Annotated in this window: 37 protein-coding genes and 5 pseudogenes (1 of these 42 running past the window's edge); 16 read left to right on the top strand and 26 right to left on the bottom strand. The window is 69.4% G+C overall.

Annotated features, from left to right (window positions below; all coding sequences use genetic code 11):
• Positions 1 to 430, top strand: the 3' portion of a protein-coding gene (locus ACFVS9_RS14425; RefSeq protein ID WP_389932140.1) for an alpha/beta fold hydrolase. It extends 413 nt beyond the left edge of the window; 430 of the gene's 843 nt are visible here — the last part of the coding sequence; the start codon falls outside the window, past its left edge; the stop codon is at positions 428 to 430.
• A gap of 1,538 nt (positions 431 to 1,968) precedes the next feature.
• On the opposite strand, the gene ACFVS9_RS14420 is transcribed toward ACFVS9_RS14425, so the two are convergent.
• Genes ACFVS9_RS14420 through ACFVS9_RS14410 form a run of 3 tightly spaced genes read right to left on the bottom strand, consistent with a single transcriptional unit; the run spans position 1,969 to position 4,501 of the window.
• The gene (locus ACFVS9_RS14420) at positions 1,969 to 2,613 is read right to left on the bottom strand and encodes a LuxR C-terminal-related transcriptional regulator (protein ID WP_383116501.1); all 645 of its coding nucleotides are present in this window, start codon (positions 2,611 to 2,613) and stop codon (positions 1,969 to 1,971) included.
• Between the two features lie 17 nt (positions 2,614 to 2,630).
• Positions 2,631 to 3,944: a sensor histidine kinase gene (locus ACFVS9_RS14415; protein ID WP_389932138.1), complete on the bottom strand. Its 1,314-nt coding sequence runs from the start codon at positions 3,942 to 3,944 to the stop codon at positions 2,631 to 2,633.
• Positions 3,857 to 4,501 (bottom strand): thioesterase II family protein, encoded by a 645-nt coding sequence (locus ACFVS9_RS14410; protein ID WP_389932136.1) that lies wholly within the window; start codon positions 4,499 to 4,501, stop codon positions 3,857 to 3,859. The genes ACFVS9_RS14415 and ACFVS9_RS14410 overlap by 88 nt, the downstream gene beginning before the upstream one ends.
• Before the next feature lie 253 nt (positions 4,502 to 4,754).
• Between ACFVS9_RS14410 and ACFVS9_RS14405 the strand changes: the two genes are divergently transcribed.
• The 4 genes and pseudogenes from ACFVS9_RS14405 to ACFVS9_RS14390 form a co-directional block, all read left to right on the top strand.
• Positions 4,755 to 5,489, top strand: coding sequence for an ABC transporter ATP-binding protein (locus tag ACFVS9_RS14405; protein WP_389932134.1), 735 nt, complete (start codon positions 4,755 to 4,757; stop codon positions 5,487 to 5,489).
• Complete coding sequence (locus tag ACFVS9_RS14400) at positions 5,483 to 7,945, top strand: FtsX-like permease family protein (RefSeq protein ID WP_389932132.1); 2,463 nt, start codon at positions 5,483 to 5,485, stop codon at positions 7,943 to 7,945. The genes ACFVS9_RS14405 and ACFVS9_RS14400 overlap by 7 nt, the downstream gene beginning before the upstream one ends.
• Positions 7,946 to 8,193: 248 nt before the next feature.
• Entirely contained in the window at positions 8,194 to 8,424 is a 231-nt protein-coding gene (locus ACFVS9_RS14395) for a hypothetical protein (RefSeq protein WP_389932130.1), read from the top strand.
• A gap of 32 nt (positions 8,425 to 8,456) precedes the next feature.
• Positions 8,457 to 8,894: pseudogene (locus tag ACFVS9_RS14390) on the top strand (transposase); the annotation flags it as partial.
• Here ACFVS9_RS14390 and ACFVS9_RS14385 read toward each other — a convergent pair.
• Positions 8,857 to 9,294: a hypothetical protein gene (locus tag ACFVS9_RS14385; protein ID WP_389932128.1), complete on the bottom strand. Its 438-nt coding sequence runs from the start codon at positions 9,292 to 9,294 to the stop codon at positions 8,857 to 8,859. The pseudogene ACFVS9_RS14390 and the gene ACFVS9_RS14385 overlap by 38 nt on opposite strands.
• A 542-nt stretch (positions 9,295 to 9,836) precedes the next feature.
• Here ACFVS9_RS14385 and ACFVS9_RS14380 point away from each other — a divergent pair.
• From ACFVS9_RS14380 to ACFVS9_RS14370, 3 genes and pseudogenes are all read left to right on the top strand, one after another.
• Entirely contained in the window at positions 9,837 to 10,199 is a 363-nt protein-coding gene (locus ACFVS9_RS14380) for an SseB family protein (RefSeq protein WP_389932126.1), read from the top strand.
• Positions 10,196 to 10,843, top strand: coding sequence for a hypothetical protein (locus ACFVS9_RS14375; RefSeq protein ID WP_389932124.1), 648 nt, complete (start codon positions 10,196 to 10,198; stop codon positions 10,841 to 10,843). The genes ACFVS9_RS14380 and ACFVS9_RS14375 overlap by 4 nt, the downstream gene beginning before the upstream one ends.
• A 118-nt stretch (positions 10,844 to 10,961) precedes the next feature.
• A pseudogene (locus ACFVS9_RS14370) lies at positions 10,962 to 11,543 on the top strand (putative T7SS-secreted protein); the annotation flags it as partial.
• A 447-nt stretch (positions 11,544 to 11,990) separates the two neighbouring features.
• Here the strand turns inward: ACFVS9_RS14370 and ACFVS9_RS14365 are convergent.
• Positions 11,991 to 12,110 (bottom strand): annotated as a pseudogene (locus ACFVS9_RS14365) (IS5/IS1182 family transposase); the annotation flags it as partial.
• Positions 12,111 to 12,172: 62 nt separating this feature from the next.
• On the opposite strand from ACFVS9_RS14365, the gene ACFVS9_RS14360 reads away from it, so the two are divergent.
• Positions 12,173 to 12,532, top strand: a complete 360-nt coding sequence (locus ACFVS9_RS14360) for a hypothetical protein (RefSeq protein ID WP_389932122.1) — start codon at positions 12,173 to 12,175, stop codon at positions 12,530 to 12,532.
• 42 nt (positions 12,533 to 12,574) lie between these two features.
• Here ACFVS9_RS14360 and ACFVS9_RS14355 read toward each other — a convergent pair whose 3' ends face one another.
• From ACFVS9_RS14355 to ACFVS9_RS14340, 4 genes are all read right to left on the bottom strand, one after another.
• Entirely contained in the window at positions 12,575 to 14,818 is a 2,244-nt protein-coding gene (locus ACFVS9_RS14355; protein WP_389932120.1) for a UvrD-helicase domain-containing protein, read from the bottom strand.
• Complete coding sequence (locus tag ACFVS9_RS14350) at positions 14,815 to 21,735, bottom strand: DEAD/DEAH box helicase (RefSeq protein WP_389932118.1); 6,921 nt, start codon at positions 21,733 to 21,735, stop codon at positions 14,815 to 14,817. The genes ACFVS9_RS14355 and ACFVS9_RS14350 overlap by 4 nt, the downstream gene beginning before the upstream one ends.
• Positions 21,736 to 21,837: 102 nt before the next feature.
• Entirely contained in the window at positions 21,838 to 22,464 is a 627-nt protein-coding gene (locus tag ACFVS9_RS14345) for a hypothetical protein (RefSeq protein ID WP_389932116.1), read from the bottom strand.
• Positions 22,461 to 23,729, bottom strand: a complete 1,269-nt coding sequence (locus ACFVS9_RS14340; RefSeq protein ID WP_389932373.1) for an AAA family ATPase — start codon at positions 23,727 to 23,729, stop codon at positions 22,461 to 22,463. The genes ACFVS9_RS14345 and ACFVS9_RS14340 overlap by 4 nt, the downstream gene beginning before the upstream one ends.
• 257 nt (positions 23,730 to 23,986) lie before the next feature.
• On the opposite strand from ACFVS9_RS14340, the gene ACFVS9_RS14335 reads away from it, so the two are divergent.
• On the top strand, positions 23,987 to 25,033 hold the full coding sequence (locus tag ACFVS9_RS14335) for a beta family protein (protein WP_389932114.1): 1,047 nt from the start codon (positions 23,987 to 23,989) through the stop codon (positions 25,031 to 25,033).
• Between the two features lie 18 nt (positions 25,034 to 25,051).
• On the opposite strand, the gene ACFVS9_RS14330 is transcribed toward ACFVS9_RS14335, so the two are convergent.
• From ACFVS9_RS14330 to ACFVS9_RS14310, 5 genes and pseudogenes are all read right to left on the bottom strand, one after another.
• Positions 25,052 to 25,576, bottom strand: coding sequence for a hypothetical protein (locus ACFVS9_RS14330; RefSeq protein WP_389932112.1), 525 nt, complete (start codon positions 25,574 to 25,576; stop codon positions 25,052 to 25,054).
• Positions 25,552 to 28,065: a DEAD/DEAH box helicase gene (locus ACFVS9_RS14325; protein ID WP_389932110.1), complete on the bottom strand. Its 2,514-nt coding sequence runs from the start codon at positions 28,063 to 28,065 to the stop codon at positions 25,552 to 25,554. Before ACFVS9_RS14325 ends, ACFVS9_RS14330 begins: the two co-directional genes overlap by 25 nt.
• A 190-nt stretch (positions 28,066 to 28,255) precedes the next feature.
• Positions 28,256 to 28,888: pseudogene (locus tag ACFVS9_RS14320) on the bottom strand (caspase domain-containing protein); the annotation flags it as partial.
• 20 nt (positions 28,889 to 28,908) lie between these two features.
• A complete protein-coding gene (locus ACFVS9_RS14315) occupies positions 28,909 to 29,328 on the bottom strand; it encodes a hypothetical protein (protein ID WP_389932108.1) in 420 nt (139 codons plus the stop codon).
• A gap of 102 nt (positions 29,329 to 29,430) precedes the next feature.
• Positions 29,431 to 29,871, bottom strand: coding sequence for an ATP-binding protein (locus ACFVS9_RS14310; protein WP_389932106.1), 441 nt, complete (start codon positions 29,869 to 29,871; stop codon positions 29,431 to 29,433).
• A gap of 149 nt (positions 29,872 to 30,020) precedes the next feature.
• Here ACFVS9_RS14310 and ACFVS9_RS14305 point away from each other — a divergent pair, with 149 nt between their 5' ends.
• Positions 30,021 to 30,884, top strand: a complete 864-nt coding sequence (locus tag ACFVS9_RS14305; RefSeq protein WP_389932371.1) for a helix-turn-helix domain-containing protein — start codon at positions 30,021 to 30,023, stop codon at positions 30,882 to 30,884.
• Complete coding sequence (locus ACFVS9_RS14300; protein WP_389932104.1) at positions 30,875 to 31,078, top strand: DUF397 domain-containing protein; 204 nt, start codon at positions 30,875 to 30,877, stop codon at positions 31,076 to 31,078. Before ACFVS9_RS14305 ends, ACFVS9_RS14300 begins: the two co-directional genes overlap by 10 nt.
• 50 nt (positions 31,079 to 31,128) lie before the next feature.
• Here the strand turns inward: ACFVS9_RS14300 and ACFVS9_RS14295 are convergent, their stop codons facing one another.
• The 4 genes from ACFVS9_RS14295 to ACFVS9_RS14280 all read right to left on the bottom strand — a co-directional run bounded on the left by ACFVS9_RS14295 (position 31,129) and on the right by ACFVS9_RS14280 (position 41,421).
• Entirely contained in the window at positions 31,129 to 36,294 is a 5,166-nt protein-coding gene (locus ACFVS9_RS14295; RefSeq protein ID WP_389932102.1) for a class I SAM-dependent DNA methyltransferase, read from the bottom strand.
• Between the two features lie 13 nt (positions 36,295 to 36,307).
• On the bottom strand, positions 36,308 to 39,262 hold the full coding sequence (locus ACFVS9_RS14290) for a helicase-related protein (RefSeq protein ID WP_389932100.1): 2,955 nt from the start codon (positions 39,260 to 39,262) through the stop codon (positions 36,308 to 36,310).
• 83 nt (positions 39,263 to 39,345) lie between these two features.
• Positions 39,346 to 40,578, bottom strand: a complete 1,233-nt coding sequence (locus ACFVS9_RS14285) for a serine/threonine-protein kinase (protein ID WP_389932098.1) — start codon at positions 40,576 to 40,578, stop codon at positions 39,346 to 39,348.
• 153 nt (positions 40,579 to 40,731) lie between these two features.
• The gene (locus tag ACFVS9_RS14280) at positions 40,732 to 41,421 is read right to left on the bottom strand and encodes a hypothetical protein (protein ID WP_389932096.1); all 690 of its coding nucleotides are present in this window, start codon (positions 41,419 to 41,421) and stop codon (positions 40,732 to 40,734) included.
• Positions 41,422 to 41,610: 189 nt separating this feature from the next.
• On the opposite strand from ACFVS9_RS14280, the gene ACFVS9_RS14275 reads away from it, so the two are divergent.
• Together ACFVS9_RS14275 and ACFVS9_RS14270 are read left to right on the top strand one after the other, a co-directional pair.
• On the top strand, positions 41,611 to 43,464 hold the full coding sequence (locus ACFVS9_RS14275) for a DUF4357 domain-containing protein (protein WP_389932094.1): 1,854 nt from the start codon (positions 41,611 to 41,613) through the stop codon (positions 43,462 to 43,464).
• Positions 43,461 to 44,705: an McrC family protein gene (locus ACFVS9_RS14270; protein ID WP_389932092.1), complete on the top strand. Its 1,245-nt coding sequence runs from the start codon at positions 43,461 to 43,463 to the stop codon at positions 44,703 to 44,705. The genes ACFVS9_RS14275 and ACFVS9_RS14270 overlap by 4 nt, the downstream gene beginning before the upstream one ends.
• Before the next feature lie 195 nt (positions 44,706 to 44,900).
• Here ACFVS9_RS14270 and ACFVS9_RS14265 read toward each other — a convergent pair whose 3' ends face one another.
• The 3 genes from ACFVS9_RS14265 to ACFVS9_RS14255 all read right to left on the bottom strand — a co-directional run bounded on the left by ACFVS9_RS14265 (position 44,901) and on the right by ACFVS9_RS14255 (position 48,100).
• A complete protein-coding gene (locus tag ACFVS9_RS14265; RefSeq protein ID WP_383117895.1) occupies positions 44,901 to 46,430 on the bottom strand; it encodes a helix-turn-helix domain-containing protein in 1,530 nt (509 codons plus the stop codon).
• A gap of 424 nt (positions 46,431 to 46,854) precedes the next feature.
• Positions 46,855 to 47,055, bottom strand: coding sequence for a DUF4236 domain-containing protein (locus ACFVS9_RS14260; RefSeq protein ID WP_389932090.1), 201 nt, complete (start codon positions 47,053 to 47,055; stop codon positions 46,855 to 46,857).
• Between the two features lie 283 nt (positions 47,056 to 47,338).
• Entirely contained in the window at positions 47,339 to 48,100 is a 762-nt protein-coding gene (locus ACFVS9_RS14255) for a GNAT family N-acetyltransferase (RefSeq protein ID WP_383117893.1), read from the bottom strand.
• Positions 48,101 to 48,499: 399 nt separating this feature from the next.
• On the opposite strand from ACFVS9_RS14255, the gene acnA reads away from it, so the two are divergent.
• Together acnA and ACFVS9_RS14245 are read left to right on the top strand one after the other, a co-directional pair.
• A complete protein-coding gene (acnA, locus tag ACFVS9_RS14250) occupies positions 48,500 to 51,214 on the top strand; it encodes an aconitate hydratase AcnA (RefSeq protein WP_383117892.1) in 2,715 nt (904 codons plus the stop codon).
• Between the two features lie 67 nt (positions 51,215 to 51,281).
• The gene (locus tag ACFVS9_RS14245; protein WP_389932087.1) at positions 51,282 to 52,511 is read left to right on the top strand and encodes an ROK family protein; all 1,230 of its coding nucleotides are present in this window, start codon (positions 51,282 to 51,284) and stop codon (positions 52,509 to 52,511) included.
• 295 nt (positions 52,512 to 52,806) lie between these two features.
• On the opposite strand, the gene ACFVS9_RS14240 is transcribed toward ACFVS9_RS14245, so the two are convergent.
• The 5 genes and pseudogenes from ACFVS9_RS14240 to ACFVS9_RS14220 form a co-directional block, all read right to left on the bottom strand.
• Positions 52,807 to 54,186, bottom strand: coding sequence for a GH1 family beta-glucosidase (locus tag ACFVS9_RS14240; protein ID WP_383117890.1), 1,380 nt, complete (start codon positions 54,184 to 54,186; stop codon positions 52,807 to 52,809).
• Positions 54,187 to 54,194: 8 nt separating this feature from the next.
• Positions 54,195 to 55,052, bottom strand: coding sequence for a carbohydrate ABC transporter permease (locus tag ACFVS9_RS14235; protein ID WP_389932085.1), 858 nt, complete (start codon positions 55,050 to 55,052; stop codon positions 54,195 to 54,197).
• Between the two features lie 5 nt (positions 55,053 to 55,057).
• Entirely contained in the window at positions 55,058 to 56,029 is a 972-nt protein-coding gene (locus tag ACFVS9_RS14230) for a carbohydrate ABC transporter permease (protein ID WP_389932083.1), read from the bottom strand.
• A gap of 11 nt (positions 56,030 to 56,040) precedes the next feature.
• The gene (locus ACFVS9_RS14225; RefSeq protein WP_383117887.1) at positions 56,041 to 57,303 is read right to left on the bottom strand and encodes an ABC transporter substrate-binding protein; all 1,263 of its coding nucleotides are present in this window, start codon (positions 57,301 to 57,303) and stop codon (positions 56,041 to 56,043) included.
• 149 nt (positions 57,304 to 57,452) lie between these two features.
• A pseudogene (locus tag ACFVS9_RS14220) lies at positions 57,453 to 57,671 on the bottom strand (xylose isomerase); the annotation flags it as partial.

Raw genomic sequence — 57,671 nt, 5'->3', positions numbered from 1 at the left:
GGAGAAGCCGGCCGGCCCGGATCAGCCGACGCGGCCACAACGCACGGGCCCCCGCCAGGAGGAGCGGCCGGAGCAGTGGGACCCGGCGGAGTACCTGCGTCTGTCCACGGAAGGACTCGGCATGCCGATGCCGGAGCCGACGCCCGCGAGGCTGCGCGCCGTCGCGACGTCGATGCGTGAGCGGCCGGTGTGGGAGGCGGACCCGCCGTTGGAGCCACTGGCCGCCGCTCCTTGGCCCAAGCTCGTCGTTTCGGGTACCTGGGAGGACGCCCCGGAGCTGTACCGCCGGTACGCCGGGGAGCCACTGATGGCCTGCGCGGAGGCGGTCGCCGACCGGATCGGCGCCCGGCGTCTACGCGTGCCGGGCTACTACCCGCACACTCAGAACCCGGCCGAGGTCAACGCGGCGCTGCGAGGGTTGTGGTCATGACGGGGACACGGGCCGCGCCCGGGACAACCGCCCCGGGGAAGCACGGCGAGGTTCTCCCGCCCGGAGAGTGCCGAACTCCTCCAAGCCGCCGCCACTCCTGCCACCCGGTGCTGCCCGCCCCGTGAACACGCGCCGTTGCTCGCCGCGCAGGTGTAGCGAGCCGGGGGAAGGTGCCTTCCGGCACGGTGCGCGCGCGGCGGCCGACGAGGGTGAGCAGCACCGGCCACAACGGGAGGAGCGGGTCCTGGTCCGGCCGGCTGGGAAGGCCCTCGCGCAGGCCTTGGTGCGGGGGACGGTGCGGTACAGGCCCATGCGCTGGCGTGGCTTGCCAGGTCGTACGAGGTCATCCCGGACCAGGCCCCGTGCAAAGGAAGCTCCGCAACTCCCTGGGCCGGGCCGTGCATTCCGCCCCTCAGCAACGGGACCAGCCGTCACCCGACTCGGCCCAAAAAGGCCCTGAGAAGTCCCACAGACGAAGCGGAATCCCCTCCTGGCTCGCATATGTGCAGGTGAGGTGGGGATTCCCTTTCCCTTACTTGGAGCTTTCAGGTGTCGTGGAAGAGGTCAGCCAGCGTGGTGACCTGCCGCGATGAGGGGTCGTTGGCCGCTGACCTGCGCGAATGGCCTTTCAGGTGTTTCGTGCTCGTGGCGGTTGATAAAGCCCGAAGTCCCAGGAAAGTCCCAGAGGACTCCCATGGCTGACGGACGCCCTTTCAGCTCTTCTCCTATGACAATGCACGTTCCGCCGGTCAGTCAGCGAGTCCAGGGCAGGTCGCCGTCGACCTCGCCGCTCAGGGGGACACTCAGGACGGTGTCGGGCACCAGGTCAACCGTACGCGTCGGCGGTGCAGTCCAAGGAAGGTCGCGCTCGCCGTACGCCTCGGCTGGTCGGTCGACCGGCGTCGGACGCCCTCGGTGACTCCTCGACCTCTCGCGTGCGGCCCTCGCACGAGCACCGGGACAGCCGTCGGCAGGTGGGTCGTCGGCAGGTGGGTACTGAACTCGGACGGCAAGCCCTGATGGACGCACAGGAAAGGCAACTGCTCCGGCGGCAGCAGAGGCTCACGCGGACGAAGCTCGGGGAGTTGAGGTCAGGACCGTTCAGCGTCTGCCGCTCCGGGTGATCATCTAGGATCGGCGCACGGCGCGCTCATGCCCATCGACCCGGCCGCACCGGACCGGGAGCCTTCCTGCTGTCCAGCCCGGGGCCGGTGGCCGCGCGGCAGTTTCTGTTCGAGCAGGTGCGGCAACGGGCAGCGTGGTTCGGCGAGGAGCGGGACGGGGACCGGGAGCGGGACGGGCGCTCGCCGGCCAGGAGCGCTCGGTGCTCGGAGTCTCGCGGCCGGCCTCACCGGCGAGGTGGTCGCCCACAGGCTTGGGGTGTCGGTGCGCACCAGCAGCCATGTGACGGCGGTGCTGATGTACCGTCTGGTGACTTTCAGTTGCTGTCAGTTGGGTGCACTGCAAGCCGAGCGGGGCCGCTCGTCGGCTGAGCTGACCCGGACGCGGAGCGCACCGTGACGCGCTGTCCCGGAAGGTCAGCCGCGCAGGTAGGCCAGAACGGCCAGTACCCGGCGGTTGGTGGCGTCGGACAGGCTCAGGTCCAGTTTGGTGAGGATGGAACCGAAGTGCTTGCTGACGGTGCCCTCGCTGACGTGCAGGGACGCGGCGACGGACGCGTTCGACTGGCCCTCGGCCATCAGCGCGAGGACCTCCTGCTCACGGGGAGTCAATTTGGCCAGTGGGTCGCGACGGTGGCGCAGGAGCTGGCGGACGACCTCGGGGTCGACGACGGTCGCGCCGGCGGCCACCCGCTGGAGGGCTTCCACGAACTCCTCGACGTTGCCGACGCGTTCCTTGAGGAGATAGCCGACGTGGGTGCCGTCGGAGGAGTCGAGCAGCTCCTCGGCGTAGGCGCGCTGGACGTACTGGCTGAGGACCAGGATGGGCAGCCGGGGGTTCTTCTCGCGCAGTCGCAGTGCTGCCCGCAGCCCCTCGTCGGAGAACCCGGGCGGCATCCGCACATCGGTGACGACGATGTCGGGATCGTGCTCCGCGACGGCTGCCGTGAGCTCGTCGGCCGTACCGACACCGGCGAGTACCTGGTGGCCGAAGCGCTCCATGAGCCCGACGAGGCCCTCCCGCAGCAGCACGCTGTCCTCGGCCAACACGATGCGCAACATCTGGTTCCTCTGTCGGGCTATCGGGCCGGCGGGGCGTCAGTTCGGCGGTCCGGAGCCTGGGCACAGGGCACGAGGAGGCGGAAGACCGTGGGCCCGCCGGACGGTGAGGACACTAGCAAACGCCCGCCGAGGACCGAGATGCGATCCGCGACCCCCTCCAGCCCTGTGCCGTTGGCCTCATCCGCGCCCCCCACGCCGTTGTCCCTCACCTGGATGACGAGTCGGCCTTGGTCGACGCGGGCCTCGACGCAGGCCCGGGTGGCTCGGCTGTGCTTGGCGACGTTCGCCAGCGCCTCGCAGACCGCGAAGTAGACGGCGGACTCGACCGCCTCGAGGAACCGGTGAGGCAGGTCGAGACCGAGTTCGACGGGGACCGGGGAGCGGTCGGCGATATCCTCGATGGCCGCGGCCAGACCCCGGTCGGTGAGGACCCGGGGGTGGATGCCCTGGATCAGCTCCCGTAGCTCGACCAGAGCGGCCTGGGCCTCACCGTGGGCCTGGGCCAGGAGCCCGGCGAGGGGCTCCTCGCGGGCGTCGAGGCGCGCCAGGCCCAGCCGCATCGACAGGGAGACCAGCCGCTGCTGGGCGCCGTCGTGCAGGTCGCGTTCGATACGGCGGCGCTCGGCCTCGAAGGCGGTCACCAGGCGCATCCGCGACCGGCTCAACTCCACGACCCGTACGTCGTCCTGATGGGATGACACATCCAGGAGGAGCCGGGTGAGCTGTGCGCGTCCCACGGCGAGCAGGCCGAGCGGGTAGGCCAGCACGGGGAGCAGGAGCAGTCCGGCCAGGGCGACGGCGAACGCCGCCGGGTAGGAGTGGACCAGCCACAGCTTGATGACACGCGCCTCCTCCCCGCCGCCGGCCGTGGCCATGACCAGGGGGGTGGAGATGAGCCCCCCGCTCACGCCGAGGACCGTGCCGATGACCGCTGCCTCCAGGGGCCACAGGAGGCAGCCGAACAGGAGGGCGTAACTCAACTCCCGCCAGGTGGAACGCTCCTGGAGGCGGGTGCGCAGCCAGGCGGCGGGCCCGGTGCGCGGCGGGTCCTGGTGGGCGTCGGCCAGTGGCACGGCCGGATCGATCAGGCGCAGCCGGCGCCGCTCCACATGCCCGACCGGCAGCCCGGCGAGGACCAGCGTCAGCAGGAGAGGCACCCCGACGAGGACCACGGTCAGCAGGCTGCCGGCCAGCGCGAGGACGAGCAGACAGGCCAGCAGAGCGGCGCCCAGCGGCACACTGGTCAGGAAGTACAGGGCGCAGCGCCACGGCCAGCCGCTCCGGAGGTACCGGCGCTGGTGCAGGGCCTGCCAGAGGCTGGGTGAGTGCATGGGGGGCACGATATGAGGCCCTTATCGCGCGGACCACCCAGCGAGCTCCACCATCGGACCGGTAGCGGGCTCCCCGTAAGGACGGCCACCAGGTGCGATGTGCGCGGAGGGTGCCGCGGGGCCGGATGGGGGCAGTGGGCAGCCGCCCGTTCCTGTACGAGGGGGAGGGGAACGGGTTGTTCCGGCAGGAGGCCATGTTCGCGGTCGTGCCCGTCTGACTGACGCTGGTGATCGTGTTCCTGCGGCCCGCGGTGGAGCCCGCGGTACCGGTGGTGGGGACGCTGTTCCCTTCGCAGTCCGGTCTCCAGCGCGTCGGCGATCGCGTCGGCCAGCTCCGTCATGGACGAGGCGCACGGCCCGCCGAACCGTTCCTGGCGGCCGGGGTACCGGGTGGCCGGCACCTCCAGGCCGTCGGGCAGCAGCCCCGCCCAGCGGTCGAACAGCGTCGCGGTGCCGCCGGCGAGCGGCAGGCGGACCAGGCGCAGCCGGGGTGGCCCGCTGCGCGCCGGGTACCTCCGGAACCACGTTCTCGCTCTTCCCCTGCTGAGGACCGTCATTCCGCGCCGCCCTCCCGCCACCCCGCGGTGGCCGTGTCCGTCCCTTCACGGTGCGGGCCGTTGCGGCGGTGACCTGACCCGACCTGACCTGACCCGCGGCGGGAGGCTGCCCACGCACGTTCCTTTCGCCTTCGGGCACTGCCCTCTCCCGCCCGGGGCGGGCACCGTGCACGCAAGGGTGGAGCTATCTCCACCCCGAAGACTCCGCCAGGCTGCGATGTGCGCCGGCTCCGGGCTCGATTGAGTGGACACCATGAATCAAGCAGCCGTCCGACTCCGTTCGGTCACTCGCTCCTACGGCAAGGGCGCGAGCGCCGTGACCGCCCTGGACAACGTCTCCCTGGACATTCCCCGCGGCACGTTCACCGCTGTCATGGGGCCCTCGGGCTCCGGCAAGTCGACCTTCCTCCAGTGCACCGCGGGTCTTGACCGGCCGACCGGCGGCCAGGTGCTACTCGGGGAGACCAACCTGAGCCGGCTGAGCGAGAAGAAGCTCACGCTGCTGCGGCGGGACCGTATCGGCTTCGTCTTCCAGGCGTTCAACCTGCTGCCCTCGCTCACCGCCGAGCAGAACGTGGCGCTGCCGCTGCGGCTCGCCGGCCGCCGCCCCAAGCGAAGCGATGTCCTGGAGGTGCTGGCGAGGGTGGGCCTGCGCGAGCGGGCCGGGCACCGGCCCAGTGAGATGTCCGGCGGTCAGCAGCAGCGGGTGGCGCTCGCCCGTGCTCTGGTCACCCGGCCGGAGGTGCTCTTCGGTGACGAGCCGACCGGCGCCCTGGACACCACCACCAGCCGTGAAGTGCTCAGGCTGCTCCGGCAGATGGTCGAGCAGGGACAGACCGTCATCATGGTGACGCACGACCCGGTGGCCGCCTCCTTCGCGGACCGGGTGCTGTTCCTCACCGACGGCCGGGTCCACGACGAGCTGTTCGCCCCAACGGCCGAGCAGGTCGCCGCGCACATGACCGGACTGGCGGCCCTCCCGTGCTGAAGCTCGCTCTGCAGGGAATGCGGGCCCGCTGGGCCACGTTCGTCGGCTCGTTCATCGCCCTCGCCCTCGGCGTCGGCCTCATCGCCACCACGGGGCTCACCCTCGCGGCGACCTTCAGCGCCCCGGAACGCGGGCCCGAGCGGCTCGTGAGGGCGCCGGTCGTCGTGAAGACCTCCGGCCTCATCCGGGCGGACACGCCCATCGGGGAACGTACGCAGACGATCACCGACCCCGCGCCGGTCCCGGCCGCCGTCACCGCGAAGCTCGCGGCGCTCGGCAGGACCGTCGAGGACCGCACCTTCCCCGTGTCGGGCCCCGGACTCGGCGAGGACACGGTCGGCCACCCCTGGTCGGTCGCCGCGCTCACCCCCTACACGCTGACCGCCGGACGCGCACCCTCGGCGCCCGGCGAGGCCGTCGCCACAGGGGACGCGCTGCGGCCCGGCACCCGGTTCCAGGCCGCCACCGCCCGCGGATCCGAACAGGTCACCGTCGTCGGGACGGTCGCGTCGGCCGGCTTCGAGAACGCGCTGTTCTTCACCGACGCCGAGGCCGCGCGGATCTCGCCCGACGTGGACGCCGTCGCCGTGCACGCCCCGGCCGACCGGGTCGAGGCGGCTGTGGGTGCCGGGTTCGACGTACTGACCGGCGACGAACGCAGGCGCGCCGACCCGGACCCCGACCGGGACGAGGAAGCCCTGGTGTCGGTGAACGCGCTCCTCGGCACGGCTGCGGGCGTCACCGGCTTCGTGTCGGTGTTCGTCGTCGCCTCGACGTTCTCCTTCGCGGTCGCCCAGCGGCGCCGGGAGTTCGGACTGCTGCGCACCGCCGGTGCCACCCCCGCCCAGGTGCGGCGGATGGTGTTCACCGAGGCGTTCGTCATCGGTGTGCTCGCCTCGGCGGCCGGCTGCTGGCTCGGCTCGGCGGGCGCGCCACGGCTCGCCGCGTGGATGGCCGACGTCGGCATCGCTCCCTTCTGGTTCCGGATCGGCGAGCAGACGTGGCCGCTGCACACCGCGTTCTGGACGGGCTTGATTGTCGCCCTGAGCGGGGTGGTCGTCTCCTCGTGGCGGGCCGGCCGGGTCGGTCCGACGGAGGCGCTGCGCGAGTCCGCGATCGACTCCCGCGCGATGCCGGTGAGCCGCTGGCTGATCGGCGGCGCGGTCCTGGCGACCGGCCTCGGGCTCCTCTCCCTGGCCCTGCTGGAGAACCCGGGCGACGTCCTGAAGCGCAAGACCTACGTCACCCAGCCGATACTGCTGATCGTCGGCTTCGCCCTGTTCGCGCCGGTCCTGGTCAAGCCGCTGACCCGGCTGCTGACCTGGCTGCCGGCCCGGCTTCCCGGCGCGACCGGCATGCTGGCCCGGGAGAACGCATCCGCCGGGGTCCGCAGGACCGCCGCGGTCGCCGCCCCGGTCATCATCACGGTGGCCCTCGCCGCCTCCCTGATGGGCACCACCGCCACGATCAGCGAGGCCAAGGCCGGCGAGGCGCGGGAGCAGATCACCGCGGACCTGGTCGCCACGGCGGGCGGGGAGGGCCGCGCGCTGCCCGACGAGTTCGTCCGGCGCGCCGGGGCCGTCCCCGGCGTGACCGTCAGCGCGACCCGGTCCACCGGGGTGACCGTCCTGGAGGATGGGGTCGCCCTCGTCAAGTCCGAGGCCAGGGCGGTCGATCCGGCGGCACATGCCGCCGTCTCCCACCTGCCGGTCGTCGCGGGCCGCCTCGCCGACCTCGACGACGACAGCATCGTCGTCAACGAGGAGTGGCTGACCACGAAGGTGGGCGGCAGCGTCTCCGTCTGGCTGGGCGACGGCCGCAAGGCCGACCTGCGCATCGCGGCGGTGCTCTCCACCGGCACAGGCAGCAACGGCGTCTACCTCACCGAGCGCAACGCCGCCGGTGCCCCCGTCGACCGGGTCGACCTCGCGTTGCCCGAGCGCGGCGCTGACACCGCGGCCGCCGCACTCGGCGCCGCCGCGAAGGCGACCGGCGTCCAGCTCCTGACGGGCGACCGGTGGGTCGAGGTTCACTACCCGCGCTCCAGCGAGGACACCCGGCTCGGCCTGTGGATGATCCTCGGCATCGCCCTGATCTACACGGGCATCGCGCTCGCCAACATCCTGATGATGGCCACCTCTGACCGGGTCCGCGACCTCGCCTCGCTGCGTCTGACGGGCGCCACGAAGGGGCAGGTGCTGTGGCTCGTCGGGGTCGAGGCCCTGGTGGTGGTCGCGGTCGGCGCGGTGCTCGGGGCGGTGATCGCCGGGGTGAACCTGCTAGGCGTGTGGAGCGCCCTCGGCCTGCTCGACGTGTGGTCCGACGTCGTGGTGCCCTGGGGCACGGTCGCCGCGGTGATCGGCGCGAGCGCCCTGCTCGCGACAGTGGCTTCCGTGCTGCCTGCGTCGTTCGCGCTGCGCGTCCGGCCGGTCGAACTGGCGGGCATGCGCGAGTGACCGCCCGGTACCGAGACGCGCCCCGCGCCCCGGCACCCCGCGCCCACTCCCTGACAACGCGGGAGGCCGGCAGGCGCTGTGACGAGCGACCGATCCACCCTGCCCCGACAGGCCCCCGCGCCGGGGCCCTGGGCCCGCGCAGGAGCGTCCGGCCCCCGCCGGATCGCCATGGACCTGACCGCGCCGGTGCCCGAGTCGGGACCGGCCGTGGTCGTGGAACCGAGTCGGGACCGGCCGTGGTCGTGGTCGTGGAACTGGACGTATACGAAGGCGAGGTGACCGCCCTGCTCCGGGAGCTGCTGGGCGGCCGGGGGCGGCACCCCGCCGTCGAGCCCGACCCGGTGCGGGCGGCCCGACTGAGCCTGCGCTTCCTGGACGTCGAGGCCGTCACCGCCGACGCCACGTCCCTCCCCGGTGTGCTCACCCGGCGGGGGGATCGCGGCGGCGGATGCAGGTCCGGCCATCGCGGTTGCCTGTGAGACCTGCAGGCGATCGCTAGCCACGCCACAAGGGGTCAGGAGACGCAGGCCGCAAACGCCACATTGGCGTCGACACCGCCGGCCTTCTACTGGCCGTACTGGTCACCGCCGCCAGCGTCTCCGACAACGTTGGTGGTATCCACCTGCTCTCGAAGATCGCCGCAGGCCACCCCAGCGTCAGGAAGGCGTGGGCCGACACCGGCTACCGCACCAGGGCCATCGACCACGGTGCCACCCTCGGCATCGACGTCGAAGTCACCCGCCGCGACCCTGCCCAGAAGGGCTTCAAGGTGATTCCGCGGCGCTGGGTCGTCGAGCGGACCTTCGGTTGGCTTATGCACCACCGTCGTCTCGCCCGCCAGTACGAGACCCACCCCCACCGCTCCGAAGTCATGATCCGCCTCGCGATGATCGACCTTATGAGCCGCGGGCTCACACGAGAGTCAACTCCGAATTGGAAGGACTCATAGCTGCCGGGCCACGCTGACACGCGCGTTCTCGCCCCTCATCGCCTGCGGCCAGCGGCCAGCGGCCATCGATGACACCCGCCACCCCGCGGTAGGTGCCACAGGCGTTCTCCCGCTCCGGCAGCCACCAGTGATCGGACGGCGACATGCCGACTTCCTGGATTCCGCACAGCGTCCTGTCGAAGATGCCGAAAGCGTGGAAGACGTCGGTGGGAAGGCCGTTTGCGACGGCCCTCTCCCGACGCATGCTCATGGGCAAGTACGGCGGCCGCGAGACCTCGAACCACTCGCCACCCACATGGGTGGCGGCGTAGCACCAGGAGCAGGACCAGTTCTCCTCTTCCCACACAGTCGGCAGCGTCGGCCATCGCCACATCGCCCGTCCACACACGTCGCACTCCACGGGCGGATCCTCACACGCCTTCGTGCGGGGCCCCAACCCGCTGACACCGCGCGACTTACCAAACACCCCCGTCGGGACAAAACGCTCTTTTAGGGGGCATATTCGGCCTTTTCCCGAAGTGGTTGCCGAAGTTTTCTCAGAACCGTTCCTGGGGCTGTCGGGGTTCTACGTGATCAGGCCATCGGGATCGGTCAGGGGGTGGAACGTGGCTGGCCTCCGGCGCGTCGCTCTGCCCGGTATCGAAGCAAAGGGGGACTGCGAGGAAGTGAAGCCTCTCTGGTGTTCGCTTGTGGGCCGTTGCTGAGTGGCTTGGAGCTGTGCCGGGGTGGCACCGTGATGGTCTGGCTGCTTTTGTTCGTTGCTCTTGGGAAGCGTGCCGTGACAGCATTCGGTAGGTGTTCGATAACGGGGATGATGTAGCGGAGCCGCCTGCCCAGCGTTCGAAGATCGCCGACTTGGTCAACTGGCCTGCTCCCGGAGCGCCACTCGCACCGTATGAGGCGCAGGTGCCGGGCCCTGCCGCGCCACCAGATCATCATCTGATGGCGGCGGCTCGACGTGAGTTCGCCGTGTTGCTGGGTGAGTTCCGGCGCACGGCGGTGTTGGTGCCGCTGGATGAGGCCGGTGATCTGTGGTCGGCGGAGCAGAACGGTGTGCGCTGGATCTGTGCGTTCTCGGATGGGGAGGCGCTGGCCCGGTTCGCGCTGGCTCGTGGGGACGCCGGGCGGGAGTGGACGTATCAGACCGTTCTGGGTGCGCGGTTGCTGGATGCGATAGTGCCGTTGCTGCCGGGTCCGGCGGGGGCGGCGCTGGACGCGGGCAGTACTGATGGCGGGATGTTGTTCCCGCCGGTGGCGGGCATCGTGCCGGACGTGGTCGCGGTGGATCTCGGGGGGACGCAGTGAGCGCGGAGAACGCAGATCTGCAGGTGCCGCCGGAGGCGTTGGCGGAGATCGCGAAGGGCATCGACCTGGCGCATGCGGAGCTGAAGGAGCTCGGGTTCATTGGCCAGGCGTCGATGGGCCGGGGCTTCTCTGATCTTGCTCTGTCGGGGCTGGAGTTGGGGCATGGCGGGCTGACGTCGGAGTTCGAGACGTTCTGCGACCGCTGGGAGTGGGGTGTGCGCACCCTGACGCAGAAGGGGAACGGCTTCGCCCTCGGCGTGGGCCTGTCGGCGGGCTCGTATGCGGAGCAGGAGCAGTACGTCAAGGACTCGATCAAGATCGGTGTGAACTCCCTGAACGGGAATCCGCATGCGTCCGAGGACGAGGTCAAGGCGATGACCTGGGACACGATCAGCACCCAGTCCGCCTACGACAACCCGGACTACAGCCGCGAGTCATGGGACGCGGCCCACGCCGAGGTGAAGCAGACCTGGAAGGACACCGCCTACGACGTGGACGACGCGTTGCTCGACTCGATGGAGCGCAACGGGCTGCTGGACCCAGAGATACGGGACGCCGCGGATGAGCGGCTGCGGGAGCAGCTGGATCCGTCGCAGGAGACGATCGATCAGGCCGAGCAGCCGCGGTGGGGGGAGAGTCGCTGATGGGGGACTGGGGGAAGTTCGTCGGTGACCTGTACGACGGTGCCGGCGATGTGGTCGACAAGGGCAAGGAGATCCTCGGTACCGGGATCGACAGGGGCACCGATGTGCTCGGTCGGGTCTGGAGAAGGTCGGTGCCGACGAGTGGGCCGACAAGGTCGAGGACTGGGGCGATGAGACCGCCTCCTCCCTGGGTGCGGAGGTCAGGGAACAGCAGCTCGATCAGACCGAGGAAGCAGATGAGCTGATCCATGGCAGGCCGGAGAAGATCAGCGCGGCGGTGAAGAACCTCCGCGACTTCCAGAAGGCGTTCGATCTCGTCGGCGGCGGAATGAAGAAGCTCGACTCCGGTCACTGGAAGGGCGAGGCTGCCGACGCCTTCCGAGCCAAATTCCAGACCCTGCCCACCGACTGGCTGCGGGCGGCGGACGCGTTCGAGGACGCGGCCAAGGCGCTGGAGACGTACGCGGGGACGGTCACCAGCGCGCAGGCCAGGGCTGGCGAGGCGATCGCCCTGTACAAGGAGGGCAAGCAGGACTACGAGACTGCGGCGGCCGCTTTCAAGGAGAAGGCGGAGGCGTACAACGCGGTCCGCAACACCGATCACCCCCTCCCGCACCCGGGAAAGTTCTCCGACCCGGGCGCGGCCAAGCGCCAGCACGCGCACGAAATCCTGCAGCGCGCCCGGCAGGCACGTAACGAAGCGGCCGAAGCCGCCAAAAGCGCGATCACGGCCGCGATGGCACAAGCTCCGAAGGAGCCCACCGGCCTGGACCGGGCCAAGCAGGAGTTGTTCGACTACGGGGTCGGCCAGGGCATGGAGCTGGCGCACTTCGGTGGCGGTGTCATCAAGGGCACCGCGGGGCTGGTGAGCTTCGTCCGCTCGGTCAACCCGCAGGACCCGTACAACCTGACGCACCCGGCCGAGTACTACAAGGGCGTCAACATGACGCTCGCAGGCCTCGCCTCCACCGCCGCCAACCCCGACCGCGCGCTCAAGAACGCCTGGGACGCCGCCAAGGGCGACCCCTCCGAATTCATCGGCCGGCTCGTCCCCGAACTCATCGGCACCAAGGGCGGCGGCCTCATCAAGGGCGGCCTACGAGCCGGAATGAAAGACCTCCTCGAACGCCCCAAGGGCAAGAACCGGCAACGCGATGCGGTCGCATGTTCGGTGCCGGCCTGCATACCGATGCCGCCGCTGTGGAGGGGGCGGAAGCAACGGAGCGATGCGCGTCCACAGGTCATCGGGCACAAGATCGCTGTTCACGCCCGGCAGCGTGGCGGAAGATCCCAGTTGAGGTGGGCCGATTGACCCGGCAAGCTCGTCTGATGAGTCAGAGCAGACAACCGGGTGCCTGGGACGGCCCCTTCTATCGAGTCCGTACAGAACATTTCGAGGCCGCGTTTGTACCCAATGCCGGTGAGGACGTGGAGTCCGTAGACAACGTCGACGTCTTCGTCGACCTCCCGGATGGCTCTCGATGGAGCGCGACCATTATCACTCTCGCCCAGGTCGAGCTTGTGATGGAGAGGTGGGCGGCAAGCGGGGAAGCCTTGGGAGGTCGCTACTTCTGGGTCTCGGACGGTCTCATCGTCCGCGATGCTGGTATCAGCAACATGACCCAAGTACTCGTCGGCCTGGTTGAGAACGAGGAGTTCGCGCAGGTCCTTCAGCGACTCGACGGCTAACTGGTTCCGGCGGTCACCAAATCCTGATTCTGAAACGGTCAGTTACTCCTTTTGTGTCAGCGCGGGGCCGAGGAACGGACTGGGGGTTCCATGCCAGAAGACATCCACGCTGTCCCGAGCTCTAGTGGCTGCGACGAACAACAGGGATCGAGCGCGCTGCATCTCATGGCGATACCGCGCCGGATCGCTTGTGCGCAACCGGCTCACCGCATCGCGCGGAACCAGCCTGTCCGCGATGCCCGCGATGATCATCCGCTGGTACTCGAGCCCCTTGAACCGGAACATCGTGCCGATATGTACCCCACCGTCTCCATGCGGACCGTCGGCTCGGATCTCTACGGGCCGGATTCCGTGTAGCCCGAGCGTGTAGCCGATCTCTGAGGCCATCTGGTTCGTCGGCACACAGATGGCGATTTGCTCGTGTGGAATGCTCAGACCAGGATCGGCGTCCCATTCCTTGATGAGGGCTGCGATGCCTTCACGCTCTGTGACCCAGTCGGGGAATGAGTGACCGGACGGCTGCCGTCCGCTGAGCACGGACCGGTAGCCGGCCAGCGTCTCCTTGCTGCCGTCGAGGTCGTCGTAGTTCGTCTCACCCAGCACGTCGAGCGCGGAGCGGAGGATCTGGCGCGTCGTGCGGTAGCTCAGGCTCAGCTTCGACGACCGGCCCCGGATGTTGATGCCCAGGCTGCCCAGCGTCACCTGATTCTTGTAGATGCGCTGATGGGTGTCGCCGACCAGGAACAGGTCGTCCGCTTCCCGAGGGACCATCGCACGCAGCATCTTCCAGTGAGCGGGGCGCAGATCCTGCGCCTCGTCCACCACGATGTGCCGGTACCGATAGCGCAGCCAGCCGCCCGAGCCGTCCTGGAGGTGGATGTTGTCGAGACCGCCGGCCTCCTCCCGTTGGCGCGCGATGGAGAGGATGCGCTGCTCGCGTCCGAGCTCCAGGCGGGCGGCGCGTTCGGCTACCTGGTCCCAGGTCTGACGTCCGAGCCGGTCCAGGCGCTGGGTGAAGCGTTCGGCGAGCTGCCAGATCTCGGCACGCTCACCGCGGGTAAGGTTGCGGCCGCGTCCGGCCCGCCGCGCACGGAAGTAGTCGGTGCGCGTGGCGACGGCCTGCCCGAGGATGACCTGTGTCCATTCGTCGTGCAGGAACTCGGGGTCCCAGCCCTCTTCCCCCAGTTCGTCCAGCAGCGCCCGCCATTCCCGTACGGCCTGGCTGTCATCCATCACCTGCTTGCCGCTGCCCGGCTCGGCCTCGCGCACGATGCGGAGGGCCAGCTGGTCGACGTGGCTGACCTCGACGCGGGACAGCAGCTCCTCGCCGCCCAGTTCAAGGAGTCGGGATCTCAGGTCCGCAGCGAGGTTCTTGTTGTAGGTGGTCAGTAGAACTGGCTTGTCGCGACCGGGCCGCAACTGCCGCACCAGATGACGCACCCGGTGCAGGGCGACAATGGTCTTGCCCGTGCCCGGGCCCCCGCCGACCCGCGCCGGTCCCGAGTAGCGTCGTTCCACAAGCTTGGCCTGCGTGGGGTGGAGGAAGACCTTCCACCGGCTGAAGTCGCCGCCTTCCAGGGCCTCTCGGAGCGCCTCGTCGGAGGTGGTGACCACGGTGGCCGGGCGCTGCGCCGCGGCCTGGAAGTCGTCGGGGTCGACCGGTTCGGCGGCGGCGACGGGCGCGGTCACCTGGTCGAGGACGTCGTCGTACGCCTTGCCGTCGAAGAGCGCGAGCAGCACCTCACCGGTGAGCTGGGGCGCATACTCGACCAGGCCGAGCAGTTGGTCTTCGGTGGTGAGTGTCCGGATAACCGGGAGCAGCGGTACGGCGACTCCGAGCTCCGACAGTTGGGTGTCGGACCAGGCCGGGAAGAGCTCCTGTGACTTGGCCGGTTCAGGCGCAGCCGTCGGGGTGACGGGTGGAGCGGGAAGGCGGCGAAGGATGCTCTCCTCCACGACCTCCAGGTCGACGTACTCGATGCCACCGGTGACCCGGTTGACCCCTGCCGACAGTCGGTCGTAGACGTCCTTGCGGTGCTTGACGGAGACGATCAGCCAGTCGTCGTCGGCCAGCCGGATCAGCAGCGCCCGGTAGTCGTCGCTGACCCGCGCCGACCACAGCCTGCTGTCTCCCTTGAGCTGCTGGAGTTTCAGACCGGTGGTATGTGGATTGGTCTTGAACTTGTGCTGGAAGTCGAAGAAGGCGCCCTTGACCGTGCGAGGGAGCTTGAGGATCTCCTTGTCGGCCTTGTCGAGCAGGCGCAGTGTCACGCCCGAGGCGGTCATCGTGTGCGCTCCCCGTCGTCGGTGCTGTCGTGGTTCGTGTCCTGGCCCCGTCCGGTCAGCCAGGCAATTAGCTCCGTGGTGTCCCAGGCAGTCGCCGTACGGATGTCCCAGCCGGCTGCCGTGAACGCCTTGTCCCTGTCAGCGGCCTCGTGATCGGGCTCAAGGCCGTCCTCACGGGCGGCGAGAACGACGCCGATGCGCGCTGCGGGCCAGGCTAGTTCAGCCTGCCACCCCCGCTCGTCCAGCTCATAGCCGTCCTCGGGCGCCGGTACCCCTGCGTCGGCCAGGGCCCTGGCCAGCTCTGCGAGGCCTGCCTCGTCGGGATCGAGGTATTCCAGCACGGGGTCCCACCCAGGGGCCCGGCCCGTTGTCGTGGACACGGCCGTCTTTGCGGCAGGGGCTGTCGGAGCGCTGTCACGGACGGCGCCGACCTCCACTGCGGACGCAGTGGTTCCGACCAATGTGGGCTCCGCCTGGGTGATCTCGGTCCGGGTGGACGGCAGCCATCCTTCGCCCCCGGTCACGGTCAGTACCTCGGTGGCGAAGCCGTCGAGCAGGCTGGTGGTGAGCTGGGCGCTGTCGCCGCCTCCGTGGTCCAGGAACTGCAGCACATTGCTCCAGTACAGCCAGGCCCGCCAGCGCCGCCGGTGGGCCCCTGCGTCGGCCATGGCCTCGGCGCTGTCGTCCAACACGGTCAGACCGGTCCACACGGGTGGGGTGCGCCTGCCGTCCGCGGCCAGGACGAGTCGGCAGCCGGAGGCGTCAGGCCCGTACATCAGTCGGATCGGTCCCGCCGCGCCCGTGGCCGTCTCACCTCGCAGCGCCGATCGAAGTGCCGACCCCAGGTCTTCGTTTCCGAGGGCGGCGCCTCGCGCGCCGGCGGCGCCGCTGAGTCCGGCGGCCGCCGCCTCGGCCCGCCGTTGCCAGCGTGAGGCGTCGGGGGACCGGAGGTACGCGAGCAGCAGTCGGGAGGGGTTGACCCAGATGGCGTCGGACAGCTCGCCGGGCAGCCCTCTGCCGATGCGGCTGTAGTAGTCGCGTGCCCGGTTCTGCGCCTCAGCCGGGTAGGGCTCCCAGACCGGGGCGACCGGACCGGCGCTCGCGTATCCGGTGTCCCGTACGCGCTCACGCCACTCCTTGACGTCGTGGTACGTCAGCTGGAACACCCGTAGTCCCTCGCTGCGCAGTCCGGTCCGCTTCGTGGCGTCGTCGGCCAGCCGGTTGTGCGAGGGGGTCGCGTGATAGGCGTAACCGTCGAGGTAGACGGCGAGACGGGGGCTCGGCGCGTCGAGGCGTTCAAGGAGTATGTCGGGCCGTGTGCCCTCCATAGCGCGCTGCTGCGAAACACGCCAACTGACGGTCGTCCCATCGTCCCCCGTCAGTCGCAGATCGAGGGCGTACGTGCCGGCCGACGTGGTGTACGCGTCGGCTGCCGCCCTGGACTCGGTCAGCCTCGCCCACTCCTGGAGCGTGTCGATGAACATGATTTCGAGGTCGCTCTCGGCCTGCCGCTCAAGCGGGATATGCCGAGTCGTCGCCACGGGTGACGTCCGCCAGCGGGAACCGTCCTCGCCGAGGAGGTCCTCCAGCATCTGCCGTACTTCATTGCGGCTGACCTTGTCGTAGTCGGCCGCAGGCACGCGGCGCAGCAGGCACTGGTGGCAGCCGTCGAGGCCCTTCTCGCGGCAGCCGCAGTTCTCGATGACGTCACGTGCCTTGAGCAGCACCTCCCGGAAGCCGTCGGCGGAGGCGAGCCGGTGCAGGTACCCGGTGCCTCCTGGCAGGCGGTCGTAGACCACGAGGAACCGCCGCGGCCAGTCGGAGCCGTCGACGCCCGAGTGATCGGGCATCGTCGCCTCGGCGATGTCGATGTGGTCGGGATCGCCGCCGTACTGTGCTGCGATGCCCGCGAACAGCGCGGCCGTGAACGATGCCAGCCGTTCCTTGGCGCGGGCCACGGAGGCGGGCAGCAGAACGCGCACCGCCTCCGTGCTCAGCTCGTGCGCCAGCAGCAGTGGTACGTCCTGGCCATTGCCCTGCCGCTCGTCCGCGGAAGCTCCATTGACTCGGCGGCGAGGACACCACAGCAGGTGGTGGGCGGCGGTCGAGGTGCTCGCCGCCCCCGACTCCGTCAGCGCGTGCTGCTGCACGTCCACGACGGGCCGGCCCTCCGCCGTAGTGCCACCACAACTGGTGCACACATAGAAGGGATTGAGCCGTACATCCTCGCCGGCAAGCGGTACCGTGCTGCTGCCCTCTTCGCGGTCCAACCCCAGGTTGAACGTGCGGATCTTCGCCTGACGCGTGAAGTCCACTCCGAACACAGCGGTTTCGTGCCGCCACGAGCCGGGGGTGATCCGCTCCGGATCGATGTCGACCGTTGTCAGCACCGCGTAGCGCCGACGGTCCCGCTCGTCACGGTCGTCCCGTACCCGGGCATCGTCCCTCTTGTCGCGCGAGACGACGCGCCTCGGCTGGAGTACCTGCTGCACGCAACCCGCGTCGGCGATCTCCCGTCCTCCACAACGGGGGCACGGACGGGTGTCGTTCCCGGCGTTGTGGTGCGTACGGGCGTAACCGCATGCGGGGCAGAGCCGCCACTCCGCCCAGGCCCGGCGGTCTGGGGTGCCGACGTCGAGCGCGCGCACCACGTGACGGTAGCCGTTGACGTAGAAGCTGTTGCCGGGAGCCAGTTCAGTCAGGGCCAGCTTGCGGGAGCGCTCGTAGTCCCTGGTCTCGCTCCGGTAGATCCGCTTGGCCGGGTCCGCGGCCGCGCCCGCCGACGGGGCGGCCTCTTCGTCGTCCGGGGTCTCCGTCCAGTACAGCGTCGCTTCCAGCTGCGTGGTGGTGTCGGTGAGGCTGTAGTTCGGCAGCAGGCCCAGTTCCACGAGGGTGCCGTGGGCACTCGACTGGCTGAGTTCCCGCAGCAGATCCCCGGTGCTGCGCCGTTCGGCGAGCAGTTCCCGGCGTTCGCGGTCCTGTACGGCGTCCGTACGGACCAGGTGCTCGGCGGCCTCGTCGATCGCCGCGATCCTGCGACGGAGCTCCTCGCGCCGCCCCGTCCAGTCCTCTTCCGCTTCCTGCAGCGCTCTGACGATGCCGCCCGTGGCGTACGCCTTCAGCTCCTCCGCCGCGTAGGCCGAGACGCCCCCGCCATCGGAGCCGTCCGCGTCGCTGCCCGCCGGAAACAGGCCGAGGAACTCGTCCACCAGCGCGGCACCGTGGGTCTGGGCTGCGTCCGCCAGGTCCTGGCACCAGCCCGTGGCGCCGAACAGGGCCGAGGACAGCCCGGGGACAGGCGCGAGCGATTCACCGTCGGAGGTCCGCAGCTCGCCGATCGCCGCGAGGTCCAGCAGCCGTGCTGTGTACTGACGGCGCAGGATCTCCACGGCCGACAGATAGCAGCCGGGAGGCAGGATCGTCCCGGCGATCATCTCGCGCGGCTCGTCCAGGTAGTATAGGTCCCGGGCCTTGCGGCCGCCGAAGGCGACCACGAGCGCATTGCCCGTACGACGGCCGGCGCGGCCTGCCCGCTGCACGTAATTGGCGGGACCGGCGGGCAGGGAGCCCAATAGGACGGCGGACAGCTCTCCGATGTCGATGCCGAGTTCGAGCGTGGGCGTACAGGACAGCACATTGGGATCGGTGTAGTGCGTACCTGCCTTGAAACTGCGTTCGACGCGCTCACGCTCCGGCCTGCTGAGCATGCCTGTGTGCTCCGCGGTGACCACGCGGAACGTCCCGCCGGTCAGATAGAGCCGACGGTAGTAGTCGCCGGTGTAATCCCGCTCGCGGGTCGCCGAGCCGAACCCCGAGGCGCTGGAGCCGGTCCGAGGCATACCTGGTTGAGGTGCGGTCAGCAATCCCTTGCACCGGTAGCGCGGGCAAGGGTGCCCGTACCAGCGGGTCCGGCGCTCGGGTGCCACCACCTGCTGCCAGCCGCAGTCCTCGCAGCTGACGAAGGCCTTGTTGACGACGGAGTCGTCGAGCAGCCGCGCCTCGATGTGTCCCGGTTGTAGGCCGTAGAGACGCGTTTGCCTGTCACGTGTGGTGCGCACGGCGAGCACTCGCTCATCGGCGAGGGCGGGCAGCAGCTTGCGCAGGTACTCCGTGGCACCGGCCGCGTCCAGTTCCAGGCAGCGGCGGGTCCAATCCTGGTACCAGCCCAGGCGTCCGGTGATCGCGTCGAACTCGGACTTGTCCTTCTGCCCGTCCAGTAGGAAGCGGGGAGGGGCGATGCCTTCGGGGAACGCGGGCATGCCCTCCGGCCTGCGACCGGAGATGAGGTACCGGTTCGTGCCGGCTTCCTTCATCCACGTGTCGAGCCAGCGGTGGTGCACCGCACCGCGCAGTCGCAGGCGCTCCAGAAGGCCGCGCACATAGGCGAGGTAGCGTTCGGGCGTGGGCAGCCCGCCCGTGACAAGGAGTTGGCCCGGCAAGGACAGATGGATGTCGCGGACGAGGGACATGACCCTGTCGGGCTCCGAGACCACAACCTCGGCAGCGGCCGTCCGCGTCAGCTCCAGGGTGCGCCCCATGCGGCTCCGCAGCCCGAACTCCATCACGGTGGCGAACGCGAGCCGCTCGCCGATCAGTTTCCACGTTCGCGCGTCGCCGGTACCGCGCCCCGAGAGCAGGCGGTCGACCCCGGGCTCGTCGTGGAGGTCGGGCGGTACCACGGCGGCCAGGGCCTCCGGGTCGTCCACGGACTCCAGCACGTGCCCGATCAGGTCGTTGAGGGCGGTCGGGGCACCCGACTCGTCCAGGTTGTGCGCGAGCAGCGAGCGCAGCGAGAACTTGTACGAGGCGTTCGCCACGTATCCGGCCCGGTGCGCCGCATCCTGGGTGGAGTCGTTGAAGAGCAGACTCTTCCGCTCTTCCGGTACGAGCGCGATGTCGCCGCCCGTGAACAGCTGGGTGACGGTCGCCGAGGCGAGGGCGGCCTGCGCGGTGCCCAGGAAGCGGATGCTGTTGTCGGTGTGGCAGGCCGGGCAACGGTCGTCCTTGGCTGCCCGGTCGGCCGACTTCTTGTCGAGCACCGCCAGCGCGAACCAGGCGTCGACCAGCTCGCCCGCGTCCGACGGCGTCGGCAGCCGGTACGTGGCCTGCCCGCCGTCGAGGACCACCACGGACAAGGGGGCGACTCCGCTGCCGTCCGACGGCCGCGCGCCGGTCAGGGCGTCCAGTGTCTGCTGCCGCTCGCTCTGTGTGGCGGCGATGAAATAGCGGATGCGCCGCTTGTCCCGGCTCACGGCGGCCCGCCAGATCCGGTCCTGTGCCATGACCAGCTGCTGGGGATCCGCCTCGGGGGACAGCGCCGCCCAGCCGGAGCGGCCGCAGTTGCGGCAGTACACCGCGGGCAAGTGCACCTCGGCGGGCCGGACTGCGGTGTCGGCACCTGGCAGCGGCCGGGCCGAGGCCGACGGCCAGCCGGCGGACGAGCCCTCGGCGTCCTCGTCGGCGACCGGAGCGGCATGGAGAGCAGCCCGGCGGGCCGCGGTGCGGTCGTCCTCGTACCAACGGAACTCCGGGGACGACCCCACGCCGCGCAGGACGCGGGTGACCGGCCGGACCCACAGATGCGCCTCGATGTGCAGCAGCGGCCGTGGCCTGCGTTCGTCGGACTCCGGGTCCCGCGCCGCCGACAGCAGTGCGACGAACCGGGACAGCGCCTGAAGGACGAGCTGCGGATTCTCCCGGGCGGTGCGCCCCCACGCGTACCCGAAGCGGGCCAGCCGGTCCCGCAGCCCCCACTCGTCCAGCGGCTCCCCGCCGAGGAGAGACAGCACGCCGTGGGTGAAGTCGTGGCGCTTCAGCAGGCGCCCGACACGGAAGGCATCGAGGCCGGCGCGGCCCAGCAGCTTCTCAGCCAGCCGGTCCAGGTCGAGCAGGTCGGGCTGCGCCTCCACACCGGGACCCCCCGAGAACTCGATGACCTCCTGCGGCGTCGGGGGCTCAGGGAGCTCGTAGTCGACGGCGCCCGTGAACTCCTCGGCCGACATCCGTTCCTCGCCGACCACGGCGTCGGTGGGGAAGGGCATTCCGAACACCCTGGAGGCGACGTCGAGGATGCCCCCGGCCTCCTTGCCCGGCGCACCCTCACCCAGGGTCGCCGACGTCGCCACCGGACAGATCGATCCGAGCGGCCTGCCCGGCCGCGACGCACCCGTCGCGGCGGCGAGCCGCCGCAGCAGCATGGCGACATCGGTGCCCTGCGCTCCGTCATAGGTGTGGAACTCGTCTAGCACGACGTACGCGAGGTCGGCGCCCTCCCACAGCGAGCGGTCCTCGCCCCGCTGGAGCAGCAGATCGAGCATCTTGTAGTTCGTGATCAGCACGTCCGGCGGCGAGATGCGCATCTCCTCGCGTCGCGTTATCACCCTGCGGAAGTCCGTGTCGGGTCGGTCGCCGATGTAGAGACCGGCCGTGACTTGCGCCAGCTCCGGTCGGGCCAGGTAGTCGCCGATGCGGCCGGCCTGATCGGTGGCGAGCGCGTTCATCGGGTACAGCAGGACGGCCTTGATGCCCCGGTGCCCTTGGGCCCGCTGCCGGCGGCAGTGGTCGAGCACCGGGATGAGGAACGACTCCGTCTTGCCGGATCCCGTCCCTGTGGTCACCAGCGTCGGCCGGGCGGGACCGTTGAGCGTGGACAGGCGGGCCCAGGCCGTGGCCTGATGCCGGTACGGGGCGAAGCCGGGGAACCTGGCCGTCCACTCCAGCTCACGTTGCCAGCCGTCGTCGGCCACGTGGAACGGGGTCCTGATCCGTAGGTACGGCCCCCGGAAGATCCCCGTTTCGGGGTGCCCCAGGAAGCGCTCCAGCGCCCGCCGGGTGTCCTCGTCGGCGAGGGCGTACGTCGTCGTGAGGTACTGCGTCAGACTGCCGCGCAACTGGGCGGCGGCCATGGTGGGCTTCACGACGGTCCCCTTTGCGTTGCCGATGCCCTGATGATCGATACCACCGTATACGCGCTGGACGTCGGCATCAGCGCCCGCGGTGCGTGAGGAGTGTGATCAGCCTTACCACGAGCGCAGCTCGTGGATGAATTCCTGATAGGACCGGTTTTGCCCGTCCGGTTCCATCAGGGTGCCGTTCTCGAATGCCTTCTCCATTACGAGGGGTGCGTGAGACTCTTCGTACGAAGGCTTCCAAGGGTGTTCTCTGAGTCTTTCCTTGGGCTTGTCGACCTTCGCGAGATCACACCCACGGTACTTGTCCTTGAGAGTCCAGCTGGCGTTGAAAATGGTGAAAGCCTTAGGGAATTGCATGAGCCATGCCTCGGTTTCGAAGGCAGCCAACGCGAGGGCGAAAGGGCAGGAGAAATTCTTTTTGAGCTCCGAGGTGAGGCGCTCCCGAACTTTCACGTATCGCGCCTCGTCCACGACGTCGAGGTCGACGTGCACGACGATTCCTGAGAGCTCAGCGCCGACGGCGGCAGCCTGCGCGAGGCGCCGGAGTTCGTCCATGCGTGGGCTCAGTTGCTTGTCGGCCTCGGTGAGGGCGAGTTTTCTCCTGATGTTCGAGATCTTCGTGCCCGGGTGCGTGGCCCGGATGAGATGCTGGAGGACCTGCCTGTCGTTGTCACCCTCGCCGGCGACCACTATGACCCGGCGCTTTCCCTTACCGGTCTTTGCCTTGGGTGTCACAGGCCGCCCCCCAGGGCGTTGGCGAACCACAGCTCACCGATGGGCATTCCTTCGGATGCTTCGATGCGCTCACGCACTTCGTCGGTCGTATAGGCCGGAATGATGGAGGATCCGTCCCGGTCACGCTCGCAGACGACGAACTCCTCCGGGGTGAGCTCATCGACGAACGCGGGGGAATGAGTGGTGACCAGGAACTGCGCCCTGCGGCTGGCCTCGCGCAGCCTTCCCGCCAGGAGTTCCAGGGCATGCGGATGGATGCCGTGGTCGATTTCTTCGATACAGGTCAGAAGAGGTGGGTTTGGGTCGTGGAAGACAGCCAGAAGGCAGAGGAGGCGCACGGTGCCGAAGGAAGCGTCCTTCAGGCGGGTCCGTCCGCGCAGGCCGGTCTCCTCCAGCTCGACCGAGATGTAGTCGGCTCTTTCCGGAACGTCCACCAAGTGGATGTCCTCGATGTTCGGGATCACCGTCCGGACATCCCTAAGCAGGTTCTCCCAGATGACTCTACGGCCGTCTTGTTCCTGATCCCGGATTTCGTAGAGAGTCTTGAGGAAGTCGGCCAGGTTGGCGGCGTTGTCGTCCAGGTGCCGCCCTTCGCCGCTGATGGGGGACGGCTGCCGGGCGGCGCGAACGTCCGGATCGAAGACCCGAATCTGCTGGAGATGCCGGGAGACCGCGGCGATGGCCTCGGCGGACGGGCTGCCGTCCGGAAGGGGCGAGGGATCCTGCAGTGCGGACACCATGCGCCCCAAGGAGGACACCGACGCCAGGGGTTCGGTGTTCCCTGCGTCCGTCACGGAGAGCTGATCGCGGGTCAGTTCGACGGACGTGGGTGCGTCGGCCGACGGATGCTGGAAGAGCCGTTCGCTCCGATACGTCGTGTATCGCTCCCGTGCCCCCTTCGGCAGCCGTGGGCGGTTGATGGTCAGCTCATATCGATCGGGGTCGCCCGGCGAGGCAAAGCCTGACCAGATCCCCGTGACGCCGATCGATATCCGCGACGCGGGTTTCGCGCCGCCGCGGAAGGCCAGTACATCGAACCCGCCCCGGGTGTCCACTGCCGGTTCGATTCCCTTACGGGCCACATCACCCAGGAACTTGAGGGCGTGCAGGACGTTCGACTTGCCCGCGGCGTTGGGACCGACCATGACCGTCAGCGGGCCCAGCGGCAGTTTCACGTCCGTCAGAGTGCGGAAGTTCCGGACCGTCAGTCCGAGAATCCGGTGGTTCAAGCGCGTGCCCAATCGTGGAGCAGCCGGGCGCAGCACGGCCGAGGTCGACAAGCGGTGCCACGGCAGACGCATGGTCATGTACGTGCAGACGTCGTGGGGTTCGGCTGCCGAGCTTCACGAACAGTACCTCGCTGGTCACAGAGCCACCAGGTTCTTGAGCGTTCCAGCCATGAAGGCTGAAAAGGCGTCATTACGTGCAGCGACGATGCAACGGATCCTGAAGCAGCGGGCAAGGAAGAACGAGGGCGAAGCGCGAGCGAAGAGGACGCGGGCCGATCCGAGGGGGAGCCGCCATGTCCAGACCGCTGTACGTTCCCGTCCTGCCGGCGAAGTCGCATGCTCGAAAGGCGTACCGGCAGCTGAGTCCGGCAGTACAGGCGGCCGTCGTGCCGTTGTGGAACCTGCCACCCCGTACAGGCCTGCACCCTGATGTACTCGCCACAGACGTACGGCAGGACATACGCGAGGTGAGCCGAGTCCAGCGTCACCATCCGGCCTGGGTCGATGCCCCGTTCGCCGATGAGGTGCAACTGTCGGTCCTGGCAGATGTATTGTCTGCGGACGCCGAAGTGAGTCCACTGCGCCCCGTGACCGGCCCCGAGCGTTCCGAGGGGCATCAAGCCGCGACGCTGGAGCACGCCCGGTCCACGGTGAGCGGGCTCGGCATACGCGTCGCGATGCCCGGCGAGTGGGACGACGCCGTCGCTCACCGGGTCCGTGATCTGGTCGCCCGAGTCGATCCGGCAGCCGAGGCAGACCTCCTGCTCGACCTGGGCGCCATGCGCGCCGACCGACCCGACGCGGCCAAGGAGTCGCTGCGCGCACTCGACACCCTGATGCCATTGATGCCATGGCGGACGGCCGCCGTCCTGGGTGGCGGCTTCCCCGACGTGACGGCCCGCCTCCTGGAACACGGAACGGCCGTGGAGCCCCGCTGGGACTGGCTCGTCTGGCGCGAGTTGACCAGCAGCACCCGCGACTTCGTCCGTCGGCTTGCGTACGGTGACTACGGAGTCGACTCCACCCGTGGCATCACTCGCGAACCATCCTCAGGCAACGGCGGCCCGCCCTGGGGCGCGCTGCGGTACACCACCGATGAGTCGTTCGTCCTCGCGAAGGTGCCGACACGAGGCCCCGACCGGGCCGCTACCATCCGGGCCGCGGCCCGGGAGATCCTCGCGCTACCGGACTTCCGTGGCGCGACGGCCGGCGCGGGCGAGACCTGGCTGCGCGACTGCGCGCGAGGCCAGGGCCCGCGAGGCACCGGAAACGCCGCGGTCTGGCTGCAGGCGGGCAACGTCCAGCACATGACGTACGTGGCCCGGAGCCTGCAGCCCTGACCAGGGCGCGGTCCGCCCTCAGGCGAAGAGCGGCTCCAGCGTCGACTCACCCGCCAGGATCCGCCATGCCGGCACCCGGACCGTCCGCGTCACCGGTCCGGACTTCGCCCCGGCCTCGCCGGACGGCAGCCCGGGCAGCAGGTCGCCGCACGCGTGCGTCAAGCGCAGATGGCGGGCCGGGTCCAGCTCGTGTTCGGGGCCGGTGTCGATGAGGACGGCGGTGTTGGCGCCGTCCACCGCGAACAGCAGGTCGACAGCGTGCCCGCCGACCACCGCGTCGCGCTCCAGATCGGTGACGCCACGGCGGCGGAGGTAGTCCTGGAGCCGGTCCGTGAGCTCCTCACGGAAGCCGCTCCGGGGCCTCGCGCCGAACGCCGTGCCAGGCCGGTCCGCTGAGGATCCCGCCCCCAGCAGTTCTGACCGCCCCGCGAGGAGTGAGGGAAGCCCCGCCTGTCCCTGCCAGAAGGCACGGCTGCCCACTGTGATCAGCTGCGACTTCGCCCGTGTGACGGCGACATTCAACAGGTTGACCTGACTCGCCACCCAGTGCGTCGTACGGGGAGGGGTGTTGCCGGGCTGAGGACCATGACGTCCCGCTGCCCGCCCTGGAAGGCGTGCACGGTACCGACCCGTACGCGGTCGTCGTCCGCCCACACTCGGGCCAGAGCCTCCTTCTGGGCACGGAACGGCGTCACCACGCCCACCGTCGCATCCTCGGGAAGCCGCGCGAGCAGTTCGTCCACCGTCTCCCGTACCCGTGCGGCCTTCGCCGGATTCCGCCAGGACCGGCCACGCGCGCCCAGAGCGGACGCGCCGTCTGGCACCTCGACCCAGCCGAGGGCGGGAGCCGGATCGCTCGACCCGACCGGATCGAGCGCCTGGACCTGCTTCCTGACATCGGTGAGGACCTGCAACTGTCCCGCGTAGCAGTAACCGTTGACGACATCGGCGATCGCGGGATGGCACCGGTAGTGCTCGTCGAGCAGCAGCGCCCCCTCGCCGTGCTGCGCCGCGGCGTGGTACAGGGAGTACACGTGGTAGGTGAGCCGGTGAGCCTCCAGCTGCGCCGCGCTCAGTCCCGCCCGCACGCGGGCCTGCCGCTCCTGTTGCGCCGTGATCCCGGGAATGTGTCCGAGTTGCATCGGGTCGCCGATGATCAGCGCCCGCTTCGCCCGGAACAGCAACGGCAGCACCGCCGGGATCGAGCACTGGCTGGCCTCGTCGATCACGACGAGGTCGAAGAGCTCCGGGGTGAGTTCGAGCCGGCGCACCGAGTGCCTGCTGATGGCCCACCCCTTCAGGTGCGCCATCAGATTGCGCTGGCTCTTCCAGAAGCCGGAGCGTCGGCGCAGGGCCTGGAGCCGCTGGGCCATCAGTGACCGCCCACGGGCCATCGCCTCGGCGGACACGGCCCGGGCCAGTTCGCCGGAGACTTCCGACAGGTCCGCGCGGCTCTCCAGACGTGCCTGCTTCAGCGCCTCCTCATCCAGGGCGAGATGTCCCGGTACGAGGCTCCTGAGTGTGCCTTCCACCGCCGCGACCTCCGCGAGGCCGAGCAGCAGCTCGGGCGGTGCGGGGCGTTCCGTGGCCCAGGTCGGCCACGAGCCCTCACCGCTCTGTCCGACCGAGGCGACGAACGCGGACAGCGCCCGCCCTCTGCGCCATCGACCGAAGGAGTACCAGCGGGCGACTGCGGTCCTCCGCGCTCGTTCCTCCCAGTCGGCGAGCGCTGCGGTACCGCTCCCGGACCACGCCAGCTCCAGCAGGTCCAGCGGCAGCTGGAGCTCGTCCGCGCGGCGCGCACGCTCCCGCAGCAGCTCCAGCAGCCGCGCCTCCTCACCGATCAGCCGCGCCGCCTCGGCCTCGTGCGCGGCGGCTCGGGCATGCCGGTTCCTGAGGTCGCCCGCCACCGTCGCCGCACCCCGCGCCGGTCCCTCGACCGGCTGGGCGAGCAGCCGCTCCAGCTTCGCGGCCTCGGCCTCCAGGACCTCGGAGTTACCCGTCCGCATCAGCAGCCCGGGGGAGATCGCGTCGCAGCGCTCGGCCACCACGTTCACGGCCTCGTTGTTCGTGGACGCGACGAGCACGGACTGTCCGGCGGCCACCGCGGTGGCCACCATCGCCGCCACCACTTCGCTCTTCCCGGTCCCCGGCGGCCCGGTGGACACCGTGAGCGGCCGGGTCATCGCCGATGTGATCACCTGCGCCTGGCTCTCGTTGCAGGGCCCGGGGGAGACCACGACCGGCGCGTTGCGCCCACCCGGTTCGCTGTCGTCACCACCGGTGAGAAGCGAGTCCAAGGCGGTGCCGGGGATCTGGGCGGCGCGCGTCGACATCTGGAGCAGATTCTCGACGAGGCCTTCGGTCGCGGTTCGCTCCAGCCCCGAGGGCGCGAGGAGGACGGCGGCGTTGTGAGCACCCGGACGCAGCGAGTCCATGACGGAACGCTCGCTGAGCGCGGACAGATCGAGCGGCTCCAGCTCCGGGAGTTCGAGCCGCGTCAGGAGTTCCCGCACCGCCTTCACCATCTGGGTGGCGTTGCCCTCCTGCCAGGTCGGCTGCCAGCGGCCGAGCAACTCGGCTGCCTCCTCGTCCTCCAGCAGTTCCGTGAGCACGCCGCTGTGCAGAGAGGGCACTCCGCTCGGTCGCAGCTGGTCCCGTCCGTTCTCGTCGGGTGCCAGCTCCATCGGCTGGATCAGCAGCGGCGCGATGCGCACCGCGGCCCGGCGACCGCCGTTCCCGCCGCGCTCGGGCAGCGTGACGGCCGGGTATCCGTACCAGTACTCCTGCAGCCCGGCCTCGTCGACCTTCGCGCCGGTGCTCTTCGCCTTGGGCAGACCACCGGGTGCGGGAAGACCGGACCCCAGTCCGGACTGGATCGTCTCCGGCCCCTGCCCCAGGAGGAAGTACGCGGAGCCCCGGTCGCTGTCCCGGTCGGGCAGCATCCCCGACTCGGCCTGCGCCCCCAGGCAGTGCACGTAGTAGCGCAGGAGGCGCTGCCAGTCGACGCCGTCCCGCGTCCTGCGCGACAAGGCTGCGGGCCTTCGACAGGGCCGACGAGGCCGGGAGACTGTTGCCGGTGTCCCGGGGCGGCTTGGAGAGGTGAACCGATCGGGCCACCGAGCGCGCGAGGGGGAGGGTGTGTGTCGCGCGGATGGTGGACTTGGTGGGCCGCTGTTCCTGGGGCACGCCCTTCCGGACCATCTGCGAGGTCAGGTACTCGAAGAGGTCGTCCGGCGTGATCCAGCCGCTGTCCTTGATCCGCCCGCTGCGCAGTCCCTCGACGATCTCACCGGTGAACCGGGAGGTACCGAGCGAGGATCCGGCCGGTGCCATGGCCGAGGCGGCCTGGAGGGCGTCCGAGGCGGTGATGAAGTACACGCCGGTCGGCCGGTGGAGAGTACTGGGCGTAGGCCGTTCGCCAGCATCGGACGCCCCCTTGGCCGTCCAGCCCTGGACGACAGAGCCGCTGGAGCAGCAGTCGAGCAGCACGACCTTCGAGGAGGCCCGGCAGGACTGGAGCATCCGCTCCAGGAACTCGGCGGGTACGGCGGTGCCCGGCAGGTCGTCCGGGTCGGCGTCCCGCGTAAGGAAGTACAGTTGCCCGTCGGCGTCGCAGAACTGCCCGTGCCCGCTGAAATAGAGCAGCGCCGTCTCGCTGGCCTGACGCTCCTCCAGGAACTCCTCGATCGCGTGCAGCATCTCGGCGCGGGTCGGCTCGGCGACCATCGCGCACTCGTTGTACATGCCGATCTCGGTGCTCTCCAGCACTGCCTGCATGTAGTGCAGGTCCGCCCGGACCGGCGGCAGATCGTGGTAGCGCTCGCTGTCGTACGTGGATACGCCGATGAGCATGGCGTACCGGTCGATGTCACTCACGCCGCGCCCGGCCCGTGCTGGTCGCCGTCGCCGTCGGCTGTGCCCGCGTTGCCGCTGAGGAACCGCTCGATCTGCGCGTCGTCCGCGCGGGCCTGCTTGCCGGTGATGGTGAGCGACGCGCCGTCGGGCCGCGTGACGACGATGGTCCGCTGCGGCACGCGGGCCAGCCAGACCTGAATCCCGGCGGCGAGGAAGGAGCCGCCGCTGAACACCAGCCCGATGAGGTCGGTGACGGGACCGCCCTTGTCGGTCTCGTCGGCGGCGGCAGGGCTGCCCGGAGTATCGAGCGCGGCCTGCGGATCGGCGTCGGCGAGGACGGCGAGCAGATCGCGCGCCTCGCGCCGGGCACGCAGCGGGTCCTCGTCGACGATGGAGATGCGGTAGCCGCCGGCCGGGTCGGTGTGGGTGGTGCTCACGTTCGCTGTCCCCCTTGGGTCCCCCGTGCGATGCGCACACGGATGGACGACGCTAGCGGCAGGCACGGACAGACCGGCGGCTGGTTTCCGAAAATCTGCTGGTCATTGGCGTGAAACGCACAGCTCCGCCCAGACGGTCTTCCCGGGAGCGCCGACGTGCGGCGCGACCGCCCATCGGCTCGCCAGCCGTGCCACGACGAACAGCCCGCGCCCCGACTCGGCATCACCGGGCGGCTCGTGGGACGAGAGCAGCGGTACGCGTTCTGTACGGGTGTCGGTGACCTCGATACGCAGGGTGTCGGCCGAGCCGGTGAGCCGGAGGTGGAAGTCCCGGCCGGATACGTGACCGTGGCGCACGGCGTTGCCCGCGAGCTCGGCGGCGATCAGCGTCAGGGTCTCGTTGGTGATGGAGGCGTAAGGGTGGCCCCAGGTGTCGAGCCGGTGGGAGGCCAGGCGACGGGCGAGGCGGGCGCCGCGCGGCGAGGACGTGAAGCGCATCGAGAACTCAAGGGCCGCTGGTGCGGGGGAAGTTTCGTTGTTCATGGGGCACAGGCTTTCGCGGGCCGCCTACGCTCAGTAACACACGGCGCGCTTACGGGCGGTAGCGGTAGGTGACGTGTCGTTGCGTGTAAGCGGCGCGGAGCGTGACCCTCGACGCGGAGCGGCGTTGGCCGGTGGAGGTGATGCCGGGCATGAACGAACCCACCCAGCGACTGGACGACGACCCGGGCGCCCCTGCGCGGGACCCTGACCCGGGCTCAGGCATGCTGCGCGTCTTCGACCGGCAGCTGAAACGGTTCCGGGTACGAGCGGGGCTGGAACGGTCGGAGTTCGGGGCGAGGCTGGGGTACTCCGTCTCGACGATCGCGGCGTACGAGCAGGGAAGGCGGGTACCGCCGCCTCGCTTCATCGACCAGGCGGACGAACTGCTGGACGCGGGCGAGGTCCTGAAGGAGATGAAGGAGGAGGTGGCGCGGGCGCAGTATCCGGCGTTCTTCCGGGACGCGGCCAAGTTGGAGGCGGAGGCGGTTGAACTCCATGCCTACGACACTCATCTGGTGAAGGGCCTGATGCAAACGGAGGACTACGCTCGCGCCGTGTTTAAGATGTGGCGGCCTCTGTTGGACGAGGAGGTCATCGAACAGCGGATCGCAGCCCGATTGGCCCGTCAGGCGATCTTTACCAGGCGCCCGCAACCCCACATGAGCTTCGTGATTGAGGAGGCTGCACTCCACAAGCGCCTTGGAGGACGGGATTTTTGGCAAGGCCAGTTCGAACAGATCCTGCTGATCAGCCAGGAGCGCAATGTCGATGTACAGGTGATGCCGCTCGATCGTGAGGAACACGCTGGACTGGCCGGTCCGTTCACCTTGATGGAGCTGAGGGATGGACGGAGGATTGCTTACACGGAGGTTCAGAGCGACAGCCGTCTGCACACCGAACGGGGTCGGGTCCGCGAGCTGGAGGCTACGTATGGCAGCCTGCGTGCTCAGGCTCTCTCGCCGCGGGAGTCGCAGGCCCTGATCGAGAAGTTGCTGGGAGATCGATGGACGTGAAGAAGCCCAGGCATGAGGACGATGCGCTTGCCTGGTTCAAGAGCAGCTACAGTGCTGGGGACGGCGGGGACTGCGTTGAGATGGCTGAATGCCCAGGCAGCATCCACGTCCGCGACTCCAAGGACACGAGCCGCCCTGGGCTCGTGGTCGACGCATCTGCCTGGACCGCCTTCGTCGGTTTCGCGAGCCGGTAGAACCGCAATGTGGCTGCCCCGGACCTCGGAGGGTCCGGGGCAGCCACGTGTCACGCCGCGTTCTCCCCAGCCGCCTTGCGCTGAGGGGGCGTCCACCGGCCGGCGGCGATCTCTGCATCCAGGCGCGTTTGGAAGTGTGCGTGCGCTGCCCGCATCTCGGCTTCACGGTCAGCCTTGTAGAAGGGCGCGGTGTAGCCAGCAGGGGGCGGCGTTACCTGTGGCTCATCCAGGTGGGCCAGCAAGTCGAGGTAGTCCTGCTTGGTCTGGCCGTAGCCGTAGGTGTTGTGGCTTCCGGCGATCTTGCGACCGTTGATGTCGAAGTAGGTGACAGCCTCGTAGTCATGGAGTACGGGGTAGCGCGAGGTGTAGATCGCAACGAGTTGATCGGCTGTGATACCAAGCCATACTGCAACGAGGGCGTCCAACTCGACCAGTGCAGCTCGGCGTTCGAACTCGGTGCGCAGCGGCGTGTCGTATGTCCAGGCTGATGTGAGGTTCTCAGCAAGGGGTTTGAGATTGGGCCAGTGCGGGTTGGCCCATTCCTCGGAATTCTCCCAGCGGCGACAAAAAAGCTCCTCCCAGAGCGGTGCGTAATGGGACGTGAGGGCGTTGAGTCGAAGGGTACGCAAGAGCAGTGCAGGGGACAGAGGGTGGCTCTCATTCGGAGCGGGAAGTTGCCTTACGCCCGACGGTGTGAGGTCTCCTCGACCTGTGATCCGGAGCAGATAATCCAACGGGAGTGCAGCCCAGAAGCCAGAGTTCAACACCGTCAGATGGTTGGTCTCAAAGGCGGCTGACTGGACGGTATGTACGTGTGCAGGGCCGGGTGGGATTAGAGCGGAGAAGAAGCTGCGCTCAGTGTTGAAGGCGATCATCCTGCGCCATGCCAGTCGAAAGTATTCTGTGTACTTGCGCCCGTTCCAAGTATCGCTGGATCCACCCTCGTCCGTTTCGGCGGATGGGATGTAGTTGGTGCGAGGTTGCGATCTTGATGGGAGGGTTACGGGGTTGGAGGGAATCCAATCGTTATTGCTCTTGCAGGGGATTTTCGGCTGCTTGCTGAATGGGTGGGCGAGTCCGATGTGGGGCCCTTGGATGATTACTTCGGAGAGTGATCTTGTTTCAGTCGTCTCCCAGTGGAACAGCCCCTTCTTCCTGTCGCGATTCTCATCGAACCCACGCGCAGTAAAAGGTGTGTACTTGGAGACCCTCTGCGTGACATTTGACAGTGTAGAAACGGCCTCCTGTTCCTGGTCTGTTACCGGGTAAAAGAGAAGAGCTTGGAGATCTGGGAGGTCGTCTGAGCCGGACACGCGGTTCCACTCGCTGAGTCGGTTCTTGTTCACGTGGATCAGGCGAGCTCGGTGGGGGCGGATGTCCCACTCTCTGTTGTGCTTGATTCCTGGAATGGGGCCAGTTCCGTCATGCGCCAGGGATTCGGTCAGCACCTCGGGCGAGAAGAGCCAGCTGATGTGCGTGAAGTCAACTCGGCCTTCTGGTCCATAAATGTGGAGTCCGAAGGCGGTAGTGTCACGGATTTCCGAAAATACGTGGAGGGCGTTCATGAAGTGTGCGTGGATCCTCAGGCGCCGATATGTGGAGCTTCGCAGGTCGCCTTCCTTGGATCCACCGAAGTGTGTATCGGGGTGAATCATGCCCGATGTTCCACGAGGGCTAGAATTGAGCCATACTTTAATCATGAAGGCTCGGTAAAGGTCCGGCTGTGTAGACGCGAGAAGGGGGTAAGTTGACGAGTTCCCTAGAAACTCGATCATGCCAATGTTCGATGAGAACTCGTCCAGGTAATATTCGCGCTGCTTGGGTGTGGTGAGTGAGTCCTCTTTTCTGGTTGCCAGTTCGGTTACTGTCGGCCTTTCCGACAGCATGAACCAAGGATCCAACTCCGCCAGAATCGAGTTCTCCCACCATCGCGGCCGAACCCACGGCGGATTCCCCACCTGCAGATCAAACCCACCCCGCCTCCCAAACACCTGGGCGAACTCCAACTCCCAGTGGAAGAACCCCTGCTGCCCCGCCATATCGCTCGCGACGCCCACCCATGGGAACCGGCTCTCCAACCAGTAGGACCGGTCCATGCCCATCCAGTCCGGCAGCTCGTCCTCGTACTGCTCCAGCGCGCCGAGCGAGTCGAAAGACGAAACCAGCGACTCCGCCGGCACGTCGTGCGTGCCGAGCAGCGCCTCGGCGAAGTCCAGCCAGTCGTCCAGCTCCGCCAGCGGGATGACCTCGCGGCGCTGGCCCGCGAAGGCCTGCTCGCCCTGCCGCTTACCCGTCCGCCGCTTGTCGATGTCGCCGCGCTTGACCTCCTTCACGGTGACGTTGCCGAGGAGGTCGACCTCCTCGTACGTGCGGATGACGTCCGACGCCGCCGCCCCCACTCCAGCCCCGTCCTGCGCGAGCGCGGCCTCCGCCCGCTCGTACCGCCCGTCCGAACCGTCCAGCAGTCCGACCTCCTGCACCGGCCAGAACCACAGCGCGCACCACGCGTCCATGAGCTTCTTCAGCCGCCAGTACGGGGTGTCCACCGCCGTCAGGTCGGCCAGCACCTTCTCCCGAGGCACTGCTTCCTTCGGAGAGCGCAGCCAACCCGCCTCCGCCTCCCACACGTCAACCCGCCGCGAGATCTCCCGCTCGGAGATCGTCAGCCGCTGCACCACCAGGTCCCACAAGTACTCGGCTCGCCGAGCAAGGCCCTGCAACCGCGCCGTCTGCTTCGCCGTCGGGGACTTGGCGACCGCCTTTCGCCACGCACCCAGCGCCTTCGCCGCCTCCGGCGCGAGCGCCTTCGCCTCCTTCTCGGAGGCGACCGCACCCCACTCCTTTGCCGGAAGGAGGAAGTGGTGCACCGCGCCCTCCGGCAGCGGCACACCCGCCTGCGCGTCCGCCAGCGGGTACCGCTCCGGCGTTGTCCCCAGCCAGCCGCCCTTCTTCAGGCGCTCGGGGCCGTACACCTCACGCCGGCCGCCGATCAGCGAGTTGCCGCGTCGTAGGTGGAGGCCGAACCAGGGGGCTTCCATGCCGGGATGCATGGTGTTGAGCCACAACGACACCTCGGCCAGCTCCACGGCCGTCTCGTTGAGGTCCACGCCGTACGAGTTGTGCAGGGCGATGTACGCCTTGACCTTCTGGAGCTCGAAGGCGTACTGCTCGGTGTCGATGGAGCGGCCGAGCTCCTTCTGGCGTCGGCGCAGGTACTCGGCGGCAACCTGGTTGATCGCCTCGTTGAGGAACGCGCCCGAGCCGAGGGCGGGCTCGCAGATCTTCCAGTCGAGGAGCTCGCGTGCCTCGGTCACCGTGTCGTCCTGGTCCAGGCGGTGCTGGAGGGCTAGCTGCACCGTGACCTTGGTCAGCGATTCGGGGGTGTAGTACGAGGCCGAGGTCTGGCGGTCGCGGCCGGAGAGCCGGTAGACGAACGAGCCGGGGGCGTACCGGACCCGCAGTTCCTCGCCCGTGTCCCGGTCCGGACGCCGGACGAAGACCGCGTCCGGGTACTCGTCGGCTTTCGACTTGGGCACGAGCCAGGAGCCGTCCTTCGGGTCGCCGCCCTTGGCGACCTCGTACAGCTCCTCGCCCGCGATGAAGCCGGAGTAGGACATCAGGCCCTCGTACACGGCGCCAAGCTGGTTGATGCCCAGCTGGGCGTACGAGATGAAGCCGCCCCGCTCGCCCTTCTTGCCCTTGGTGAGCATGAGCTTGTGCAGGACCTCGTACAGGGTGGCGTTGCGGAGCCGGGTGTCGAGGTAGCGGACCGACTCGCCCCGGGCGAGGGCCTCGTCGGCGTCGTGGCGCGGGTCGGTGACGGTGTCCGCGCCGATGAGCCGGATCGAGTCCCGCTCGAAGAGCGTGGAGTGCAGGGGCTCGAAGCGCAGCCCGAGGTCCTCGCTGGTCTTCGACCCGACGGCGTCGGCGGTCTCCGCCGGGTCGGTCGCCTCCCCGTGCGTACGTCGCGGCCGGTAGCCGTCCTGGACCTTGCGGAACAGCAGGTCCAGGGACTCGTACAGGTAGAAGCCCCGGCGGGACTTCTCGTCGACGAGGTCTCGTTCGGCCACGAGCTCACCGAGCCGCCCGAGGCCGTAGCCCAGCTGGTACTCAGGGTAGTCGGACGGCAGAATGCCGAGCTCGGGGCGGGCCTCGGCGTACAGCAGGAACAGGATGCGGTACAGGTAACGCAGCGACTCGCGCGTCAACTGGCGCCCGAGATCGGGAAGTTCGCCGATGTCCTGCGCGCTGACACCCTGTTCGCGCAGGCGCTCCAGGACCTCGTTCGCGATCAGTTCGACGCTCAGCCGCAGCCCGTCGCGCAGCTCGCCTGAGACGCCCACCGCGTGCTTGGTGGACTTGCCGACGAGTTCGGCGAGGGGGTTCTCGCCGCCCTCTTCGGGGGTGCGGAGCGAGTCGGCGCCGAACAGCGCGGCGATGGTGTCGAGTTCGCCGCCCGCCCTGGTGTCGTTGCGCTGGAGCGCAGTGTCGAGGGAGACCGCGAGGTAGCGGCCCTCACCCCAGGCCATGCGGTCGGCGAGGACGACGACGCCGCCGACGAGCAGCAGGACATAACGCGGGGCGTCGTCGCAGGCGAACAGGAAGGAGGCCAGCTTGGAGCCGGTTGACAGGCTGCTCGAACCGACGAGGGAGACGGGGCCGAGCAGACGGCCGGGGCCGTCGGGGTCCAGGGCCGCGTCCGGTTCGGCGGCCCAGCCGCAGTCGACCGCGACGAGGCCCTTCTCGGCGTGGGCGACCGTGACCTCGTAGCTCTGGCCGGCCCGCTCCACGGTGCGCGTGCCCGCCTTCGCGTCGTAGCCCAGTGCACGCAAGACGTCGGTGTTGAGAGCCTGCACCCGCTCCCGCCAGGCGGGGGCGTCGTACGTCACCGAGTCGTCCTCGGTGTCGGGCGTGGAGGGGGTGCCCTCGGCGTCCTCCGGGAGGGCGAAGAACGACCGGGCTCGGAAGTAGTCGCGGCGCAGTGCCCGAAGCCCGGCCCGCGGGGTGACGGGCAGGGCCGTATCGGCGTCCTCGTGCGTGGTGTTGTCGGTGGAGGCGGTCTCGCCCGCCTCGCCCGCACCGGCCGGCGGCCTGGCGGCCTCCTCCCGCTCCTTCCACGTCTGGAGCAGGCCCGTCTTCAGGTCCTTGTGCAGCACCTCGGCGAGGTAGTGGGCCGAGAAGTAGTCGCCGCGGTTGACCAGGGAGTCGTACGTCATGACAGGGCTCTTCTCACGGGGCGGCGGGCGCGGCGGACAGGGATGCGGACGCGGCCGGTGGTGCGTCGGGGTCGGGCAGCAGGACCGCGAGCACCCGCAGCATTGGGCTCTGCCCGGTGGTCAGCAGGTCGTCGGCGAGGTCGGTGAGCCGCTGCTTGGTGCGCTCGCCCGCGAGAGTGGGCTGCTCCCAGTCGCCGAGCCGCAGCTTGTGGCGCTCGATCGACTCGCGCAGCGGCCGGTCCCAGGCATCGCGGTGCTGCTCCATGAAGGCCTCGGCGGCCTCCAGTACGTCCGGGATGGCGTCGACCAGAGAGGCGGGGTCCCGGTAGCGGAGCTTGTTCGCCATCGTCGGGCCGACTCCGGAGCGGCGTAGCAGGGACACCATGTCGTCGTCCACGGCCCCACTCCTCGTCACGCCCATCCACTTGACGACCGTCGGCCTGCCGAGTGTGTTCGAGTACACGCCCTGGACGAGATAGGTGGGCTCCGCCACGCCCGCCGTGATCATCGGCGCCATCTGGCGCCCGAGCCGGACGAGGACCTTGTCCGTCAGCCATTCGACGACGGGGTGGAGGTCGGTCAACAGCGAGATCTCCGGCCAGCTGGAGGTGGAACCCGCCTCGCGGGCCCGCTGGAGCGAATGCTGGGCGAGCCGCCGGTTGAAGGTGACCAACAGTCGCTCGCGCAGCCGCTGCTCCCGCAGGTAGTCAACGGGAAGGGCCTTGAGGCGGTGGAGGAGATCGGCCGGCGGGCGGAAGGACAGCAGGCCCGACTGCTCGTCACGGTCGAGGTCCAGCCGGTCGCGGGCGTCCGGGTACACCTCGCGCAGTGCCTCGTCCAGGAAGTGGGCGGTCGAGTCGAAGAGGCGGGGGAGTACGGAGCCCGTACCCGTGCTCGTACGCGTGTCGCTTCCGAGCGCCTCGGGGGAGTACACCGCGGTGTCACCGGCCTCTGCCTCCGGCTCCTCGCCGACCGAGCCGAAGAAGTCAGCCAGGAAGTCGTCCATCGCAGCCGTGCCGGCCTCCTCGCCGGACCGGCGCCCGTCGAGGGACTCGTCCACGGTCCTGCCGCGCAGAAGATCCTGGATCAGGGACTTCTCCTCGGCCTCCGCGCGGTAGAGGCCTGTGACGGCCTCGGCGGTGCCGAGCGAACGGTGAGCCTGGTCCTCCCGCTCCAGGAGGCGTTCGGAGACCAAAGTGTCGTCCTTCGCGCCCTCAGTCTCGCTGGTGAGGATCAGCGCGCGGAACTGCGGCGGGTGGGCCTGCCCGTAGCGGTCGATACGGCCGTTGCGCTGCTCGATGCGGATCAGCGACCACGGCACGTCGTAATGGACCAGCTGGTGGCACTGGCGGTGCAGGTTGACGCCCTCGGATGCGACGTCGCCCGTCAGCAGGATCCGTACCGGGGCGCCAGCGAGTCCGAACTCCTCCACGACCTGCATCTGCTGTTCGTCGGAGAGACCGCCGTGCATGACACGGAGCGATTCCTTCGCCGCGCGGCCCCGGAACCCGAGGGCAGCGGGCAGGACGGTCGCGAGCCACTCCAAGGTCTGGACGCGCTCGGAAAAGACGACGACGCGGGTGTCGGAGGCCGGGCCGACCCCGATGCTCTTCAGCTGCTCCACGAGCGCGCCGAACTTGGCCGAGTCCGCCTCGGTCAGCTCCGCGGTCAGTTCCGTCAGACGGCGCAGGGCGGAGAGCTCTGCTGCCGTGCCCTGCGGGTCGTCCTTCTTCTTCAGGGTCTTCACGCGGGCGGACGCCGTGGCCTTGAGCGCCGCGTGGGAGGAGAGGAAGGACTTCAGGAGGGTGTACGGGAAGAGCGGGACCGAGCTCACGGACGGGCGGGCGTCGTGGGGCAGCCAGACGGCGGCCAGCTCCTCGAAGATCTTCTCCTCGGCGGGCGTGGCCGGGCAATGCACCGCCTCCGACGGACCGCGGTCCGCCCACTGCCCCTTCATCTGTTCGCGGACCTCAGTGCTGATCTTCGTACGACGGATGAAGAGATGCTCGATGTCCTCGGCGAGGTAGTTCTCCGGGTCGCGGATCGCCGCCGGGTCCAGCAAACCGATCAGCTCGGCGAACGACTTCGCGTCGCCGTTGTGCGGAGTGGCGGAGGCGAGAATCAGGGCGTCGGTGCGCGGTGCCAGGGTCTGGGCGAGCTGGTTGCGCAGGGAGCCGCGGTTGATCAGGTTGTGCGACTCGTCGATGACGACCGCGTCCCAGCGGATCTGCTCCAGGTGGTGGCGGTACTGGTCGGTGTTCTTGAGCGTGTCGATGGAGACGATCACGCGCTTGAAGAACGTGAACGGGTTCCGGCCCGCAGGGATCTCCCGCTGGATCCGCTCGATGCCCACGGAGTCCAGACGGACCAGCGGGATGGCGAAGCGTGTCCACAGTTCGTGCTGGAACTGCTCAAGCACGTGCTGGGGCGTGACGACGAGGATGCGCTCCCCCCGGCCGCGACGGATCAGCTCGGCGAGCGTCAGACCGATCTCCAGCGTCTTGCCCAGGCCCACCACGTCCGCGATCAACAGCCGCGGACGCAGATTGGCGCCGGAGAGAGCGAGCTCGGCGGGCCGTCGCTGATAGGGGAGCGAGTCCAGGAGGAACGAGTCCGCGAGCGCGAGCCGCCGCTCCGACTGCGGCAGGGCCGTGCGACGCAGCACAGCCTCAAGGAACAACCGGGAGCGGCGATAGTTCGGGGAGTCGTCCGGGATCAGCCGGGTGTCCCGCGGGTCGATCAGCTCGATGGTGTCGAGGCGTGTGAAGAACACGGCCTCCTGGTCCCGGACGAAGTCGGACACCCCGACCACCTCCACCCGGGCACCGTCATCCCTGGTGGGCACCGCGTTCCTGACCAGCCACACTTCGTCGCGCACGAGCACCTGCGCACCTGCCGGGAACTGCTCCTGCCCTGCCGCATCCGATGCGTCGCCGCTCTGCTCGGGGCTGGTCTGGACGGCGGTCACCCGTGGCCTCCTGTGGTGTTTCGTGACGGATGTGGCAGGCCCTTCAGTATCGCGGGTCCGTGGGCTCTGCGGGTCCGCCGGTGTCAGAAGGCCGCGTTTGCCGCGTAGACCTCGCGGAGTCGTTGTGCGGTGATCCGAGACTGGGGGGAGTGCCGACGCTGTCGGGAGCTGGCGCGGGACGGTCCGGAGGGGACAGGCAGCGAGGCTGAGGGGCCGTCCGCGGCCGTGGCCGCCCCAGGAGAAGTCGGATCGGCCGGGGTCTTCGCAATGAGGGAGCCGGAGGGCGGGGTTGGACGGTCGACGAGTGTCGGGACCGGCTCGGGGGTTGTGGAGGGAAGTACGACGGTCGTCGCCCTCCCGGGGTCCGGCAGGTCGACAAAAGCGGTGGGAGGCGGCGGGGTGACAACCGTGGGCGGAAGGCCGTCCAGCATGTGCGAGGGCGCCGCCGTGTGCGTCGTGAGCCGACGCCGCGCCTGGGCGACCTTGCAGCCCTGCGCCTCGATCACCGCGCGGCACTGCTGCACGATGTCACTCAGAGCGGGCCGGTCCTCGGCCTTGTGCGCCAGCATCGCCGTCAGCAGAGGCACCAGCTCGCCGGGCGCCCCCGACAGATCCGGAGCCGTCTCAGGATCGGTGACCTGATGGAAGAGGACGTGAATGTTGGCCGCCTGGTAAGGAAGATGGCCGGAAGCGGCGTAGAGCACCACGGCACCAAGCGCATACACGTCGACCGCGGACGTGAGCGGTCGGTCGCCCCTCGCCTGCTCCGGCGGCATGCACGACGGGGTGCCGACCACGGTGTTGGGCGCGGTCAGGGAGACGCTTGACTCGGCGAAGACCGCGAGCCCGAAGTCGATGATCTTCGGCCCGTTAGGGCCGAGGAGGACGTTGGCGGGCTTGAGGTCACGGTGCAGCAGCCCCTGCTTGTGCACGGTCGCGAGTGCCTCGGCGAGGGTCGCTCCCAGGGAGGCGGCGAGCAGTGAGGGCAGCGGGCCGTGGCGTGCCACGTGCCGGCTCAGGTCCAGACCCTCGATGTATTCCGTCGCGAGCCACGGCGGCTCGGCCTCCGCATCGGCGTCCAGGAGCGCCGCGATCCGCGCGCCCCAGATCGTCTTGAGGATCTCCACTTCCTGGGCGAAGCGCTGCCTGGTCTCGGAGTCCACGACAGCGGGTTTGATCACCTTGACGGCGGCGGGTTCTCCACCGGGCGACTCTCCCAGGTACACCTGCCCCATGCCACCGTGCCCGATACGGCCGAGCAGCTCGTAGCCGCCCAGCTGGGCGGGGTCGTGCGGGCTCAGGGGCGCGATGTGCACGAGGCGCCTTTCTACTCGGACGTGTAGGGACAGAACTGACGTGTCCGGTCGTACCGCACACCGTATCCGTGCGGGGACCGGACCCATACAGGCGGAGCAGGACGATCTGTTCCCCGAGCCGGACGTGGGTACGGCGCTGGGGGCGGCCCTCGGCTAGCCGAGCTGTCGTGTGCGCTCAGCCAGGCACCGCTGCCACAGCAGGTGGGCCTGACGTGCCTCGCGGATCGACTCGCGGGCGAAGGCCTCGTCGGCGAAGCCCGCGGCCGCGGCCTGCCGCACCACGAGGACCAGGTGGGCGGCCACCTCGTCGAGGCGCTTGGCGTGGGTCTCCTGCAGCTCCGGCGCCAGCTCGTCCTCGCGGGCGGACATGGCCACGAAGTCGTCGAACCCCTCTTCGTCCGCGTACGAGGAAGGGAGGCGGGGCAGGTCCGACTCCGCGAGATGTCGGATAGCTGGCAGAACGCCCTTGGGCGGCTCCTCCCGCCCGAGGACGCGATTGAGCAGCATGCGGGTCTGGTCCGTGCCGCGGACACGAGCGGAGACGGTGTCCAGGGCGTCCAACTCCCCGGCGACGTCCTCATCGGCCTCAGCCGCGAGCAGTGCACCCAACCGGTCCGCGATGGCGCGGCCCCCCTCCGACGCGTTGTCCATGACAGCGTCGCAGGTGTCGAGCTCCGAGAACGCGCGTCCGGCCGTGTGGATGGCGGCCGTCACCATGGCCGGTGTATCGCCTTCGAACCCGCCGACCGCCTCGGCCAGTTGCGAGGACGTCATCGAGATCGCCGCGAGCAGCTCCTCGGCGTGCCGCTGCCTGGTCGGTCCGTTGGATGTTCCGGCGCCCACCGTATCCCCCTCGCTGTGACGGTGTCCTCGTCGCAGATCATGTACGGCGTCCACAGGGTGGGGCAACGCGAGACCGGATGTCTGACGACCGACAGTCGGGGGTTGGCCGGAAACGTGCGTAGCATCGCCGAAGCGGATCACATGAGCCCCACAATGCCCCATGTCCGCCCCTTGATGCCGAGGAGACCGATGCTCGTTTCGTACCCGGAGTTCCAACTGCGTCTGCCGCACGGCGGGCCGTTCGCAAGGGGTCGGCTCCTCTCCGAGATGGGCACCAACGGCAGCCAGAAGATGGTGGTGCTCGCCGGATCCCCGGCGCGGCCGGAGGTCGTACCGTCATTCCAGCTGAGGACGCCGTCCTCGCACAGGCTGCGCGAAAAGCTCATCGCCGAGGGAGTGATTCGCGAGACGACCACCCGGCCCGGATGGCTCGAAGTTGTCGAAGACGTGGAGTGCAATTCGCCGTCCGCCGCCGGCGACATCCTTGTGGGCCGCAGTTGCAACGGGTGGCTGGAGTGGAAGACTGCCGACGGCCGACCGCTTGCCGACTTCCCCGACCAGGTCTGGTCGGGTCCAAGTCGCGCGTGGCTGGTGCGCTGGCCTCATTCTGCAGGGCCTGACCTGTTCCGGCGCGTGTGGCTGCCCGAAGGACGGGTGTCCCTCGCCGCCGCGCGACTGCGTCCGGACGTCCCCCAAGGCGTCAGTAAGGAGCAGCTTCGCACCTTCGTCGACGAGGACTACGAGTCGACCGCGTCGTACACCGAGAGAATGCAGCTCGTAGAGGAATTGCACGCCTTCTTCTCCAGAATGCGACCGGGGCACACGGTGTGCGCAGTCTCCGACGGCGGACTGTACGTCGGTGAGATCACAGGCAATGTCGAGCAGCGCACAGTCGAAGACGGAAGCCGGACCCTGTGGCGCCCCGTGGAGTGGGGCGGCGACGGCTTCGATCTGGAGGAGCTGCCCGAGGAACTCCGACAGAAGCTGTCGGTGAGCCACGACGTGGTCGACCTCACCACGGTCAAGGCCGTCGTCGATGGCCTTGGGGTCAGTGACGAGGAACTCGTGGAGGAGGCCCGGGACAGCGGGGCCGCACCCGGCGTCGAGCCTCTGGCCGTCACCGTTCGCCGTGAGGTGGAGCTGCCGGAGCCCGCCGAAGCGTTGAGGAAGAAGCTCAACGTGCACTCGCTGGAATGGTTGCAGGACGTCAGGCAACTCCTTGATGACGAGCGGCAGCTGATCTTCTATGGTCCTCCGGGGACCGGGAAGACCTTCCTCGCGCAGGAGCTGGCCGAGTTCTTCGGCGGTGGACGGGAGCAGGTCAAGCTCGTCCAGTTCCATCCTTCGTACTCCTACGAGGACTTTTTCGAAGGATTCCGTCCTCGTGAGGACCCCACGACCCGCGAGGTCGCCTTCCGGCTTACGGCCGGACCCTTGCGGGAGTTCGCCGAACTGGCTCGCCGCGAGGGCAACAGGCACATCCCCCACTTCCTGGTCATCGACGAGATCAACCGGGCCAACCTCGCCAAGGTCTTCGGAGAGCTGTACTTCCTCCTTGAATACCGGGACCGGTCGGTCCGGCTGACCTACTCGGACGAGGACTTCTCCCTTCCGCGCAACCTCTTCCTCATCGGCACCATGAACACGGCCGACCGCTCGATCGCCCTCGTAGACGCGGCGATGCGCCGGCGTTTCGCCTTCGTCGAGCTGTCGCCGCGCGTCGATCCGACCCGTGGGCTGCTGCGCAGTTGGTTGGAGGCCACGGAGCGGGATTCCGAGCCCGCGGACCTGCTGGAGGCCCTCAACGCTCGTATCGACGACAGAGACTTCCATATCGGGCCGTCGTATCTGATGAAGCCCGGCGTCTTCCACGAGGGAGGACTGGAGCGGGCATGGCGGACCAAGATTCTTCCGCTGCTGGAGGAACATCACTACGGCGATGGCGTGGACATCGAGGGCCGTTACGGCCTGCCGGTGCTGCGCAAAGCGCTGGCATCGCGGCCCCCATCCCCGGAACCGGGTGAAGGGACCAGCTCGGAGTGACGTCCGTCGTCTCGCTCGTTGAGCACGCGCCTGCACGATCGTTCCGACTGCCGGATGCCGTGGGCCGCGCACTGGCCGCCGAGAAGATTCTCGAAGAGGCCTGGCCGGACCCCTACGAATCGGGTGCCTGGCGACTGCGTGCGGGAAGCAAGGTCGGGGCGGTCGCGCTGACCGTACCGGCCGGCGAAAGTGTCACGGTGCGCATCACCCCCAAGGTTCCGGTCGCTCGTCTGCTCTTCCTGATCGGATACAGCAGCGACCCACGAGGCTGGCGGGACGGTAGCGTCGCTCTGGCTGAACACAGTGAACTGCTTCCGGCGCTTGCTCACGCCGTCGAGCGGCAGATCGACCGTGTACTGCGGCAGGGCCTGCTCCAGGGCTATCGGACCACCGAGGAGTCGTTCCATGTCGTACGTGGCCGGCTTCGTGAGGCCCAGCAGATCCGGCGCCGGTTCGGGATGTCCCTGCCGGTGGAGGTGACCTTCGACGAATTCACCACCGATATCGCCGAGAACCGCCTCCTGCGTTCGGCCGTCGATCGTCTCCTGCGTCTCCCCGGCGTCCCCGGAGCCGTACGCGCGCGCCTGATGCATCAGCGGTCCCGGCTAGCGGACATCACACCGCTCGTGCCGGGGCAGACACCTCCCGGCTGGCGGTCGACGCGGCTCAACGCCCACTATCTCCCGGCACTCCACCTCGCCGAGGCGGTTCTGCGGGGATCGTCTACGGAGCACCTGCCCGGCGGGCTGCGCATGGACGGATTCCTCTTCGACATGAACGGCGTCTACGAGGATTTCGTCTGCAAGGCACTCCGGGAGGCAATGCGCACCCACGGCGGAAGGAGTGCGCTACAGGCGCAGAACATTCACATGGACGAAAGTGATTCCATCCGTCTGCGCCCCGACTTCGTCTGGTACGGAGACTCCGGTATGCCGATGATCGTCGCCGACGCTAAGTACAAGGCTCGCAGGACCCGCGGTTTTCCGAACGAGGACTTGTACCAGATGCTGGCTTATTGCGCGGCCCTTGGATTGCCCGAGGGGCATTTGGTGTACGCGAAGGGCAACGCTCCACACACCAGCCACCGCGTGCGGCATGCCGGGACCGTCCTCCACCAGCACGCGATCGACTTGGACCAGCAGCCCACGGAGTTGCTTGCTGAGATTGGCGCGCTGGCTCGGCACATGCTTCACGGTTCAGCGATGTCGCCTCAGGGCGGGCACCCTCTGGGCGCTCCTTGAATACCTGGGGTGCATGACGTACGGCCGCGCACCCTACGTCGCTGACGGCCCGTTGAACTGGCTCTTGTCCCATTGAGTAGCTACCCGGCCCCGGCACCGAAGTCCCAGACAAGTCCCACAGGGGCCGGAGAATCCCCTCCTGGCTCGCATACATGCAGGTCAGGAGGGGAATAGTGGCGTTGTTTCTGAAGGCTGTCAGATGTCCCGGAAGATCTCGATCTGCGCCCCCACCGAGTTCAGCCGCTCCGCCAGCTCCTCGTAACCCCGGTTGATGACGTACACGTTGCGGAGCACCGACGTGCCCTCGGCCGCCATCATCGCCAGCAGTACCACCACCGCCGGCCGCAGCGCGGGCGGGCACATCATCTCGGCGGCGCGCCAGCGGGTCGGGCCCTCGACCAGGACGCGGTGGGGGTCCAGGAGCTGGAGCCTGCCGCCGAGGCGGTTGAGGTCGGTGAGGTAGATCGCGCGGTTGTCGTAGACCCAGTCGTGGATCAGGGTCTGACCGTGCGCGGAGGCGGCGATGGCCGCGAAGAACGGGACGTTGTCGATGTTCAGCCCGGGGAAGGGCATCGGGTGGATCTTGTCGATGGGGGCCTCCAGCTTGGACGGCCGGACCGTCAGGTCCACCAGCCGGGTGCGGCCGTTGTCGGCGGCGTACTCCGGCGTGCGGTCGCAGTCGACGCCCATCTCCTCCAGGACCGCCAGCTCGATCTCCAGGAACTCGATCGGCACCCGACGGATCGTCAGCTCGGACTCGGTGACCACGGCGGCGGCCAGCAGGCTCATCGCCTCGACCGGGTCCTCCGAGGGGGAGTAGTCGACGTCCATGTCGATCTCCGGCACCCCGTGCACCGTGAGCGTCGTCGTCCCGACCCCGTCCACGCGTACGCCGAGCGCCTCCAGGAAGAAGCACAGGTCCTGGACCATGTAGTTGGAGGACGCGTTGCGGATGACCGTCGTGCCGTCGTGCCGGGCGGCGGCCAGCAGGGCGTTCTCGGTCACCGTGTCGCCGCGCTCGGTCAGGACGATCGGGCGGTCCGGCCGGACCGCGTGGTCGACCTGCGCGTGGTAGAGCCCGTCGGTCGCCGCGATCTCCAGGCCGAAACGGCGCAGCGCGATCATGTGCGGCTCGATCGTGCGCGTGCCGAGGTCGCAGCCGCCCGCGTACGGCAGCGTGAAGCGGTCCGTGCGGTGCAGCAGCGGGCCGAGGAACATGATGATCGAGCGGGTGCGGCGCGCGGCGTCCGCGTCGATGGCCTCCAGCTCCAGCTGGGCGGGCGGCAGGATCTCCAGGTCCACGCCGTCGTTGATCCAGCGGGTGCGTACGCCGATGGAGTTGAGGACCTCCAGGAGCCGGAAGACCTCCTCGATGCGGGCCACCCGGCGCAGCACGGTGCGGCCCTTGTTCAGCAGGGAACCGCAGAGCAGTGCGACGCAGGCGTTCTTGCTCGTCTTCACGTCGATGGAGCCGGAGAGCCGGCGCCCGCCGACCACACGCAGATGCATGGGTCCCGCGTAGCCCAGCGACACGATCTCGCTGTCGAGGGCCTCGCCGATGCGGGCGATCATCTCAAGGCTGATGTTCTGGTTGCCGCGTTCGATGCGGTTGACGGCGCTCTGGCTCGTGGCGAGCGCCTCGGCGAGCTGACTCTGTGTCCAGCCGCGATGCTGACGGGCGTCACGGATGAGCTTGCCGATACGTGCGAGGTAGTCGTCTTCCATGCCTGCACGCTATCTCAGATATGAGATGAAGATCGCGTCGGGGTGGGGAGTTCGGGTGGCGATCGGGTGCCGGGCCGTGCGGGGGCGCCCGTATGAAGCATCAGACGCCCCCGCGCGGCCCGGCGTGCGGAGTTCGGCCGAACGGGTGAGGGCGGCCGGGGCGGGAGTACGTGTTTCCGCGCCCGCCCCAGCGCGTGAGCTCCGGTGCGCCCCGCCGACGGTGATGAGCCGTCCCGCGCCCGGCCGGACGGGCGAGGGACGACCAGGCGCGGTGGTGGTGGGCTGTCCCGCGCCTGCCCGGGCGGGTGAGGGTCGGTACGCGGCGACGGTGCCGGTCCCGCGCCTGCCCGGGCGGGTGCGCCCCGGTGTGCGCCGCCAGCGGTGGTGAGCCGCCCCCCTGCCTGCCCGGGCCGGTGAGGGCCGGTCAGGTGCGGCGGCGGCGCTTGGTCGTCCTGCGCCAGCCGAACGGGCCGGGCAGGTCCATCGACGTGGTGCGCCGGCCGGTGCTGTTGTGGGTGCGCTTCGGGCCGTGCCGTCCGCCCGTGGTGACGGACCAGGAGCGGCGGTTGATGTTCAGCCGGACGCCCGGGAGGATCTGGAAGCTCTTGCGGAAGGTGAGCGGCATCTGCGCCTCCTCTGTCAGGACTACGCGTATCCCGAAGTGGCCGTGTCATGCGCGGTGTGGAGACCGGTGGGTCCGTGCTCGCGCCTCGGGGGTCCCGCTGCCTGCGGGGCATGAGTGGCCGTGTCATGCGCGCGGTGTGGAGACCGGTGGGTCCGTGCCCGTGCCTCGGAGGTTCCGCTGCCGGCGGGGCTTCAGTGGCCGTGTCATGCGCCCGGCGTGGAAACCGGCGGGTCCGTGCCCGTGCCTCGGGGGTCCCGCTGCCGGCGGGGCTTCAGTGGCCGTGTCATGCGCGCGGTGTGGAAACCGGCGGGTCCGTGCTCGCGCCCCGGGGGTCCCGCTGCCTGCGGGGTTGGGGCACCGTGGCCGCCCTGACGGCGTGTCGGCCGGCCGGGCTCCGGTCCCGTAAGGCGTTGGCCAGGGGGGCCTTCACCTGCCACCCCGTCGCCTCGTAGAGGGCGCGGCCCTCCGCCGACGACGCCAGCAGGCCCACCTCGGCGCCCCGTTCGGCGGCCGTCGCGGTGAGGGTGCCCATGACCACGCGGCCGAGCCCGCGGCGCCGGTGCGCGGCGTGGGTCTCCACCCTGTCGACGACCGCGGTCGCGCCGTCGACCGAGATCTGGCCGCGCGCCGCGGTCGTCCCGTCGGGTGCGTGCACCCGGGCGTGGGCGACCCCGGCGCTGGTCCAGGTGCGCAGCCGGTAGTCGCGGGGGAGCGGTGGCGGCGGGCCGCCGGGGCCGGTGCCGAGCGTCGTGGACATCAGGAAACCGGGCGCGGCGGGGAGCGACCAGCCCGGCGCGATCCAGGAGGCGAGCCGGTCCGCCGGTACGAACGCCTTCAGCCAGACGCCCGGGCCGGTGGTGCGCCCGGTCAGCTCCCGGACGGTCGCCTCGTCGGCGGTCGGCAGGACATGGCTCATGACGTTCCCGGGGAGTCCGATCGTCACGGTGAAGCCCCAGGGCGTGGGCCTCGGTTCGCCGGCGCCGCGTGAGAGGGCCCAGCCGTGGGCCCACGCGCGCACGGCCTCGGAGGTGTCGGTGAACTGCACTGCGTCCTCTCCGGGCAGGGGTGGTCGGGGTGCGGCTGCCGCGCCGGGCGCCCGGGAGTGCTGCGCGCGGTGACCTCGCGTCACGCTGCGTCGCACGCGCCCCGCCGCACCGCCGTGAACAAGGCCCGCCGGATCCGGACGGGACCCGTCCGGCCCCTGCTCGTGGCCGTGTGTCATCGCGGAGTGGCGCCGGACACGGGCGCCCGGGCATGACCGCGCGGCGGCGATGTACTAGAGTTATCTCGACATCGAGATATCTGCCGAGGCGCACCGCAGCCGCCGCTCAGTAAGGGTTACCTAACTAATCCTTACCTTAGCGGATGGTGGGGGCCGCAGGCGGCGCCGGCCGCACATGAGGCGCGGCGCGGTTGAACGCGCACATTGAAGAAGGAGACTGTCGTGTCGGCGAACAGCTTCGACGCCCGCAGCACGCTGCGCGTGGGCGACGAGTCGTACGAGATCTTCAAGCTGGACAAGGTCGAGGGCTCCGCGCGCCTCCCTTACAGCCTGAAGGTGCTGCTGGAGAACCTGCTCCGCACCGAGGACGGCGCGAACATCACCGCCGACCACATCCGGGCGCTGGGCGGATGGGACTCGCAGGCCCAGCCCAGCCAGGAGATCCAGTTCACGCCGGCCCGCGTGATCATGCAGGACTTCACGGGTGTTCCGTGCGTCGTGGACCTCGCCACCATGCGTGAGGCCGTCAAGGAGCTCGGCGGCGACCCGGCGAAGATCAACCCGCTGGCCCCGGCCGAGCTGGTCATCGACCACTCCGTCATCGCCGACAAGTTCGGCACCAACGACGCGTTCGCCCAGAACGTCGAGCTGGAGTACGGCCGGAACAAGGAGCGTTACCAGTTCCTGCGCTGGGGCCAGACCGCCTTCGACGAGTTCAAGGTCGTCCCCCCGGGCACCGGCATCGTCCACCAGGTCAACATCGAGCACCTGGCCCGCACGGTCATGGTCCGGGGCGGCCAGGCCTACCCCGACACCCTCGTCGGCACCGACTCGCACACCACCATGGTCAACGGCCTGGGCGTGCTGGGCTGGGGCGTCGGCGGCATCGAGGCCGAGGCCGCGATGCTCGGCCAGCCGGTCTCCATGCTCATCCCGCGCGTCGTCGGCTTCAAGCTGACCGGCGAGCTCCCGGCCGGCACCACCGCCACCGACCTCGTGCTGACCATCACCGAGATGCTCCGCAAGCACGGCGTCGTCGGCAAGTTTGTCGAGTTCTACGGTGAGGGCGTCGCCGCCACCTCCCTCGCGAACCGCGCCACCATCGGCAACATGTCGCCCGAGTTCGGCTCCACCGCCGCGATCTTCCCGATCGACGACGAGACGCTGAACTACCTGCGCCTGACCGGCCGCGACGCGCAGCAGGTCGCGCTCGTCGAGGCGTACGCCAAGGAGCAGGGCCTCTGGCTCGACCCGGCCGCCGAGCCCGACTTCTCCGAGAAGCTCGAACTCGACCTGTCCACGGTCGTCCCCTCCATCGCCGGCCCGAAGCGCCCGCAGGACCGCATCGTCCTCGCGAACGCCAAGGCGCAGTTCGCCCAGGACGTGCGCAACTACGTCGCGGACGACGAGGAGGCGGGCAAGGAGTCCTTCCCGGCCTCCGACGCCCCCGCCGCCACCAACGGCGTCCCGTCGAACCCGACGACCGTCACGGCCCCCGACGGCACGACGTACGAGATCGACCACGGCGCCGTCACCGTCGCCGCGATCACCTCCTGCACCAACACCTCGAACCCGTACGTCATGGTCGCCGCGGCGCTCGTGGCGAAGAAGGCGGTCGAGAAGGGCCTGACCCGCAAGCCGTGGGTCAAGACCACCCTCGCCCCGGGCTCGAAGGTCGTCACCGACTACTTCGACAAGGCGGGCCTGACCCCGTACCTCGACAAGGTCGGCTTCAACCTCGTCGGCTACGGCTGCACCACCTGCATCGGCAACTCCGGCCCGCTGCCGGACGAGGTCTCCAAGGCGGTGAACGACCACGACCTGGCCGTCACCTCGGTGCTCTCCGGCAACCGCAACTTCGAGGGCCGGATCAACCCCGACGTCAAGATGAACTACCTGGCGTCCCCGCCGCTGGTCGTCGCGTACGCCCTCGCCGGCTCGATGAAGGTCGACATCACCAAGGACGCCCTCGGCGTCGACCAGGACGGCAAGCCGGTCCACCTCGAGGACATCTGGCCCACCGAGGCCGAGGTCAACGACGTCGTGGCGAACGCCATCGGCGAGGACATGTTCAACAAGTCCTACCAGGACGTCTTCGCGGGCGACGCCCAGTGGCAGGCGCTGCCGATCCCGACCGGCAACACCTTCGAGTGGGACTCCGAGTCCACCTACGTGCGCAAGCCCCCGTACTTCGAGGGCATGACGATGGAGACGACCCCGGTCGAGGACATCACCGGCGCCCGCGTGCTCGCCAAGCTGGGCGACTCGGTCACCACCGACCACATCTCCCCGGCCGGTGCGATCAAGGCCGACACCCCGGCCGGCAAGTACCTCACGGAGCACGGCATCGAGCGCCGTGACTTCAACTCCTACGGCTCGCGCCGTGGCAACCACGAGGTCATGATCCGCGGCACGTTCGCCAACATCCGCCTGCGCAACCAGATCGCGCCGGGCACCGAGGGCGGCTACACCCGCGACTTCACGCAGGCGGACGCGCCGGTGTCGTTCATCTACGACGCCTCGCAGAACTACCAGGCCGCGGGCACCCCGCTCGTCATCCTGGCGGGCAAGGAGTACGGCTCCGGCTCGTCCCGTGACTGGGCGGCCAAGGGCACCGCGCTCCTCGGCGTCAAGGCCGTCATCGCCGAGTCGTACGAGCGCATCCACCGCTCGAACCTCATCGGCATGGGCGTCCTGCCGCTCCAGTTCCCGGAGGGCCACACGGCCGAGTCCCTCGGCCTGACCGGCGAGGAGACCTTCTCCTTCACCGGCGTGACCGAGCTGAACGACGGCACCACGCCGCGCACCGTCAAGGTCACCACCGACACCGGTGTGGAGTTCGACGGCGTCGTCCGCATCGACACCCCCGGTGAGGCGGACTACTACCGCAACGGCGGCATCCTGCAGTACGTGCTCCGCAGCCTGATCCGCAAGTAAGGTTCAGGGAAGTGAACGAGGGCCGCACCCCCGGGTGCGGCCCTTCGCCGTTAGGCTCGAAGGTCTGATGAAGAACAACCTCGCCCCGCCGGCGGCCAAGGCCGGACACGAGTCCGTGCGGCGCCACAACCTGAGCCTGGTCCTGCGGACCGTACGCGACGAGGGCGAGGTCACCCGGGCCCGGGTGGCGAGCCTGGTGGGCCTCACCAGGGCCGCCGTCTCCTCACTCGTCGAGGAACTGCTCGCGCTGGGCTGCCTCAGCGAGTCCGGCAAGACCTCCAGCGGATCGGCCGGGCGCCCCGGCACCGTGCTGAAGCTCTCCAGGACCGGCCCGGCGGGCCTCGGCGTGGAGATCAACATCGATTACGTCTCCGTGTGCGCCGTGGACCTCACCGGCACCGACCGGGTCCGGGTCACCGAGCACACCGACCACCGCGACGTCCCGCCCGCCGAGGTCCTGGCCCACGCCGCCCGGCTCACCAACCGCGTCATCGCCTCCACCCGGGAGCAGGAACTGCGGGTCGTCGGCGTCGAACTGGCCCTGCCCGGCCTCGTGTCCGGGGGCGTCGTCCGCCAGGCCCCCAACCTCGGCTGGAGCAGGGTCGCGGCCGAGGGCATCTTCGGACAGGCGCTCAGCACGCTCCGCCCGGCCGGGCGGGCGCTGGCCGTCGGCTCCGGCAACGAGGCCAACCTGGCGGCCCTCGCCGAGCTGTGGTTCGGCGGCCTCGGCGGCATACGCACCTTCCTCTACCTCACGGGTGAGATCGGGGTGGGCGGCGCGCTCGTGGTGAACGGCGAGATCCTCCGGGGCGCCCACGGCTTCGCCGGCGAGATCGGCCACGTCGTCGTCGACCCGCGGGGCCCGCTCTGCCGGTGCGGCGCACGCGGCTGCCTGGAGCAGTACGCCGGCCGGGCCGCCCTGCTGCGGGCCGCCGGCATCGGCACGGAAGCGGGCGTACGCGGCATGGCGGAGCTGGAGCAGCGGGCCTCGGCCGGGGAGAAGCGGGCCGTCACCGCGCTGCGAGAGGCAGGGGACCGGCTGGGCGTGGTCCTGGCCGGGGCGGTCAACCTCTTCGACCCGGAGGCGGTCGTGCTGGGCGGCATCTACCGGAACCTGATGCCCTGGCTGGAGGAGTCCGCCGACGCCCAGCTCACCGCCCGGGTGGTGTCGGGCCGCTGGCACGAGAACGGCAGCCGGCTACGCGCCTCGTCCGTCTCCGGCGACGCGGCCCGCGGGGCGGCGGCCCGCGTGATGCACGACGTGCTGGACAACCCGGCCGCTTTCGCCCTGCGTTGACCGCCTGCCCCGGGCCGTCCGCCGGCGTACGGAACGGGCCGGTCTGCCGCCGCCGAAGGACCACGGTGAAGAGGCCACCGGTGGGCGGCCACCGATGAGCGGTGACCCGTGAGCGGTGATCGGTGGGCGGCCACCGATGAGCGGCGACCCCTGAGTGGTGATCGGTGGGAGGCGACCGGTGAGCGGCGCCCCGTGAGCGGTGAGCGGTGATCGGTGGAGCAGCACCGGTGAAACGCCGCCGGGGGCGTACGCGCCGTGGTGCACGCGTACGCCCCCGGCGGGGGAGACCGGACGGTCAGGCGCGGTGTGCCGCGATCAGCTGCTGATACCAGCGGTAGCTGTCCTTCGGGGTGCGCTCCAGGGTGTCGTAGTCGACCCGGATGATCCCGAACCGCTTGGCATAGCCCAGCGCCCACTCGAAGTTGTCCAGCAGCGACCACACGTAGTACCCGCGTACGTCCACGCCGGCGTCCATGGCGGCCCGCAGCGCCGTCAGGTGGGTGCGCAGGTACTCCACCCGGTCCGCGTCGTGGATCGAACCGTCCGCCTCGACGCTGTCGAACTCCGCCGAGCCGTTCTCCGTGATGTGCACGGGCGGCAGGGCGTCCCCGTACGTCTGCTTCAGCACGGTCAGCAGGTCGGTGAAGGACTCCGGCACGACCGGCCAGCCCATGGCCGTCCTGCGGACGTCGGGGTAGCTCCCCTCCGCGTACCGGTTGTCGGTGGCCACGCGCAGCGCCGGGTCCGCCTCGCGGTGCGGGGCCGCGGCGACCACGATCGGCCGGTAGTAGTTGATGCCCAAGAAGTCCATCGGCTGGGAGATCAGCTCCAGGTCGCCCTCACGGCGGAAGTCCTGACCGGTGATCAGCTCACCCCAGGTCTCCTCCTCGGTGGCCGGGTAGCGGCCGGCGAGGAGCGGCTCGGTCCACACCAGGTTGTGCTGGGTGTCCGCCCGGACGACCGCGGCGAGGTCGGCGTCCGACTCCGTGGCCGGGACGTTGCGGTCCAGGTTGAGGGTGATGCCCGCCTCGCGGACGCCCGCCGCGCGCAGCGCGTTCATGGCGTGCCCGTGGCCGACCAGCAGGTGGTGGGCGGCGGCCAGTGCCCCGCGGCCCTCCTGCGCGCCCGGCGCGTGCCGGCCCACGGAGTAGCCGAGGAACGCGCTGCACCACGGCTCGTTGAGGGTGATCCAGCGCGGCACCCGGTCACCCAGGTGCTCGGCCATGATCGCGGTGTACTCGCCGAAGCGCTCCGCGGTCTCCCGTACCCGCCAGCCGCCCTCGTCCTCCAGGGCCTGCGGCAGGTCCCAGTGGTAGAGGGTGGCGGCCGGCTCGATGCCCGCCTCCAGGAGCGAGTCGACGAGCCGGGAGTAGAAGTCCAGCCCCTTGGGGTTGACCGCGCCGCTGCCCGTCGCCTGGATCCGCGACCAGGCGATCGAGAAGCGGTACGACTCCACGCCCAGGTCGCGCAGGAGCGCCACGTCCTGCGGATACCGGTGGTAGTGGTCGCACGCGACGTCACCCGTGTCGCCGCCGTCCGTCCGGCCGGGCGTGTGGCTGTAGGTGTCCCAGATGGACGGGCCGCGGCCGTCTTCCTCCACGGCGCCCTCGATCTGGTACGAGGCCGTGGCCGCGCCGAAGACGAATCCGGGCGGGAAGACCGGGAAGTCACTCATGGGAACCCTTACTTGACCGAGCCACCGGTGATACCGGCGGCGATGTACTTCTGTGACAGGACGAGGAGGACCGCGGCGGGCACCGCCGACAGCACGGAGGCCGCCATGACCGAGCCCCAGTCGCCGACGTGGGCGCCGATGTACTGGTAGATCCCCAGCGTGATCGGCTTGACGTCGTCCGTGGTGTTCAGCGTGAGCGCGAACATGAAGTCGCTCCAGGCGTACAGGAACGAGAACAGCCCGGCGGTGATCAGCGAGTTCCGGCTCATCGGCAGGACGACCTGGACGAACGTGCGGACCCGGCCCGCGCCGTCCACCTCGGCGGCCTCGATGACCTCACGCGGGATCGAGACCATGAACGAACGCATCAGCACGATCGCGAAGGGGATGCCCAGCGAGGCGTCCGCCAGCATCAGGCCGAAGTAGGAGTTGACCAGGCCGAGGTCCACGTAGGCGCTGTACAGGGCGTTGGCGATGACGATGCCCGGCACCATCTGGGTGATGAGCGTGCCGAAGACGATCGTCCTGCTGCCGCGCAGCTTGAACTGCGCCAGGCCATACGCCGCCGGGGCGGAGATCGCCAGGCAGATGGCCACGGCGCCGAGCGCCACGGCCAGCGAGGTCAGCAGGTTGGTGCCCTGGTCGGTGAGCGCCGAGGTGAATCCGGAGAAGTCCACGCCCGTGGGGACCGGGCCCACGTCGACCAGGCTCGCGTCCGGCTGCAGGGCGGTGTTGATCATCCAGTACAGCGGGAACAGCATGACCGCGAGGACGGCGACGCCGAACACGGTCGCACCCCAGCGGCGCCTCGGCCGGCCGACGGTGGCGGGAGCCGGGGCGGCGGGGATCTGGGTGGTGGTCGCCATGCCGGTCACTTCCCCTCGTTGCGGTTGACCCGCAGGTAGAACACCGCGAAGACGGCGGAGATCAGGATCAGGATGTTGCCGACCACGGCACCGGCCCCGAAGTCCATCTGGACGAAGGAGTTCTGGTAGGTGAGCGTGCCGAGCGTCTGCGTGGAGTCGGCGGGTCCGCCGTCGGTGAGGGCGAGGACCAGGTCGAGGATCTTGACCGTCGACATGAAGCCGAGCACCAGTACGACGGTGATGACGGGCTTGAGCATGGGCAGGGTGACCGAGCGGAACGTACGCCAGGCTGAGGCGCCGTCCAGCGCCGCGGCCTCGCTCAGCTCCTTGGGGACCTCCTGGAGGCCGCCGTAGAGGATCACCATGTTGAACGGGATGCCGATCCAGATGTTCACCAGGATCACCGAGATCAGCGCCATGCTGGTGCTCGTCAGCCACGGCGTGTCACCGGGGAGGCCGATGGTGCCCAGGAAGCTGTTGAGGACGCCGGTGTCCTGGTCGAAGATGCGCCGCCACACGATGCCGGAGACGACCATCGGGACGAGCCACGGCAGCAGGATCAGCGAGCGCAGGATCCCGTTCAGCGGGAAGCGGCGGGTGAAGAAGACGGCGAGGGCCAGGCCGATGCAGAACTGGCCCACGAGCGACCCGACGGTGAAGAGGATCGTCTGCCACAGGGCCTTGCCGAACAGCCCGTCGTTGAAGACGGTGCTCCAGTTGTCCGTGCCGTTGAACGGCGCCTCGCCGGTGAAGAAGGTGGACGGCGAGTAGTCCTGGAAGCTCATCACGATGTTGCGGACGAGCGGGTAGCCGAAGAACAGCGCCATGAAGATCACGGCCGGGGCGATGAACCCCCACTGGGCGAGCGACTTGCGCCGCTTGGCGCTCCGCGGGTTCACGGGCCTCCTGACCGCGTCGGCCGCCCGGGCCTTCGGGTCGGCCGGCGGGGCTGCGGCCGAGGCTGTGGTGGATGACATGGTTCGTTACCTCAGTTCCCGCTCGTGACCTGCTGCTGGGCACGCTTCAGAGCGGCCTCGCTGGAAGCGCCGGTGAGCGCGGACTGGAAGGCGCTCTGGAGGGCCAGCGACACGGACGACCACTGCGCGCCGACCTTCGCGGTACGGGAGCGGGCCGTCGAGACCTGGCCGGCCAGGGCCGCCAGCTCCGGGGCCTTCGTGCGCCAGACGGCCGCGGCCTTGCTGTTCGCCGGGACCATCCAGCTGTTCAGGGCGTAGGTGATCTGCTCCTGCTCGCCCGCCATGCAGCCGATGATCTTCGCGGCCGTCTTCTCGCGCTCGGTGTCGCCGGTGTTGGGCACCGTGAGCACGCCGCCGCCCAGCGGACCGACCGAGTCGTCGCCCGCCTCGGGCACCGGGATCTCGGCGATGCCCCAGTTGAGGCCCTTCTTGGCGTTCAGGGTCTCGACCTGCCACGGGCCGTTGATCATCATGGCCGCGTTGCCGGCCATGAACTGGTCGTTCACGTCGGCCTGCGTCCAGTTGACCGTGGACTTGGAGAGCGAGCCGTCCTTCAGGAGCGCCTTCCAGTAGTCCAGGGCCTCGGCCACCTCGGGGGTGTCGAGCTTGGACTCGTCGCCGCCGTTGGACCACATGAACGGGGTGAACTGGAAGACACCGTCCTCGGCGCCGCCGGCGCTGAGGGCCAGGCCGTACCGCTTGCCCTGGGTCAGCTTCCCGGCGGTCGACCGCATCTCGGCCCAGGTGGTGGGCACCTTCAGCCCGGCCTTGTCGAGGGTGTCCTTGTTGTAGAACAGCGCGAGGGTGTTCACCGTGCGCGCGGCCCCGTAGTACTTCCCGTCGAACGAGCCGAAGTCGACGATCCCCTCGGGGATGTCCGTCGTGGTGAGCCCGAGGTCCTTCAGCGGGATGAGCCCGCCGGCCTCGGCGAAGGTCGGCATCTCGGACGCGTCGAGCTGGAGGACGTCCGGCAGCGACTTGGAGGACGCCATGCGGAGCGCCTTCGTCATCAGCTGCGAGGCCGGCACGCTCTGCTGCTCGATGGTGATCCCGAGCTGCTTGCTGCATCGCTTGAGGGTGTCACCGTCCCAGCGGTGGTACGACTCGTCGGTCGAGGAGTTCATGACGGTGTAGACGTCCTCGTCCCGCTGCTGGCCGCACCCCGACAGCACGGTGCCGGCGACGATCGCGGAGACGACGGTGAAGGGGACGACGATCCGCCTGGTGCGGCGGCTGCGGCGTCGGATCCGTCCGTCCGGGGAAGGTTCTGTCACGGTGGTGCCCTTGCGGTAAGAGGGTGGCCGGGCCCATGGGAACGCTCCCACAGGGTGGTAGTCAAGCCCCTGCGCGGATCCGGCTGTGTCACGGCAGGGCGGGGCGGGGTGCCCGGTGGTGGTGGGCCGGGCACCCGTGGGGGTGGGGGTCAGCGGACGCCGAGGAGGTGTTCCATGGCGAGCTGGTCGAGGGCTTCGAAGGCCATGGAGCGTTCGGCCGCGGTGGTGGCGTCGAAGTCCTCGTAGGCGGTGCGGTCGGCCAGGAGTGCCTTGAGGCCGTCGTCGGCGGTGGGGCGGGCGAGTTCGTGGAGGCGGGAGGCGGTCAGGGCTTCCTGGACGGCGGGGTCGGCGCGGAAGGCGGTGGCGCG

The organism is Streptomyces sp. NPDC058008 (assembly GCF_042886395.1).
Lineage (GTDB): Bacteria > Actinomycetota > Actinomycetes > Streptomycetales > Streptomycetaceae > Streptomyces.
Note: the sequence above shows the minus strand (reverse complement) of the source record. Positions and strands in the feature narration are given on the sequence as shown.

Excerpts from the sequence above, each read along its gene's own strand:
- ACFVS9_RS14420 (WP_383116501.1), bottom strand. The coding sequence starts at position 2,613 with ATGTTGCGCATCGTGTTGGCCGAGGACAGCGTGCTGCTGCGGGAGGGC.
- ACFVS9_RS14415 (WP_389932138.1), bottom strand. The coding sequence starts at position 3,944 with ATGCACTCACCCAGCCTCTGGCAGGCCCTGCACCAGCGCCGGTACCTC.
- ACFVS9_RS14410 (WP_389932136.1), bottom strand. The coding sequence starts at position 4,501 with ATGACGGTCCTCAGCAGGGGAAGAGCGAGAACGTGGTTCCGGAGGTAC.
- ACFVS9_RS14405 (WP_389932134.1), top strand. The coding sequence starts at position 4,755 with ATGAATCAAGCAGCCGTCCGACTCCGTTCGGTCACTCGCTCCTACGGC.
- ACFVS9_RS14380 (WP_389932126.1), top strand. The coding sequence starts at position 9,837 with ATGGCGGCGGCTCGACGTGAGTTCGCCGTGTTGCTGGGTGAGTTCCGG.
- ACFVS9_RS14360 (WP_389932122.1), top strand. The coding sequence starts at position 12,173 with ATGAGTCAGAGCAGACAACCGGGTGCCTGGGACGGCCCCTTCTATCGA.
- ACFVS9_RS14355 (WP_389932120.1), bottom strand. The coding sequence starts at position 14,818 with ATGACCGCCTCGGGCGTGACACTGCGCCTGCTCGACAAGGCCGACAAG.
- ACFVS9_RS14335 (WP_389932114.1), top strand. The coding sequence starts at position 23,987 with ATGTCCAGACCGCTGTACGTTCCCGTCCTGCCGGCGAAGTCGCATGCT.
- ACFVS9_RS14310 (WP_389932106.1), bottom strand. The coding sequence starts at position 29,871 with ATGAACAACGAAACTTCCCCCGCACCAGCGGCCCTTGAGTTCTCGATG.
- ACFVS9_RS14305 (WP_389932371.1), top strand. The coding sequence starts at position 30,021 with ATGAACGAACCCACCCAGCGACTGGACGACGACCCGGGCGCCCCTGCG.
- ACFVS9_RS14300 (WP_389932104.1), top strand. The coding sequence starts at position 30,875 with ATGGACGTGAAGAAGCCCAGGCATGAGGACGATGCGCTTGCCTGGTTC.
- ACFVS9_RS14295 (WP_389932102.1), bottom strand. The coding sequence starts at position 36,294 with ATGACGTACGACTCCCTGGTCAACCGCGGCGACTACTTCTCGGCCCAC.
- ACFVS9_RS14275 (WP_389932094.1), top strand. The coding sequence starts at position 41,611 with ATGCTCGTTTCGTACCCGGAGTTCCAACTGCGTCTGCCGCACGGCGGG.
- ACFVS9_RS14265 (WP_383117895.1), bottom strand. The coding sequence starts at position 46,430 with ATGGAAGACGACTACCTCGCACGTATCGGCAAGCTCATCCGTGACGCC.
- ACFVS9_RS14260 (WP_389932090.1), bottom strand. The coding sequence starts at position 47,055 with ATGCCGCTCACCTTCCGCAAGAGCTTCCAGATCCTCCCGGGCGTCCGG.
- ACFVS9_RS14245 (WP_389932087.1), top strand. The coding sequence starts at position 51,282 with ATGAAGAACAACCTCGCCCCGCCGGCGGCCAAGGCCGGACACGAGTCC.
- ACFVS9_RS14240 (WP_383117890.1), bottom strand. The coding sequence starts at position 54,186 with ATGAGTGACTTCCCGGTCTTCCCGCCCGGATTCGTCTTCGGCGCGGCC.
- ACFVS9_RS14235 (WP_389932085.1), bottom strand. The coding sequence starts at position 55,052 with ATGGCGACCACCACCCAGATCCCCGCCGCCCCGGCTCCCGCCACCGTC.
- ACFVS9_RS14230 (WP_389932083.1), bottom strand. The coding sequence starts at position 56,029 with ATGTCATCCACCACAGCCTCGGCCGCAGCCCCGCCGGCCGACCCGAAG.